The sequence below is a fragment of the Pseudovibrio sp. Ad13 genome, from assembly GCF_001623225.1.
Taxonomy (GTDB): domain Bacteria; phylum Pseudomonadota; class Alphaproteobacteria; order Rhizobiales; family Stappiaceae; genus Pseudovibrio.
Map to the genome: position 1 here is coordinate 230,687 of NZ_LMCC01000034.1, position 56,905 is coordinate 287,591.

Here is a 56,905-nt window from a genome sequence, read left to right on the forward strand (position 1 = left end):
TGAACACAGATAAGAACGTGAGATGCAGGCCAATGCCTAACAGCCAGAGCACCTGCCCGATGGCGAAATTGTATTGCGCGATTGCGTAGGATACGATCATCAGCGCCATTGCGGTTGTCGGGAGCACACTGCCAACAACTGGATGCCTCAGGTCTTCAAAAACTGCGGTGTGCGCAAAAAAGATTTTTCCAAGCAGTAGCACGAGCAAAACGCTCGAAATCAATGCGCCCGTGAGTTGCAGTGCCCCTCCAAAATTGCCTACATTTTCCATCGACCAGCCGAGACTTGCTATCCCTAGCGCGAGACCACCGAGAGGGGCCGGAACGTGAGCCAGTTTGTTTCGAAGAGTATTCATCGGAAATGCCAATAACCTGAGGGTGAGAAGATAAAGTATGCAACTCCAGTTCCTAGCTGATTTGATATGTCCTGAAAATCTGAATATATTGAATAGGTGGTTCAGTAAAATTGAACCTCATACAATACTGTCCCACAGATTGGCCCTGAAAAGAAATGAATGTAACGTTTCGTCAGCTTAAAGTGTTTGTTTCGATTACGCAGGAAGGCTCGATCACAGCTGCGGCAGAAAAACTGTTTCTCACCAAATCAGCCGTTTCGATGGCTCTTGCTGAGTTGGAACGCCAGCTGGGATGGAAGATGTTTGATCGTGCCAACAAGCAACTCATCTTAAACGAGCAAGGCCGCCGTTTACTCCCTCTGGCGGATGAACTGCTGGATAGATCTGAAGCGATCACGCAGCTTTTTGAAGGCGATGATGCAACCAACGGTAACTTGCGGATTGGGTCCAGCTACACAATTGGCAATCATTTGCTGCCTACCTTGCTTGGGGATTTTCGCGAAAACACGGGGTATCTACACCAGTCCATGAGTCTCTCTAACTCCACAAAAACCTGCAGAATGCTGCTGGATTTTGAGTTGGATCTAGGTTTCATTGAGGCAAAGGTCAGTGACAAACGTCTCAAGGTTGAGCCGTGGATGACGGACGAAATGGTCGTGGTCTGCGCGCCATCTCAGTGTCCCGCTTCCGATAAGCCGCTTGAGTTAGATGCGCTCGAGGGCAAGAGCTGGGTTTTGCGGGAACCGGGATCTGGCACACGAGAATATTTTCTGACGGAAGTTGCCGCGGACCTGGAGGAGTGGACAGAAGCGTTCGAGCTCAACAGCACCACGGCTATCGTCAACTCAGTCATCGCAGGGCTCGGTCTGACTGTGCTTTCTCGCCGCTCTGTCAATGCTGCTGTTCAAGAGGGTCGCCTATCGATCGTTCCCTTGAAGCACAAGATGATCAGGCAATTCTCGCTGGTCTATAACACGGAGAAATACCAGAGCCCCGTCTTCAAATCCTTTCGGGAGTTCGCCCACAACTGGACTTTGGGTCGGGAGTAACGGGCAACTTGCGCAATATTAGTTTTATGAAAATGCAAATAATCAGCGTTTGAATGTATTTCAAATATTGTACTCACTCCTGTGGTTTAATGGCCGTTCTTTCTAATAAAAACATTATATTACAACGGTGTATCCAAGACACACCTAGTTGATCTTGTAGCTGAAACTGACTTAGTCTGAGCATGAAATAGGCGATTTATAGGAAAATGCATATATCCGGCTTGATTGCTGTTTAGATTCTTTCTAGCATTCCCCTTGGTTAGGGGAGGCGCCAGTGTGTATTCAGATACCTTCAACTCAATCCTGCCGATATGAGCTGGATGAATGGAACACACGGCTGACCGAAATCTGCGGTCACTTCGTCACAAACACAGAAGCTGGAAGTGTTATGGGAAATGCCTCCATACTCCAGCTTGGCGATGTTGATTGCGCCCGCGTCACTCACAATGCAAGAGAGATCACCCGTGGACCTGCTGATATCAGCAAGGATGGCGAGGCCTATTATTTTCTGATTCTGCAGCTTCAGGGAGAAGCGGAGCTGGAACAGAATGGACAAACCGCGCTGCTTTCCAAGCCCGGAGACATGACGTTGATCGATTCCGTCAAATCCTCCATTTTCCGGGCTAACCGCACTTTGGGGTCTGACCAGATATCCATTCATATCCCGCGCCATCTGCTGCATCGGCATTTCAATTCTGCTTATGCCTGTGGTCGCAAGGTCTCCGCGTTTTCCGGGGCTGGCCAGCTGATCAACGCCCACCTAAATCTGCTGCTTGAAGCGCAGCCGGGAAGCCAGAAACAACATTTGCTCTCAGGCGCCTTCAATGATGTGGTGAGCGCGACCTTTCTTGAAGAAGACACCAGTGCTTTGCAGAAAGGATATGACAAGCTGCAGTTCCTGTTATCTCTTATTCACGACAATGCGTTGGAAGAGAGCTTCAATATCGATGAGCTTTCAAAGCTTTCCAGCATGTCGCGCAGTAGCATTTATCGTCTTTTCAGAGAGCACGGATTGAGCTGTAACGAGCAGATCGCCAAGGTGCGTGTCGGGCGGTTCAAACGCGAATTATCACGCCGTCTGCAATCCCGGCAGGCCTTCAGAATCTCTCAGCTGGCGTTTGAATTTGGCTTTCGTGATCTGTCGACCTTTAATCGGGCATTTCGGGCACAGGTGGGCATGTCTCCGCGAACCTTTGCGGAGCAGATCCGGCAGAGCGAGTCGGCTGTGAACCGATATGCCTAGTAAATTGCACAGGATGCGCAGACACAGCGATCCGGGCTCGCCTAAGCTTTGATTGGACGGATTTAGGGGGAGAAGACACAGGTGGGTTCATCTCCCCTTCCGATGGGAGGGAACCAATGACTTTAAAGATGCTGGGGGGGCTTGTGGCCGCCTCAATGCTCACGTCTGCCGCGTATGCTGCAGACCCTCATCCACTCGATGGCCTGACGGGAGACGAACTTAATGCGGTTCGTGCAACCCTGATTGAAGCCAATGCTGCCAGTGATAAAACCCTTTATCCGCTGATTGAGCTGTTGGAACCGCACAAGAAAGCGGTCATGAGCAATGCGACAGATGGGAGCCTTGATCGCAGAGCGACGGTTCATTTTCAGGAAGATGGCAAATTTCACCAAGCGGTGGTGAACATCACCAAAGGTACTGTCGAAAGCAGGTCAGACCTTGAAGGTCAGCCCATGATCATGCTGGCGGACTTTTTGTCGGCTATGGAGATCGCGCTGGGAGATGAGCGTATGGTTGCCGGGCTCGCCAAGCGCGGCCTGACGCCAGATGACGTTTATTGCCTTCCGCTGACTGCCGGTAACTTCTTTACTGACGCAGAAAAAGGCAAACGCCTGATGAAGGTGCCTTGCTATGTGAACCCGACAAGCTCCAACTTCTATGCCAAACCGGTTGAGGGGCTGGTGGCTGTGGTGGAGCTTTCAGAGCGTAAAGTTCTGGAAGTTATCGATGAAGGCGCTGTCCCTCTTCCAGAAGATGACTGGGGCTACAACGAGGATGAAGTCGCCAAACGTACGGCATTGAGAGCCAAAACCAATCCGGCACGCCTGCGTCAGGAGGGTGGTCCAAACTTTACCATTGATGGCAGTGAGATAACCTGGGACATCTGGAAGATGCGGTATCGCGTCGACAAGCGTCCTGGTCTTGTTCTGTCGCAGGTCAAAGCCAATGATGGTGCGAACTGGCGTTCAGTGCTCTATCAAGCCTCTCTGTCCGAAGTGTTCGTGCCGTATATGGACCCCTCCGCTGGCTGGTATTGGCGGACCTATATGGACAGTGGCGAATACGGGTTTGGCCTCTTCCTGACACCTCTGCGCAAGAATGTGGACTGTCCGGATTACGCAACTTTCCTTCCGGCATTAATCCATGATGATATGGGCCAGCCACTGGAGATTCCCGACGCGATTTGCATCTTCGAGCGAGATATCGGAAACCCTGCATGGCGCCACTTTGAAGTCTTCGCTCAGTCAGAAACGGAGTTTGTGCCTGCAGAAGGTCGACCAGAAACAGAACTGGTCATTCGGACCGCCTCTGAGGTTGGCAACTACGACTACCTGATCGACTATCGCTTCAAGCAGGATGGCACGATTTACCTGAAGGTTGGCGCATCTGGTCTGGATGCCGTGAAGGGCGTTGCGTCCAAGTCCTTACAGGATCCAACCGCTGCCGAAGACACGAAATATGGCTCGCTCATTGCACCGCATCTGGTTGCTCCATTCCACGATCACTACTTCAACTTCCGCCTGGACTTTGACGTAGATGGGCCGGACAACACCATGATGGTGCAGGAAATCGTTGGTGGTGAACCTCCGGTCAATGTGCCACGCCGCTCACTCTGGACGGTTAAGAACACACCGGTCAAAAGCGAGATGGAAGGTCGCTTTCGCCTCAGCTCCATGAAGCCGAAAGCCTTTATGGTGATGAACGGAAATGTGGACGGCTACCTTGGCCACAAACCAGCATACATGCTCCACCACGGTAGCGTGTCCTATGCCCCATTTGACTTTGAAAACGATGCTCCATTCGTGCGTAACCGCTACATCGAGTATAGCGTCTGGAATACTGCTTATGATCCAAATGAGCGTTATGCAGGTGGCGCGCTTGCCATGGGGTCTGATGGGTCTGATGGTCTGGCGGAATGGGTCAAGCAGGACCGCCAACTCATGAACAAAGATGTGGTCACGTGGTTCACCGCTGGCTTCCACCATGTACCACGTTTGGAAGATTGGCCAGTCATGTCAACAGAATGGAAGACCATCCATATTCAGCCGATGAACTTCTTCCCTCGCAACCCGGCTCTCACAATCCGGCTACCTGACGAGTCCAGCTAAAGCTAAGTCCTTGGTTAGAGCATCTGCTTTTGGGTGCTCTAACCGAACTTACTTCAGGTTCTTCAATGCATACCCTTCTCCCGGAACAGGTTTCACATGCCCACCCTTGGGGGGTATATCTATTGTCACTTCGAGCTTTTCCATGAAGGCTTGCATCCACGTCCAAAGGCCATGCCATTCCACGCCGTAGACGATGTTTCCGTCGACCACGACGCCTTCATACCCCAGCTTCTCATAGGTGTTGCCAGCCATCTGAACCTCTGTCTGGCACACAAAGTTTCCCGTCATGGTTTTGCCCTTCAATAGGCCCGTGGCAAGCAGGATCTGCACCCCTCGGCAAATGGAAGCGATCGGTTTGTTTTCCTTGATGAAATGAGATGTTACATCACGGACAATCGGATACGTGCGTAAGTATTCGCAAGAGCGACCTCCGGGAAGTACAAGGGCGATGTAATCGGCAGGGTTCAGATGCTCAAGAGATACGTTGATGTTGATCCGGTGTCCTTCCCATTCGGTGACTGTTTGATAGTCCTTATTGATATCGTGAATGGATGAGGCGACCGTTTCACCCTCCCGTTTTTTAGGACAGGCAACATGAACTTCATAACCGATGGCTTTCAGCAGCATGAACGGAACAATGACTTCATAATCCTCACCAAAGTCACCGGTAATCAGTAGAATCTTGAGCTTCATAAGGACATCCTTCCAAAATAATTGGTGTGAAAGATGCCATGGTGCGCTGAGCAAACTGTTGGGTGATCAACTCAGTTTTGATCCGTGATTAAGTCAGATTGTGCCGAGTTGCTCGTTGATTGGTGGATGGAAGACAAACCGAATACTGAGACCTTTACCAGAAGCTGGAGAGGATAAAACGAGTTCGGCATGGTGCAGATCGGCAATGGCTTTCACCAAAGCAAGCCCTAACCCTGCACCTGGTGTACTCCTGCTCTGCTCCATTCGATACATAGGCTCGACAACGCGTGGATAGTACGCCTCGGGTATACCCGGCCCATTGTCCCGCAGACCAATCGTGTTTCCTGAAACGAACAGTATAACTTCCGCCTCTTCGGATGTGTGGCGTAAGGCATTTTCAATGAGATTAGCAAGTGCCTGAACAAGAAGCACCTGATCGCCGGATATGCTTCCAGCTTCTTCAATTTCAACGGAAAAAGAACGGCCAGTTTCTTCAACCACAGCTTGATAGATTTCAGCAACATTATGGATCAGGTCAGCCAGTTGGATGTGTTGGAACTGTTTTTTTCTTTCGCCAGACTGAACACGCGAAATTCGCAGCAGGGCGTCAAATACCTCAAGCAGATCATCTGTTTTTTTAAGTGCTCCGGCAACGCCTTCTGCATCGCTGACACCTTTTTGATTTTGCTCCTGTGTCTGTTCCAGTTGAGCTCTGAGACGAGTGAGAGGAGTCTTCAAATCGTGTGCGATATTGACTGACAAGTCGCGAACTTGCTGAAGTGTGGTTGAAAGTCGCTGTGTGGTTTCATCCAGTTTAACGGAAAGAATATCCAGATCGTCTCTGCAGCTTGAAGGTGCAATGCGGGTCGTCAAATCGCCTGCTGCGATCTGATCCAAAGCACGCGTTATTTTGGAGAGCCTCCGCTGTGAGCGCCAGCCAAACCAGAGACCACCGCTCAGCGTAATGAACATCATGACACCACCACTGAACAGGAATGCATAGGGCAATGTATTCAGAAGCTGGTTACGGGCGCGAAGACTGGAACCGATAGCTAACCTGCCTCCCGGAATAGTGCCAATATATACACGCCAACTGGTCTCAGTTTCTGCGTGTTCTTCCGTTTCCTCCTCGTCCTCCTCGTGAAAGTAATAGGGAGCGAGGTTTATAAAGCCTGTCTTTCCATAAACGTCTGGGATTGGGTACCCATATATCTTACCAGAATCTGATTTGAAGCTGACAAACTCATCAACGCTGAAGTGCTCACTCTCAGATTGATAGGATCCTGCAATAGATTGGTAGGAAACACCTTTAGCGAGATCAGCTTTGATCTGATTGAACTTTGTAAGAAGGTCGTTGTCGATGGTTTGGTTGAGGTTGGCGCGAATAGAAACATCTGCCAGAAAGCCTGTTGCAACCAAGACTCCCAAAAATACCAGTGTGAGCGCAAATGCCTGACGCAGCGCGGACATCTGCCAGAGATGTTTCAAAGAGCTAGTCATCAAGAATATACCCTGCTCCGCGGATTGTTCGAATGAGCTCAATATCAAACGGCTTTTCGATTTTGGCGCGCAGCCGACTGATGTGAGTCTCCACAACACTGCTGGTCGGGTCGAAGTTCATGTCCCAGACCTTCTCCAGCAACATGTTCTTGGTCAGAACACGGCCTTTATTGCGAATGAAGGTTTCAAACAGACGAAATTCTTTGGCATTGAGCGGAACAGGTTGACCAGCCCGCGTACATTGTTGTTTGAGCAAGTTAAGCTGAAATTTTTCGACCTCCAGACAACTAATCGTTTCAGATGAGTTGGTGCTTGGCCGCCGACCGAGGGCAGACACGCGGGCCAACAACTCAGAAAAAGCAAAGGGCTTGGGCAGATAATCATCTCCGCCAGCATCCAGCCCTTCAACGCGATCTTCGACCGAACCTAGCGCTGTCAGAAACAGGACGGGAACTGCATTTTTGGTTGAGCGCAATGCTTTCAGAACCGAGAGGCCATCAAGGCCTGGTGTCATTCGATCCAGAACAATGACGTCGTAGTCCCGTGTTGTTGCATTCAGGAATGCATCGTGCCCGTCTTTGACCCAATCGATGACATGGCCGGCTTTGGAAAGACCATCCTCAACCCATGTTCCGATTTCAACGTCGTCTTCAAGCAAAAGAATGCGCATAAGATACTCTGGCTATAGCTCTGAGATGTGTTTGCACCAACGGTTTGGTTCGGTCAAGCAAGCGCACCAACGCTCAGGAACGTTGATGCGCCCTTCCTCAGGTAATGTTGGGGACTACCCGCGGGAAGTCTCAGCTGTGAGAGCGGCTGGAGCGTTCGTGTTCATGTTCGCGCTGCACTTTATCATCGTGATCGTCACAGTCATTGTGATCGCGATCATCGTCGTAGCCTTTGTCTCCGTCGTGTACATCATGTTCTTCACGATCGTCATGACGATCTTTGTCATGGTTGTTGTCGTGTTCTGAGCTCTCATCGTAATCTTTGCAGGCCTCTGCTTTTTCGGTTTGGTGTTCTTCCCGAACAGAGCCTGCATCGGCAACAATAAATGGTGTTTTGATCTGGAGGCCTTCTTCCAGATTGGAGGAACCAGCGGCAGCAACAAAACCGGTTGAAGCAACGGTCAAAAGAATTGAACTCATCAAAATACTAATTGTCTTCATAATGTATCTCCTTGGGGGCGTTATTGCCGGGACACCCAAGGAGTACTCATTCAGTTTTTCAGATGCCGGACATGAACTTTACAAGTTTGTAAACTTACGCGAATTCGTCAAACTCAAATCAATAGAAGCTTTGAGCTTAGTGAACGGGAGAAAAGCGTATCAACCTTGCTCAACATCGTGCGGCCTCAACTCCGTGATTGCATGCTAGCTTTTCCGCTGAGTTCCTGAAGGAAGCTGACTTTCAGCTCTAAAAGAGTTTGCAAACCAGCGTGTGGAGAGCGTTTATGGACGACCCTCAGAAACGGAGAGAGGATGCTGCTCCTGCTCTGCAGGATGATCGTTTGATCATTCTCAATGAGGCGTTGTGTTGTTTCGCACGCAACGGTTATTTCAACACCACATTCAAAGAGATTGCCAAGGAAACCGGGCTTTCACAGCAAACTATCGGATCCATTTTCGCCAGTAAGGATGAGATTCTGGCGGAATATCTGCAAATGTGTGACGATGAGATCGTTCAGCAAATTAAAGAAGAAACTGCATCAGATACGGATGTTCTGGAACGGATTCAGTCCATTTGTGTCACCACCCTCATCTATCTTGGGACACATTCTGAGCTGACTGCGATTTGGGTGGAGTTTTACAAACATCATGTGGCGCGTGTGGTTTTAAAGAAGTTCTTTGGTCTGCTTCGCACGCGTATTAGTGAGCAGATTATTGAAGGAATGGAAAATGGCGTTATCCGGCAGGCAAATGCAACGCATATCGTTGAAGCCATTGTCGAGTTGTTTGAAGGGACTCTGATCCTCAGCCGTTTGGAAGGCACCAACAACGAAGTGGAGCGACGCTTCCTTGCCTCCTGGGAGGTGATGGTGGAAGGGCTCGTACAGAAATAGCAGGGTTTGGTAAGAGCCCGTAAAAACCACGGGCTCTTTGTGTTTTATTGAGCTGCAACCACAGTAAACTCAACCAGAACATCTGGACGAGCCATGCGTGCTTCAACGCAGGCACGTGCTGGCTTTTCACCCTCTGCAACCCAGGCATCCCACACGGCGTTCATCGCAGCGAAGTCTTTCATATCGCGCACATAGATGGTGGTGGACAGGATCTTGTTGCGGTCGCTGCCAGCTTGTTCCAGCAGGGCGTCAACTTTGGCCAGACAGCGTTTTGTCTGTTCGGTGATGTCCCAGCTTGGATCATCAGCAGCCGTCTGTCCGCACAGATAAATTGTGCCGTTGTGCTTCACGATCTTACTCATGCGGTGGTTGGAATCCACGCGTTCAATTGTCATGGTTTACTTTCCTGTTGTCTTGGAAATCTTGGGAGCTAAAGAACCTTGCGTTCAAAGCGGTCGATGCGGAACGGGTTCAGGTCAAAACTGGTTTTTCCTGTGGTGATCAGCTGCGCGAGTACATCACCAACGACTGGTCCGAGCTGGAACCCATGGGCCGAAAAGCCGAAGGCATGGTAGGCATTGCGCGCATTCACCCCTGCCCCAATCACCGGCAGGTTGTCGGGCATGTAGGCTTCCAGTCCAGCCCACATCCGGTTGATGACGGCTGTCTTCATGATTGGGAAAAAGGTCTTGGTTGTCTCCGCAGCAAGGGCCAGCTTTTTGTAGTCCAGCGTTGTCCGATTATTATCACGATCCGCAAAACCTTTGGCGCCACCACCGATGAGCACAGTGCCATTTTCGAACTGCTTGAACGACAGCTGACGAGAGATGGCGCCTACGACCGGACCAGCAAAATGCGGCATTCGGGCGGTGATCATCAACATAGGCGCGCTGTAAGAGAGCGGGGTGTTGTCGCCCATCATCATGGCAGTTTTGTCCGCCCATGCTCCAGAGCAGTTGATCACAGTGCCTGTGTCATAGCTGGCTTTGTCGGTTCGCACCTGCCAAGCATCACCAATCTGGCGCAGGTTTACGAGTGCTTCACCTTCGTGAAATGTTGCACCAAATAGTTCAGCTGCTCGGCGAAAGGCACTGGTTGCTTTGTAGGGGATTGCATAGCCGTCTTGTTCAGACACCACGCCGCCCACGCAGTTATGCGCCACATGAGGCAATCGCTCGCGCAGTTCCTGCTGGTCGATCTGTATTTCGTGATCGTAACCCAATCCGGCGAGCTTAGTGATCCGGGTCTTGATCGTGCTCATGTCTGTGTCATCAATGGCAATGTTGATCAGGCTACGCCTGCGAAAACCAGTATCGCCCTCAAGTTCATCATCCAGTGTTTGCCAGCGGGACATGGCTTCTTTGGAGAGCGGCACCTCAGCAAAATCTCGGCCTAACAACCGCACACCACCTGCGTTGACACCGGAGGCATGACGGCCAACATATTCCTTTTCCAGCACCAGCGTCTTCATACCAGCCTTGGACAGATAGCAAGCCGTTGCGCTGCCGTGAATGCCACCGCCAATGATGATTGCATCAAAATTCATGCGGACACCTCAGCCGGTTTTTTTGCTGGTTTGATGTTTTGAAACTGACTTAACTCATCAACACTAAGCAACCTTTGTGGAGAGCGCAGGCGATAATAGCCGATGTCGGAAACAGGCTTGTTCTGCCAGACAGCAAGTAACTCACTGACGGTATGCCCGCATTGGCGGCCCTGACACGGGCCCATTCCACAGCGGGTCAATGCTTTAAGCGCATTCGGGTTTTTCGCACCTTGCTCAAATCCAGCACGCAGCTGACCCATTGTTTGCTCTTCACAGCGGCATACCAGCGTGTTGGACGCAGCAGGGATGCGATGCTCTGGTGTTGGTGCATAATACGCATCAAGAAAACTGCGGAAGGCTTTGAAGGACTTCATGGCTCTCAGATGATCAGAACTTTGTTGCTGCAGACTTGCCTCGCTGAGTTTGCCAAGTTTGCTCATGGCCTTAAGTGCTGCAAGGCGTCCGGCATGTCGCGCAGCTTCCGCCCCCTGAATACCAGCTGCATCACCGACCACTGCAATGTGTGGGATCGAGCTTTGGCCCCAGTCGTCCAGTGTCGGTGTCCAGCACAGTTGTTGCTCTGCCCAATGATGTTCCATACCAAGTGCGCGGGTCATGTTGAGGTTGGGTATGACGCCCTGATGCAGGAAGATATGATCTGCGTTGACGGAGTGGGTTCGTCCATCCTGTTCAAACTGAAGGCCAACGGCCTTGCTTTCTCCAAGCACGCTCAGGTTTGAGGCATGGCGGAAGACAGGAACACCTGCACGGCGAATTTCATTGAGGAGCATCAGACCTTTGATAAGGTAGGCTGGTTTGCGGAGCGCACCACCAATGTACTGCATCGCACGGCCAACACCGCCAGCTGGCGTTGTGTCCACTACAGCGTTGACGGTTACACCAAGCCGCAGATACTGAGCTATGATCAGGTAAAGCAAGGGTCCGGTGCCAGCAAAGATAGCACCGTCTTTGACGATGCCGTCAGACTTGAGCATCACCTGTGCGCTGCCTGCTGTCATCACACCTGGCAAATGCCAGCCTTCAATAGGGAACGGGCGTTCCATGGCGCCCGGACTGATGATGAGTTCATGTGCAACAAGACGGCGGGTCTGATGGTCTTGGGAGTACAGGACTTCGCCGTTTTCTCCGATATGCCAGACATCCGCATTTTGGTGGCGGTCAATGTCTGCCTCCATAAAGGCTTCAACCAGCTCCGCGCCCTCGGTGTATTCACTCCCGAGAACGGACGGGTCCAACAAGGGGCTCTGCGTCACGTCCCGATAGATCTGCCCACCGGGAGTTGCCTTGCGATCAAGCACCGCGACCGAGGCTCCCTGTTGTGCTGCCTCTAGTGCGGCGGACATGCCGGCCGGGCCTGCACCGATGATTGCGATATCGAAAATGTCACTCATGATCAGCACTCTCTTTTTGATGAAGTGCAGCAATGGATTGTTCGGTCAGGTCTTGGCTACAGACGTGCATGCCCTCTTCTACCGTCGTTAGGCAGGCCTGCTGGTTAGGCACGCCATTGACCTCAACGAGACACTCGAAGCACACGCCCATGGCGCAATAGGCGGAGCGTTGTTGGCCCGAGACTGAAGCAAGGCGGGTTTGTGTTTCACCGTGCAACGCCATGGCTGCCCAAAGGCTGGAGCCTTCAGCAACCTGAACCATCTGCCCGTTAATGTTGATGGAGACGCTTTGGGTCTCGGGTTTGCGCAGTGAGCGGAACATTGGACCTGACCTTTAGTGGCAAGCTTTAAAACAAGTGGGTTTCCCAATGAAACCGGGAGGATCAGGCAGTTCAGGTGAAACCGGGATTGGGATCCGGTTAGGGAACAAAGCTGCCTGATCCTTTGGAGACCTATCGGTCTGGACTGTTAGTTCTTGATTTTTTCAAGAATGGACTGACCCCAGTCAGCGCCAACATCGTTCAGGATCTGTGGCCATACGTCTGCGCGTACTTTCTTGGCCGCTGCTGCCAGCTCATCGTCAGAGAGATTGACGATGGTTGCGCCGTAGTCTGCCAGTTTCTGCTCAAACGCACCCTGATCGGACTCTGCTTTAGCCCAACGCTTGGCTTCAAACTCTTTTGCTGCTTCTACGAGAGCTTTGCGGGAGCTTTCATCAAGGCCTTCAAAACGTTCGGAGTTGATGATCAGGTACCAGACTTCGAAGTGCGTGTTGACTGGGATGTAGGTCTTCGCAACATCACGGAAAGAGGCGTAATAACCTTCAGCACCGGAGCCCACGACGCCGTCAACAACACCGGTCTGAACAGCGGTGAAGGCTTCGGAGAATGGGATTGGGGAGCTGATATAACCCAGAGCATCTGCTGTCAGCTGGAAGCTTTTGATACCAGGCACACGAACTTTGATGCCTTTGTCAGCGTTCGGATCGCCAGGAGCCACCGCATCACGGTTCAGCGCGATACCGCCGAAGTACACTGGATAGGCCGCCAGCATGGTGATGTCCTGTTTGGCGTAAAGCTCTTTCATTGCGTCGTGGATCGCGCCACCCGGACCGTAGATTTTTTGCGCCTGCTCCCAGTTTTCAGCCACATATGGGAAGGCACTGATTTGCATTTTACGCTCAACAGCGGTTGCTGCTGGCTGTACGGCCATGTCGATCGCACCAACAGAAATTCGCTCCTGTACGGTGGTGTAGTCACCCAGTGCGCTTGCCGCGAAGATCTTCATCTTCAGATCGCCATTGGTTGCTTTCTTCAGTTCTTCAGCAAGGTCTTTCACTTCCAGATCAACAGTTGCGCCTTGCGGGCGGATATGGCTGATCTTCAGCGTTTTGGCGTGTGCGACGGATGCTGCACTTACACCACCAATGATGGTTGCCAGCGCAAGGGTCGTTTTCAATGCCTTCAAAATCATAGTTCACCTCTGTGTTTTGTTTTCAATCGCAACTGAGGTTGCTGTTATCGGAGCTGCTCCCACAGCTCGCTTTGGGCTCTTGTCTGGTGATGGGGTCAGTAACCAAAGAGCCGGGGAATGAAGAGAGACAGGTCTGCCCAGAAGGAGGTCAGGAACACCACTGGCAGATAGCCAAAGAGGATCAGGATCATGGCCGGGCGGATCACTTGCGTGACTGGCACTTTGCCGATGCGTGCGCCCAGATAAAGGATCGAAGCGTATGGAGGGGTCACACCGCCCATAGCTGTGTTGACGCCCATGATCGCTGCGAACTGGATCGGGCTGATGCCAATGGCTTCCATGAGCGGCAGCAGCAGCGGCGCAATCAGGATGATCGCGGTCACGTCATTCACCACCATGCCCACAAGGAACAGCAGGATGTTGATGAGGATCAGCAGCAGTACCTTGTTCTCCGTAATGGAGAAGATTGCTTCCACCAGTTCCTGCGGTACACTTTCCAGCACGAACATCTGAGAGAGGATCATGGAGAACAGGATCATCAGCATGATCGCGCCAACGGAGGTTGCTGCCTCTTTACCTGCCCCGAGGAATGTTTTGGCATCCAGTCCGCGGTAGATAAGGAAACCGACAGGGATCGCGTAAATCACTGCAACAGCAGCAGCTTCTGTCGGGGTCATGATGCCGCCGTAGATGCCGCCGAGGATGATAACTGGCATGAGAAGTGCTGGAGTTGCCTTGAACCCGCGGTGGCTGGCTTCCTGCACAAATGCTTTGCCGCGTGGGCGGTCTTCCAACTTCAGGTCAAACTTGCGGGCCAGGCGCAGGTTTACAACGGAGAAGCTGGACATGATCAGCAGGCCCGGGCCAAGCGTTGCGAGGAAGCAGGCGAGGATAGACGTGTCAGTTACCCAGCCGTAGACGATCATGGTCACGCTTGGTGGGATCAGCAGGCCAAGCAAGGAAGCGTTGGCGATGAGCGCAGTTGCATAGGCACGCGGGTAGCCCTGCTTTTCCATCTCAGGAATGAGGAGTGGACCAATAGCGGCCACGCCAGTCAGGCCAGAGCCGGAAATCGCACCGATCAACGCACAGCTGACGGTTGCCACAACGCCCAGACCGCCACGTAAATGGCCGATGAAGATGTTGACGAAGTTGAGCAAACTGGCAGCAATACCGCTGACGCTCATAATCGTGCCCGCCAGAACAAACAGCGGAATAGCAAGCAGAACAGGGTTGCCGAGCTGTTGGAAGCCCCAAAGCATGTTGCCCTTCATGATGACGTCACCAGCGAAGTACATGGTCATTAGGCCCGCGCCAAAGCAGTAAGGCAGCGGTACGCCAAGAGTGAGCAGAATTACGAGAACTGCAACGGAAAGAAGTGCGATCTCAACCATATCAGGCCAGCTCCTCTTTTGGGGATTCTGTGGTGGTTGGGAGCGGCTCAGGGAACGTCCCTGTCAAAACCTGATGGATGTGTCGGCCCAGCTGAATTGCGGTGAACACCATCATCAGGACAAGGCCGGTGATCAGCGATATGTCCACGTAAAAAGTCGGGATGTAGAGGGTCGGGCTTTCGCGCCACACACGCATAGAATATTTGGTGAAATCCCATGCCCAGTAGGTGAGCCAACAACCAATCGCGAGGCTTAATGCTTCCCCAATGAGGGCGAGCACGGCCACTTGCTTTGGTGTTTTAAGGAAGATTTCCAGAACATTGGCACGGATATGACTGTTCTCGCGGGAGGCATTAACTGCGCCCACCATGTAGAGCCACATTGTTGGATAGAGCAGACTTTCTTCCAGCCCCAAAACTGGAATCTCAAGCAGGTATCGCGTGATCACCTGTACAAATTGGCCCAGTGCAACAAGGCATATCAGCCCCGTCAGCAGCAGGCTCATTAAGCGATCCATCAGCAATCCTCCCTAAGTAGATGTCCGCAGCGCTGTTCGGGGAAGATTTCGATTTTGACCTATAAAATCAAAGTGATTTAATCTATTAAGGTATAGGAAAAAGTTATGAGGTTGGTAATTGCCTCACAATAACAGGTGGTTACATGAACCTAAGTTTTCGACAGTTGCAGGCATTTCGTGAAGTAATGCGAACAGGCTCTATCTCCGAAGCAGCACGTACCTTGGGCCGAACGCAACCTGCGGTAAGTTCTCTCATTGCGAACCTTGAGCAGGAGCTCGGGATCGAACTGTTTGAACGTCAGCGCGGTAAACTGATCCGCAAACCGGAAGCGCAGTTCTTCTTGGGGGAAGCGGAAGCTATTCTGGACCGTCTGGCCCGTTCCACCCGCACCATGCGCGAGATCGGCTCTTTGCAACAAGGACGGCTCAATGTGGCGTTCATGCCTGCGTCTTCTCAGGTGCTCATTCCGCAACTGATCTCAGAGTTTGTGCATGACAAGCCGGAGGTGAAGGTTTCGCTGATGATGCGCGGGTCTAACGTGATTGAAGAGTGGGTCGCCTCTCAGCAATATGATGTGGGACTGGCAGAAACTCCCGCTCCCAACAGTGCGCTGATCACGCATGATTTCCTGCTCAATTGCATTTGTGCTTTGCGCAGCGATGATCCATTGGCACGCAAGGAGATTATTGAAGCGAAAGACCTTTCGGGCAAGCCATTGGCGACACTGCCAGAGATGCATCCAAATTGCGTTTCCACGCGGATGGCATTTGATGAGCAGAAAGCGGTGTTCAATCAACGCTTCGAGTTACGCAACTTCCTCCCTGCACTGAAGCTGGTGGAAGATGGCTTGTGCTATTGCATTTGTGATCCGATGACGGCGGACGGTTATCTGAACACGGCACGCGAACACAGCTCGCTCGTTTTCCGCCCGTTTGCACCCAAGGTGGTGCTGGCGATCTCCATTTTGCTGCCGTCCCAACGTCCGGCGTCTGCATTGGCAGATGCGTTCAGCGAGAAGCTGCTGAGCGCAGTTACGGAGATTGAAAGGAAGCAATGGGGAGATTTTTATGGGGGTCCACAATAGTAGCGAGAGGTAGTGCGTATTCCCGAGATTAGGGCCAGATAAGTTTCGGGAATACGCAGTAACGGGAGAGTTTGCTCACCCGCTATTCGATATAATCAGTTCGCTCGTACGGCGCTTTGCAGCTTCTGGATCTGCTCTTGCAGTTCAGCGATCTTCTGTTCTTTTTCTTCCAGAGCGGATTTGACCCAATCGGCGTCGATGCGCACTGGAATGTGCTGCGGGCAGTTGGCATCCCATGCATTAACACTGAAGATAATTGCTTGCTCTGGCGCTGCACGATAGGGTTGATCGTAGTCCATCAGCTGTTCAATCAAGCCCGGGTCATCCTCAATGACCTTAGCTGTGCCCCAGATCTTGATCCGCGTCTTCTGCACGTAATCGATCAGAAAAATGAAGGCCTTGGAATTATCCTCCAGATTTCCCTGGCTGATGTACTGACGGTTGCCGCGAAAATCCGCAAATCCTAGGTGGCGATTGTCCAGCACCTTAAGGAACCCGGTTGGTCCTCCGCGATGCTGAATATAGGGTTGGCCATCAGCATTGGACGTTGCCAGAAAGAAGCTGCGCTGATCGGCAATGTACCGCGCCAACTCTTCTGTCACTTCGTTTTTCCAACCACCGCCCTCTTCCATGCTGGCATAGCCACGACGGGAGCCTTTGCGGCTCTGGATGGCTTTCACTGTGGGAGTGAAGGCAATATCACTGGAATACATGGGGTTTCCTCCAGTTACAGACCTAGATCACTCAGGCTTGCATGATCATCAGGGCGGCGACCCAGCGGCCAATGGAACTTGCGGTCCTCTGGTGTGATTGGATGCTCGTTGATGCTTGCAATCCGGCGCTTCATGAGGCCGTCCTCTGCAAACTCCCAGTTTTCATTGCCGTAGGCTCTGAACCACTGTCCGGAGTCGTCATGATACTCGTAGGCAAAGCGAACCGCGATCCGGGCTCCCTCAAAGGCCCATAGCTCTTTAATAAGGCGGTAATCGAGCTCTCGGGTCCATTTGCGAGTGAGCAACTGCTCAATCTCAGGGCGTCCAGTTACAAATTCTGCTCTGTTCCGCCATTGGCAGCCTGGCGTGTAGGCCAGAGCTACCTTTTGCGGATCTCTAGAGTTCCAGCCATCTTCCGCCGCACGGATTTTGATGTTGGCTGTTTCCCGTGTGAATGGAGGGAGTGGTGGTCTGGTCATGACGATCTCCGGAAGGGTGGCAGGTGGATTGGGCTCCACCCGCCCGTGGTGTTAGGCAAGTTCTTTAACAGCAGGGAAGTCAACTTCGGTTCCCAAAACTTCGTTCATGTAGTTGGTCAGCGTGTTCAGAGCGACATGGCCAACAATTTCAACGAGTTCCGCATCAGAATAACCAGCGTCGCGTACAGCCCGCACCTGCGCATCAGAAACCTTTCCGCGGTTTTTGACGATTGCGACGGCAAACTCGACGGCAACGGCTGCTTTCGCATCTTCAGAACTGCCGCGGCGGTTCTTGGCAATTTCATCTGCAGAGAGTTTGGCAAGGTTGGATGCAAGGTAAGTATGCGCGGAGAGGCAGTAGTTACAGCCATTCTGCTCGCCAACGGCCAATGCGAGACGCTCACGAGTAGCGGCTGGCAGTGTTCCTTTGCCGAGCGCACCGTTCAAACCGAGGTAACCTTCCAGCGCCTGCGGGCTGTTGGCAACAATTCGGAACAGATTTGGCACCGAGCCGAGCTGAGAGTTGACGGCCTGAAGGGAAGTCTGGGAGCCCTGAGGAGCTGCCTCAATGGAAGATGGGGTAGGAATGCGTGACATTATTTTATCTCCATATTTTTGAAATCGGATGATGGTCTTCATGTAACCAATGTTTGAAAGGAAATAATTGGGCTTCTGTGCAATTCACTATTACACTCAGCGCAATAAATGAGCGTGATTGTGGGATTGAAATGGATAAGCTCGAAACAATGCAGGTGTTTGTAGAAGTGGCTGAACGGGAAAGCTTCGTGGAAGCCAGCAAAAAGCTTGGCCTTTCAGCTCCTGCGGTAACGCGCTCTATTGCCCGGCTGGAGCAATCTCTCGGAACAAGATTATTCAACCGAACCACGCGCCACGTCCGACTGACGGATGCAGGCAGGCACTATCTTTGCGATGTAAAAGGCATTCTGGAGAGTGTCGAACAGGCAGAAGCGTTTGTAAGTGGTAGTTATGCCAAGCCAATCGGCGAGCTTTCCATCACAGCGCCCATACTGTTTGGGCAGAAGTACATCATCCCTCTGATCACAGAGTACCTCGACCTCTACCCCGAAGTGACTGCCAATGCCGAGTTCTACGATCGGATCGTCAATATGGTGGAAGATAATCTGGACGTGGCGTTCCGTATCGGACATCTGCAGGATTCCGGGCTTTATGCGACCCGCGTGGGTAGCATCCGCCGCGTGATTTGTGCTTCACCAACGTATTTTAGTGAGCACGGCACCCCGCAAACACCTTCAGACCTTGCCGAGCACAAGATCATCCAGCCGACATCGGTTGAAACGAGCAACCATTGGAAGTTTGCTGGAGAGAAGGCCGAGGTGGTGAAGATCAATCCGCATTTGCGCTGTAACCACAATTGCGCTGCTATTCAGGCAGCGACAGGTGGGGCTGGTATTACCCGATTGCTATCCTATCAGGTGGCGAAAGACGTTTCGAACGGTGTGCTTCAGCTGGCGCTGGAGGATTATGAGCCTGAGCCGCTTCCAGTCCACATCGTTTATATGGAAGGCCGCCGTGCCAGCGCTAAAGTGCGTTCCTTTGTGGACTTCGCTGCTGAGCGCTTGCGAGGCAATCCGTTTATCGGTGACTGATACCTAAAAAGTGAAACGCCCGGAATGTTCACATGGTATCCGGGCGCCTCTCATTTATTTAAGCATCTTCCAGCTCTGCTTGCTGATTGAAGTTTGGCGGCCTCTTTTCAAGGAAGGCGGCCATACCCTCTTTCTGGGCAGGAGAGCCAAACAAGGCATGGTACACCTGTCGTTCAAAGCGGATACCATTTTCCAACGAGTTTTCATCCGCCGCATTCACGCAGGCCCGTGCCATCATGGTGATGTCTCGCGCATATCCCGCTATGGTTTTTGCGGTCTCATTCGCAACGGTCATCAGCTCGTCAGCAGGGATCTTTCGGCTGATGAGACCCATGTCATATGCCTCTTGCGCATCAATCATGCGGCCCGTGAGGATGAGATCCATAGCGCGTGCTTTACCAACCAACTTAGTCAGACGCTGAGACCCACCAATGCCTGGAATACAGCCGATCTTCACTTCTGGCTGGCCAAACTTAGCCGTGTCTGACGCCAAAATGATATCGCACATCATGGCGACCTCACAGCCGCCGCCTAAGGCATAGCCGGAGACCGCTGCAATCTTCGGGATGCGAAGCGCTGCAAAACGATCCCATCCGGTGAAGAAGTTGCTGGCGTACATGCTGGCATAATCCTGCACGTTAAGCTCTGCGATATCAGCACCAGCTGCAAAGGCTCGCTCATTACCAGTCAGAATTAGGCAGCCGATGGCAGGATCTGCATCATACTTAGTGGCAGCGTCCAGCACCTCTTCCAAAACCTGAGAGTTAAGCGCATTCAGAGCCTTTGGGCGATTGAAGCGAATGGTCGCAACGCGCCCTTCGACGGATGTTTCAATAGTTTCATACATGATCAGCTATCCCAAATTGCGCCATACGCAGGAATGCCGAGGCTTTCCATATCATGAACGAGTTTACGGGTCAGTTTCTGGTTGGAAATGACGATGACAGCCTCAGCTCCACTCTCCTCAACCGCTTTCAGAGTTAATGCGGTCAGATCAGGCTTTCCTTGAGAATCCGTATCCCAGATCACCGGGTTCTCAGTGCTTGCCTCAATCTCGTCAACGAAAGCATCGCCATAGGTTTTACGAGGGTTGCGTGTGGACCAAATCACCTTGTTGGGTACGTCACCTGCGAGCAGATGCGGCACGATTGGGCCAATACCAGAACCTGTACCAACGTAAACGACCTTCTTGAACAATACTTCGATACGCGCAACACCAGAGGTGGTGATGCCCTTCACCCAGACATGGCTTGGCGGGTTTTCAATGAAGTCTCCGGTCCAATCCCCTGCCCGACTGATAGCGAGACGATACCCTGTCTCTTTCGGAGACGGGATATTGGCAAACGCGTGATATTCGCCAAATGGGGTGTGACTGATTGCGTTTGAGCTGCCCGGGAACGGCGTGTCGCCATAATCGAACTTTGCCAAAACAGCATGGTTAGAAGGCTTTACCACATCCACTTTGACACGCTTAAGTGACAGCCATGGTGAGACGATGGAAAGTGTGATGAGGCAGAGCATCCAGAATGCTGGGGTTTCCATTAAAATGCCACCAGTATCCTGCGTGATAGAAACAGTCTGTGCCCAAAACAGGCCAAGCACTGTCCAACCAACAAAACGGTGCACCTTCTCAAAGGTGTTATGATGGCGCGCGCGGAAACCTCCTTGTGCCGTGACGATCAGCAGGACCATCAACGAGACCATCGCCCCGCTGAGAGCAAGCGTTTGATCTGATGGAAGCGCAGCCCCTTCAATGCGGTTTGCCACCATGGCGAAAAGCAGAAAGCCAAACCAGATTGTGCCGGACACCGTGCTGCTGGAATGAAGGCCGCCAAAATGAAACACTTTGCCAGCGCCCCAACGAAGCCAGAGCGGCCAGCTGGTTGGAATGCGGGTTGCCAGCCAGAACAAGGCGTTAACCACCCGTTGCTGCCGGATCAGGATGCCAAGAGACAGGTTGATCAGCGCCATATCTGCAATAGCACCAAGAGCAAAGCCGGTTTCTGCAAACCAGCGTCCCTCCTGTAAACCAGCGATGAAAACTGCGATGTTGACTACGGCGACCAGCATCACCAGTCGGTTGTATTCCATCAAGGATGGATGGCGCGTAATACGTCGCCAGTTGTAACTGCGTGTTTCGGCCGTTGTTGCTTCAATAGTCATTAATTTAACTCCACACCCTGAGCGTCAATATGGTCTTGTGCCAGCTTCAAAAGCAGGCGCTTGTCCAACTTCCCGCGTGGTGTGCGAGGCAACTCATCCATGGAAAGGATCAGTGTTGGACTACAATAATAAGGAAGTTTGTCTTTCACGGACTGCGCCGCGGTGTTGGTGCACACATTTGCCGGGCTGATGAAGGCCACCAGATTACGGCTGTCGAACTTGAGCGTGACCGCCTGATCACAGCCTTCCGTGGCTTCCAATGTGTTGGAAACGCCATCCAGCTCCACACGGAACCCGCGAATTTTCACCAGATCATCAACCCGCCCAAAGTGCTCCAGCTCACCTGTGTTGGTCCAGCGACCAAGGTCTTTGGTACGGAACATCATGTGACCGGGACGGAATGGGTCAGGTCGATAACGGTCAAGCGTAAGCTCGGGATTGGCAAGGTATCCAGCAGTTACACAATCACCACCAGCCCACATTTCGCCCTTCTCGCCGATGGCAACGGGGCGCAGGTTTTCATCCAGAACATAAACCGTGTTGTTAGGCGTCGGACGTCCAATGGATAGGATTTCCTTTCCCGGATAATGCGGTTCGGCTGTATTGATGATGGTGGTTTCTGTTGGTCCGCAAGAATTGTAGAATCGGCAGAAGCTACTCCAAGTGTCTGCAAGAGGTCTTGGGCATGGTTCTCCCGCAACAGCAGCAGTTTGCACCTGCTGGCAACGGCTGTGATCAAGCGAGTTCAGGATTGACGGTGTTGCAATCAGCACGTCCACCTTTTCGGCTGTTTCTTGAATGCTTTTGCCGCGAATAACCAGCGTAGCGCCGTTTGAAACAGCACCAAGAGTTTCCCAAGCCGCCATATCAAATGCGATCGAAAGAATTTGACCCACCCGCAACCCCGGACGCATGCCAAGATCACCGGGGCTGGTTTGCAAAATGTTGCATAGGTTCTTGTGGGTGACCTGAACGCCATTCGGGACGCCTGTAGTGCCAGAGGTGAACAGGATCATGCACAGATCGTCCGGCTGTGCTTTATGTTGTTCGCCCTCTAGTGGCGTGGCCGGCAGAGTTTCATCCTCGGTCACATCTTCAATCGCGATGAGAGTTTGGCCCTCTGCCACGGGCACCTGATCTTTAAGGCTGCGCAGTGTTAGAATGACTTGGGCACCGGTCACTGCTGCGATGTGGTTCAATGCCTTTTCAGGAGCGACACCTACATGCTGCGGAATATAGGCAGCACCTACGCGAAGAGCCGCGACGATGCCGACCAGCATTGGAATAGAACGGTGCAGGTACAGACAAACGGCGTCCCCTCTCTTTACGCCGTGCTGTGCCAAGGTGTGAGCGAGCCGGTTTGCGGCGTCATTCAGCTCACCGTAGCTGATCTCCTGATCTTGATACTCAGCTGCGACGGCATTTGGCTGCGCAGCCATAAAGTGGTTCATTGCAGAAATGATAGTTGGAAAGCGTGGAGCGGTTTCTGGTCCCCACCCAAAATCCAGAAAACGTTCCTGATCAAAATCGCACAATGCCGACAGAAGTGGATTGCGTGGTGCAACTCCTGTCAGTTTTGGCATGGCCGGAAACACTGGCCGAATGTCATTTAGATAATCTGCAGCAATATCCCGCATGGCGAGTCCCTCTTATGGTGATAATCACTCATTCTAAGTAATGGGAAAATTTCCCATTTGAGTATAACAAGTGTTCAACAAGCAGTAACGAATTCGTAGGATGAAAAATTCTGGTGTAATGATTAGAGAATTGGACAGCACAGGAAACGGAAATGAGTCCCGAGCAAACAGACCCTTTTGAGACCGCCCTCACAGCGCTTCTTGCCCCATTGGCAAAAGCGATGGTGGCGCGTGGCGTCACAATCGGGCCAGCGACCGAGGCACTGAAACGGGCCCTGCTCCAGGCCGCTATTGAGGAAAATCCCGGTAAGACAACTGATAGCCGCGTCAGCCTTAAGACCGGCATTCACCGTAAGGATGTCAAACGGTTACGATCTGATGAAAACGGCAGTTCTCTCAAGAAATCCGTCAATGCGACGGCCCTTGCGATCAGTTATTGGGCAACGGCTCCAGAGTTTCAAAGCGCAGAAGGAACGCCCCGGAATTTGCCGCGGCAAGGCAGCGAAAAGGAGCCTGGCTTTGACGAGCTGGTTCGCCTCACACGTGCTGATATGGCGCCGGGAACTGTTCTTGAGGCTCTCATTGAGCAGGGTGTCGTTACGGAATTAGATGACGGATTTTATCGTTTATTGACTCACGCCCTTTTGCCCGCACCTGGAAGTGCCGAACAAGTTGCCGCCTATCAGGCGACACTTTCGACGCACCTTTCGGCCGCTACCCACAACTTAATTGCCCCTCAGGGAGAAGCTCTCAATTTTGATCGAATCCTGCGTTATTCGCATTTGTCAGAGGAGTCAGTGGAGACTCTGAACAGGTTGACGCAAGAGAAGGCCCAGATGCTTTTGGAAGAAGTCAACGCTCTGGCACGGGAGATGCAAATGAATGATGCGGAACAGACCGCCAATGGCCGTTTTGCCTTTGGGGCCTACGTCCTTCCAAAAAAAAAGCCAAAATCAGATGAGGCTGCTGCGTAATGGTTTGGAGGCACACACTTTCCGCTTTGATAGCATCCACTTTTCTGATCGCTCCAGCAGCAGGCCACGCAGAAGAAGAGCGTGAAGGCGGTATTTTGGGGACAGGCATTGTCGGCACGATTACGCGTCTCGGCAGTATTATCGTAAATGATCAACGCATCACCTTCCCTCCGGATCTGCCAGTCAAGAATGAGCTTGGCCCTCTGACGGCCTCGCAATTGGTACCGGGAGACACGGTTGCTGTTGTAGCAGCCTTGGCTGGCTCAAACTGGGAAGCGCAGAGTATCCGCAGAATTGTGCCGATTATCGGTCCTGTTTCTGAAGTGAATTCGAATGAGACAGGCAGAACCTTTGAGATTATGGGAACGTTCGTTCACGTACCAGTGGCCATCGCGACCACGGTGAAACAAGGGGACTGGGTAGCGATCAGCGGTCTGTGGCAAGATGAAGATGTGGTTGCAACACGCGTTGAGGTGGTTCCACCCCGCCAGTCCGCAGTCATCATCGGCAGCAATCTTTCTGTTGGCGCAAGCAATGTTCCACAGATCGGTAACACGTTGATTGCAGGCATTATTCCGCAACACGTTCAGTCCGGTGATGTTATCCGTGTCATAGGGATACCTGAAGCTGGCAGCATCCGCGCGACGTCATTAGAGGCTGGGATCTTTGATGGAAAAGTCGGGTTGGTTCAGGCCGAAGGCTACTTGTCTCCGCCAAACTCGACCGGTCTTTACACCTTGCTCGGCTCCGGCATGGTGGCCTTCACAGACCAACCAGACATGATCGACGAAACAGCCAAGGTTGTTGTGTGTGGGTATGATGGCGAGCTTGGAAGTGACCCGACCAAGGCAGCAGATCCTGAATTACTGGAGAAGCTTGGCTGTCAGTAGCTGTCTCGGGAACGAGCGGTAAGTGACCATGCGTTCCTGACAAATATCATATACTTGCGTATATCTACCACATATAGTTGTAATTGAATAAATATACAGTCACAAGCTCTTTGCTTCTTTCGTTCATTTTGCCTAGATGATTTGAAAGTTGGAGCAGTGACAACTGAATTTGGTGGGAATTGAGATGATTAAGTATTTAGCTGGAGCGGCATTTTTAATTGCTGGTCTAAGTGCTGCGGCAGCCGAAACGCATTCAGGCGACGTTCGTGCAAACCGCTCAACGATTTTAAACAGACACGTCTATTACAATGCTCAGTTGTGCAGCTCTGGTCCAATTGCTCAGGTGAAACTGAAGAAAGAACCAAAGCATGGGACTGTAAAAATTGTCAGAAGTGTTTGGACACCTAAAAAGGGCAAATGCAAAGGTAAGAAGTTTAAAGGCGTAGACGTAATCTATACGCCGAAAAGAGGATATCGCGGACCAGATGAGTTCTCGACCAAGTACTCCATGCCAAGATACACAAACCGTAGTACGCTGAATTACCTTCATGATACGTATAAGGTCAAAGTTAAGTAATCTCGGCGGCATAAAGCCAAATTTAAACCCCGGAACGTTCCTCACGTTCCGGGGTTTATCGTTTTTATCAAGAAACCAAACTAGCTGATTTTACCCAGTAGGTTGTCCATGGAGCTCTTCGCATCGCCGTAATACATGCGGGAGTTCTCTTTGTAGAACAGTGGGTTCTCGATGCCGGAGTAACCGGTGCCCTGACCACGTTTGGAGATGAACACGTGCTTGGCTTTCCAAACTTCCAGAACTGGCATGCCAGCGATTGGTGAGTTTGGATCTTCCTGAGCAGCCGGGTTCACGATGTCGTTGGCGCCAATGATGATGACAACATCCGTATCAGGGAAGTCATCGTTGATCTCATCCATTTCCAGAACGATATCGTAAGGCACTTTCGCTTCAGCGAGCAGCACGTTCATGTGGCCTGGCAGACGGCCTGCAACTGGATGGATTGCGAAGCGGACGTTTTTGCCTTTGGCACGCAGACGCTTGGTCAGCTCAGAAACAGATTGCTGTGCCTGAGCAACGGCCATGCCGTAACCTGGTACAATCACAACGCTATCTGCATCATTGAGTGTTTCAGCCACGAAGTCCGTATCAGTTGCAACCATCTCGCCTTCGATTTCCTGCGCTGGACCAGTAGTGGTGCCAAAACCGCCAAGAATAACAGAGACAAAGTGACGGTTCATCGCCTTACACATGATGTAAGAGAGGATCGCACCGGAAGAACCAACCAGAGCACCAGTCACGATCAGCAGGTCGTTGCCAAGCAAGAAGCCTGTCGCCGCTGCTGCCCAACCGGAGTAGGAGTTCAGCATGGAAACAACAACGGGCATGTCCGCGCCGCCGATGGCCATAACCATGTGCCAACCGATGAAGAAGGCGATCAGGGTCATTAGGTAGAGCGTCCAGGAACCTGCGTGGTTCATGTACATGAACATCAGGATCACTGCGAGAATGAGCAAGCCTGCGTTGAGAGCATGACGACCCGGCAGCAGAAGTGCCTTACCGCCGATCTTTCCTGCAAGTTTGCCATAAGCGACAATGGAGCCGGTGAAGGTGATAGCACCGATGAAGACGCCGATGAAGATTTCAGCTTCATGGATAACCAGCTCCGCGCCTGCCAAACCTGCTGGTGGAGCGATATCAGAGTTGATGCCGATGAACACAGCAGCCAGACCCACGAAGGAGTGCAGAGCAGCCACAAGCTGCGGCATGCCAGTCATTTCAACGCGTTGAGCCACAATCACGCCGGCAGTGGAGCCAACAGTTACAGTCACAAGTAACATGATCAAAACGGCTGGGCTTGTAAGATCAACACCAGGGCCAAATACTGTTGCAAGAACAGCCAGTGCCATACCGACGATGCCAAACCAAACAGCGCGTTTTGCGCTTTCCTGATTGGACAGACCGCCCAGAGACAGGATGAAGAGTACGGTTGCCGCAATATAAGCGGCGGTTTGAAGTCCAATAGACATAATGCTTCCCTCCCCCGCTTAAGACTTGTTGAACATCTGGAGCATACGGCGCGTGACCATAAACCCGCCGACGATGTTGACCGATGCAATCAGCACCGAGATGCCTGCGAGGAACCAGACGATCCAGCTGCCGGAGCCAAGCTGCAACACGGCGCCCAAAATGATGATGCCGGAGATTGCGTTGGTCACAGCCATAAGCGGTGTATGCAGGGAGTGAGCCACACCCCAGATGACCTGGAAGCCAACAAACACTGCGAGGACAAACACGATGAAGTGTTGCATAAAGCTTTCAGGCGCATAGGCACCTATCAACGCCATAACAGCACCACCACCAATCAGAAGACCGAGCTGTTTGCGACCGGCAGCTTTGGCCGCCGCAGCCTCTTCAACCGCGAGTTCCTCAGGGGTTTTCTCAGGTGCCTTTGGCTTTTGGGCAGCGATTGCAGCAATCTTCGGCTTAGGCGGCGGGAAGGTGATTTCCCCGTCTTTAGTTGCCGTTGCACCGCGGATAACATCGTCTTCCATGTTGATATTGGCCTGACCGTCCTTCTCAGGGGTCAGATCAAACATCATATGGCGAATGTTGGTTGCGTACAGCGTGGAGGACTGCGTTGCCATGCGGGATGGGAAGTCAGTGTAGCCGATCACGGTGACGCCGTTGTCGGTTACGATCTTCTCGTCCATCTTGGTCAGTTTACAGTTGCCGCCTTTTTCAGCAGCAAGGTCAACAATCACAGAACCCGGCTTCATGGACTGGACCATGTCTTCGGTCCAGAGCTCAGGCGCATCGCGGCCCGGGATCAGCGCTGTGGTGATGACGATGTCAACATCTGGTGCCAATTCGCGGAATTTTGCCAGCTGCGCTTCGCGGAATTCTGGAGAAGAAACAGAGGCATAGCCACCAGTGGAGGCGCCGTCCTGCTGCTCTTCCTCAAAGTCCAGATAAACGAATTCAGCGCCCATGGATTCGACCTGCTCAGCCACTTCCGGGCGAACGTCGAACGCAAGGGTGATCGCGCCAAGAGAGGTTGAGGCGCCAATTGCGGCAAGACCAGCAACGCCAGCGCCGATGACGAGCACTTTGGCTGGTGGCACTTTACCGGCAGCGGTGATCTGGCCGGTGAAGAAGCGTGGGAAGTTGTTGCCAGCTTCCATAACAGCGCGGTAACCAGCGATGTTGGCCATGGATGACAGAGCATCCATCTTCTGTGCGCGCGAGATACGCGGCACCATATCCATCGCCAGCACGTTGACCTTTTTATCGGCAAACTGCTGAAGCAGCTCACCATTTTGCGCTGGCCAGAAGAAGCTGATGAGGGTTTGTCCCTCGTGTGTCAGTTCCAGTTCAGATGCTTCGGGCGGACGGACTTTGATAACAATATCTGCGGTTTCCCAGAGCGTTTTTGCATCTGCGATAACCTTTACGCCAGCATCTTTATAATCTGTGTCAGAGAAGTTTGCAGCTTCACCGGCGCCGGATTCAATAGCGCACTCATATCCCAGCTTTTGCAGCTGTTGGGCGCTGTCCGGCGTCAACGCGACCCGACGTTCCCCGTCAAGGACTTCCTTGGCAGCCCCTATGATCATGTTCTAACCTCTTGCCTGTTAAATAGGTTTCCAGCAGAAATCGCTCGTTACCAACTGTTCCAATCGTTTTTTATTCTCTTTCCCAGCGTAGGCGCTGGTATCGTTTTTGTGCAATGCACCAAAGGCCCTAAACTTTACCAAACCGACCAAAGGAATCTCTTTGACCAATCTTACTCGAAAGGCAGGTTAAGCTCCTTTGCGTAAACTGCAAGTCTCTCCTAAAAACTTCGAAAATCCCTTCATCTTTAAAATGGACCTCGTTCAAATCCCAGTAGGGTAAAGCCCTATCTGAACGACAGTTGATCACCTTTACCCAAGTGTTTGAGTTCAAACTAAAGAACGAGGTGGATAAGTGAAATTGAATGAATCTCAATATAGTTCACATATATAAGAGCGAAGGTGAGTATAAACTGCATTTCACGCAGATTATCGGGGTTTATACTTGCATTTGCTCTTGGCCCGCGCAGAGGAAAACTGTGCTCAAAGTGGGATTTTAACTGAAATATATTTATATCTCAGTCTGAAGTTACAGGTAGATATACCAGCTCATCACTTCGGTGCATGCGACAACCTGACATAGAAACAGCCCCTTCAACCGTTCACGAAAACCACTTTCCACCCTTGCGTTATTCTGTGCGTTTCTTTGCGCGATTTTGCGTTTTTATGCGTTGCTATGGGAAAAGCGGCTGAAAATGGACCTTCAGGAAGGTGGCGTACCACTCCACCACGGTAGGCTCTCACCACCGTACCCTGATAGGCCGCGTTTTGCTGATGATTGCTCTTTGCATATATGCTAAGGGCGCCCTTCACCAAATTAAAACACCAACGCTACGGCGCTTCACCGCGCGGGCATAAGTTGGCTTGCTCAGGGGCATAAGACAAATCAGATGATGGATGCTTTACGGTACATCGGAATAATCGTGATTTTCGCTGGAACTATCTACTCGTTTCACAAGATCCGTCAGAGGCCAGAATACGAAGAGCTGAGAAAGCGCAATCTCGCGCGTAATCTGAATTTCGCCTTCCTGCTGCCCGCATTCTGGTACAAGAAAGAGCCTGCGCTGAAGCCCGCCTATGTTAAGCTGGCCAGGATTGGTCTTGCTCATGCGTTTGGCGCTTTTTTCGGGATATTGGGCTATTCTTATCTTCTGGATTTCGTTTACTTCTATATGACTGGCCGATTACCTTTATAATCTCTGATCTGTGACAGAACTTATCCCCCTCCTCCAAGCATGTGGCATTCTGTTTGAACGGAATGTACTCGAAGAATAGACACTCAGAGATAACTGGTTGCAGGGAGAAAACCAAGAAATGGACGTCGCGCTTTATATTGGCATCTTCCTGATCTGCATCGGCAGCCTCTTCACCTTTTACAAGATTACTCAGAAGCCCGAGTATGACCTGCTGCGAAAACACTCTTTCGGCAGAGGACCATAAGCTCGCTGCCCTCACTCTTGTTTTCTGGTGCAGGCATGATTTCACCTATAGGCGCGCTTATGTGAAACTTATCACAATTAGCATTTTATATACGGTTGGCATCCCATTTTTGATTTGGTTCTATGCAACATTGCTTGCGCTTTTAGAGCTTTATGTTAATGGCCATTAATAGACGTGGTGGATAAGAACGTTCTCTTATCGTGAATGCCATCAGCAGCCCAGCCCCAGTCCTCACGACAAAACATTCTTGATGTTATCAAACAGCCATGAGGCGGCGGGGCCCATGCGGGTGTGTTTGGGTTTGATGCATTCGACCGGGGGGCTCCAGAGCTTGTGTTCAAAGCGCAGGTTCAGTCGGGCCAGTTGGCCGGAGGCGATGGATGTGCTGACCAGATGCTCAGGCAGATAGGCCCAACCAACACCCTGGAGAACGAGCTCACGAATTGTATGAAAGCTTGTTGCGTACCAGAGCTGTGTTGAGAGCGCAGGAAACTGGTCCAGCACACTTCCTTGAGGGCTGCGTAAGAGAAGCTGTCTGTGAGAGAGCAACTCGTTTGCGCCGATTGTAGCGAGCTGGGTAAGCGGATAGCTGGGATGGCTGACTGAGACAAACGGCAGATTGCCGATGAACATCTGCTCTACCCCTTTTTGAACGGTCCCGCCGGAAAACATAAGGCCAATGTCGGCTGTACCTTGAACGATCATTCCCGGAATTTCAGGACTGACACTGGACAGTAAATCAATCCGTGTGGCTGGAAATTTCTTGCCAAACTCAATCAGGATTTTGCTTAAGGAAGGCAGCATAAGAGCATCGTCAAGCATAAGCCTCACGCTGGCCTCTTCTCCTTCAAAAATGCTGTGCGCGGCACAGGTCATGTTGTCGAGCTGCATCAGCACGGCACGGGCGTAGGTCAGCATACGCTCACCATCCCCAGTGAGTTGAGGCTTGCGGGTGGAGCGGTCGAAAAGCTCAAAACCCAGATCAAGCTCAAGATTCACAATGGCGGTGCTGACGGCTGACTGCCCTTTGCCTATCGTCCGGCCAGCAGCAGAAAAGCTACCGGTCTCTGCAGCTGCAATGAACATCTTCAATTGCTCAAGGCTCGGCACAGTCTATCCAATCTATTGATAAATTCGTTAGTTAATCATTTTGTACCATTCATCAAGTCGATTATGCAACTTGGGCTCCTCCGGCATCCAACAGGAGGGCAACCAACTTTATTTCTAAGAGAATTAGCTCATGAAAACTCTGTTGCAGATCAACGCAAGCATGCAAGAACAGGACGCTCAGTCCTCACAGCTCTCCAACACAATGGCCGATGCACTACTCTCCAGATTTGTGGGAATGCGGCACATAAAACGAGACTTTAGCAAAGACCCGATCCCCCATCTGGGTCACAGTGTTTTCCAAAGCTTCTATGATCCCAAGGCAGCTCAGACGCCAGCACAACAAGCTGGACTGGCTCAGTCTGACACCTTGATTTTGGAGCTAAAGGAAGCTGATTTCATCGTGCTTGGCGTTCCGATGTACAATCTGATGATCCCATCTACTTTGAAAGCCTGGATTGATTATGTAACGCGCGCAGGACAGACCTTTCAGTTTACTGAGAGTGGCCCGATCGGTCTTCTGGAAGGAAAGAAATGCTATATCGCGGTTACACAGGGTGGCAACTTTCTTGGCACCCCAAATGATCTGATCACCCCTTATCTGAAAGCGGTCTTGGGCCTGATAGGGATCACGGAGATCGAGTTCATTTACGCAAACGGATTGGCGATGGGACCACAAGCTGCAGAAGCAGGCCTGAGTGAAGCCCATAAGCAAATTGCCAAGATCACACAGGTCTCCGAAGCGGCCTGAACTAAAAGTGGCTGGCTTTGAGCAAAAGGAGAGGAGATCTTATTCCCCTCTCCGTTATCTATGTCACTCTGATCAGGCAGCGACTGTGGCTGTGATGAGGATTTCTACTTTGAGGCTGTCGAGGGCGAGTTTGCATTCGCCGCAGGCGCGGGCCGGTGGGTTTTCCGGGTCAACCCATGCGTCCCAAACGGAGTTCATCTCAGCAAAATCGGCAACATCATTCAGCCAGATGGTGGCTTGCAGGATGCGGGACTTGTTGGAGCCAGCGTCTTCCAGCAGTTTTTCGATGTTGGCGAGAATGGCGCGGGTCTGGTCAGCTGCGGTTTTGCCGTTGGTGTCGACCTGACCGGAAAGATGCACGATGCCGTTGTAAACGACGATCTGGCTCATGCGCGGGCCTTTGCCCAGGCGAGTAATATCAGACATGGGGAACTTCCTATGCTTTATGTAAATCGGTTTGGTGAAAGCGCTGCCACAATCTCCTCCGGGAGTTCCGAAGGACGGTTGAGGCAGAGATCTGCGGTGAGACGGGAGAGCGCCGGACTGGTTTGAATGCCGTAACCACCTTGAGCGGCGAGCCAGAAAAAGCCTTCTGCATCAGGAGCAAACCCAACAACGGGGCTGCGATCCTCAACGAAGCTGCGAAGGCCTGCCCAGCTGTGTTCCACACGGGTGACGGAGAAGTTCACAGCATTTTCAAAACGGTACAGGCCTTCGGCGAGCACCATGTCATCCACGAAGGCATCATGAGGTTCAACAGGGTCTGCATCCACGGGAGAGACGAGCAGTTTTCCCGCTTCTGGTTTGGCGTAAAAGGGTTCTGCGGCGCCCTCAAACAAAGGCCAGTTGCTGCTGTCGACACCGTCCGGCAAGGGCAAAATTGCAGCGGTCCGGCGTTTTGGGGTTAGGCCAATTGTTTTGATGCCTGCAAGTTCTGCAATCTTATCAGCCCATGCGCCTGCGGCGTTGATCAGAACAGGCGCACAAAATGAACCTTTTGGCGTGGTCACCTGCCAAAGTCCGTCTTGCCGCTCTATTTGATTGGCAGGTGCTGAAAGGACGATCTCTCCACCACGGGATTTGAAGAGGCGGGCATAGCCTTGAAACAGGCGGTCCACGTCAATGTCTAATGCGTTGGGCTCATAAAGCGCGGAGGAGACTTTATCCGGATCGAGAATTGGGACCATGGCGAGGGCTTCTTCAGCGCTGCGCGTCTCCAACCCTTCTGCGTCTTCCTCGTAGGTTTCCAGTTGATCTTCCTTGCCCTTTTCCGCCAGCATCAATAGCCCGCGCCGCGTGAGCACGGACCCCTCGCAGATGCCTTGCGGGTTCATGAGGGTCGGTTCGGAAGCGGCGTTTAAGGCGCGGATGACAGCATTGCCGTAGTTGCGAATGAAGATCGCGGCAGAGCGGCCTGTTGAGTGATGGCCGATCACATCTTCCATTTCGAGCACAATGGTTTTTGCGTTCTCTGCCAGATGAGAGGCTGCACTGATGCCAGCGATACCGCCGCCGATAATCAGGAAATTGCAATGCTGTGCCATGTCAAACCTCACAAAGATAAAAAGCAAGGCTGATATATCTAGTAAAGCGCGCGGTGATGCGAGGAAAAACCGATCTTACGCACTTTTATATTGTTCCTATAACAATATTTGGACCGCAGGTTTTCATTTGGTTGGGATGGTTTGAGATATTGGTCAGCCAATTATGAAAAGGCAAAGAACTGCCAAAAAATACGAATCTCTCTTGGTGCAGACTGGGAGCTTCTCTGAGGTTGTATGTATTTGGTCGACCTATTTGGGGTGATTTCGATCGAGAGGTGGGACATTATTTCAGATCGGCTGCCAATCAGTATAATTGAATGTAAGTTTCTGGCGAATTTAGCATAAAGTCCGGTGTTGAAATAAAGAGGTCGGTTACTGCGAGCTGTGTTCGATGTAAGTTGATGCTAATATTATTATTACTCAGAAAGCATTAGTAAATCGCACTTTTCATGAAGATTATGTGACTTACATCATCTATGTTTTGTTTTTCTGGGGCACGTTCTGTGAGGCTTGGCCAATTGTCAGTGCCAACACCTAGATTTGATATTTTGGTTGACCTTTTTGTGAAATTGGTCAGAAGTACTGGTAAGGGATGTCGCCGAAGGGAAGATCGGTCTCATTTCGATAAATCGGGAATTCCGTAGCAGGCGTCGTTTGTCTGTGTACTTCAAGGGAGAATTTAGAAGAATGTTCCGCAAGTCTCATTTTATTGGTGCTGTGCTTACATCTGCTCTTATGGTGGGCGCGACCGTTGCAGAAGCGAAGACCCTGAAGGTCAGCCATAACCTGCCGACTGACAACCCGGCACATATCTCTCTGGAGTTCATGGCAAAGCGCGTTAAAGAGCTTTCCGGTGGTGATGTTAAAATGCGCATCTTCGCAAACGCGCAGCTTGGCACACAGCGTGAATCCGTTGAACTGATGCAGAACGGCCTTTTGGACATGGCCCGTTCCAATGCAGCAGAAATGGAAGCTTTTGAAGAGTCTTATTCCGCGTTGACCCTCCCATACATCTTTGAGAGCGAAGACCACTATTACAAAGTGTTGACCTCTGATGTTGCTGAAGACGTCTTCATGGCTTCCAAGGACAAAGGCTTTGTTGGTCTGGCGTTTATGGTGGACGGTTCCCGCTCGTTCTATGCAAACAAAGCAATCAACAGCCCAGCTGATCTGAAGGGTATGAAGATCCGCGTGCAGCCTTCCCCATCCGCAATCCAGATGGTTGAACTGCTTGGCGGCGCGCCTACCCCAATCTCCTTCGGCGAGCTGTATTCCGCTCTGCAGCAGGGCGTGGTTGATGGTGCTGAAAACAACCCGCAGGCACTGGTTGATGTGCGCCACGGTGAAGTTGCAAAAGTCTACTCCCGTGATGAACACACCATGATCCCTGGCGTTCTGATGGTCTCCACCAAAGTGTGGGACGGCATGGAAGCGGACAGCCAGAAAGCGCTGAAAACAGCTGCACGTGAAATGATGGACTTCCACCGCGATCTTTACAACAAGCAGACCCTTGAAGCGATTGAAGCTGCAAAAACCAAGCTTCAGGTGAAGTTTGTGGAAGTTGAAAAAGCTCCATTCATCAGCGCAGTTCTGCCTATGCATGACGCACTTGCAGAGAAGTCACCTCAACTGGCTGATCTGGTTGCACGCATCAAAGGCCTTGCAAAATAAGCAAAACACTCTCCGGGCAATGAACTTAAACCCCGTCTCATTTGAGGCGGGGTTTTTGTATGGAAAACTGTGTTGGCTTTAGTCCGGATCAACCTTGATGCCGAGGCCGTGCAACAGAAGGTGTTGCTGGCTGGCAGAAACAATCATGCCCCGATATCCGCGCAGGCTTGTTAAGAAGAGCGCACCCAGATCAGCACCTCGCAAGTCCGCGTAGGTCAGATCAAGATCTTCCGTCTCCGCATCAGAAAGCGTGTTGCGCTTCAGGTCTGCATTGGTCAGGTTCGTGTTGGACAGATTGCTGCTGGTCAGGTCGCAATCGGTGAGAATGCATTCCTCCAGATCCAGATCAGACAGAGTTGCGTAGTTCAGCTGGCAGTCGGTGAATGTTGCCCGTGTCTTCAACGCGCGTTTGCCCGCAACCTTGCCAAAGTCACAGCCCGCAAGTGAGGCGCCCGTCAAACGGGAGTTTTGGAAGGTGATGCAGAACATTTGCGAATACGGAAAGATGGTGAGGCGCAGATCGCAGTTGTGAAACTCCACATTACTAAGGTCTGCATGGCGAAAGCACCCGCCTGCCCGTGTGTCGGCATAATAAAAGCTGCAGTTTTCAAACTTTGCCTCACGCAGATCGCAGCTTTTGAAGGTGCAGGCCGGGAACTGGGTGTTTTTCCAGCTGCTTTCACGAAAATCTACGGAATTGAAGTCACCTTCGGGCTCAAAACTGCAATTGAGAAACTGCGCATCCCGCAGGTCTTTGCCCTCAAGCCAGGACGCTTCCAGCTCAGCATCTTCAATTGGTCTGCCAGATTCCAAAAGAGCCGAGAATTTTTCATAGGTGAGAGCGGTGGAAGTATCTGAGGAAGTCATGTGAGCACCGTGATGAACGAGGAGATAACCACTGTGCCATGTGCAGTGGGTGCGTTCAATCCGACAGGTTCAATTAAGCAAGAAAAGACCGGCGTCGCCTTTTGAAATATGGAAGGCTAAGCCGGCTAGGCAATAATTTGCAACAATACAGGCGGCTCATTTCCCAAGCAAACAAACCACCAAGCAGCAAACTTAAGGACCGAATTGCGGTTGAAGGTATGCCTTCTGTGCCAAGACTGCCTCCGAAAACCTGTGCTCCCGACGCCTCTTGTTTGCTGAGTTAAATTTACTCAGAATTTTTCGAGGTGACTTGATGCAATTGCACTAATTTTCTGCAGAAAAACATAAAATTCTAAAATAGGGTGGTAACGCGCTGATATATCTAGTGAAAATATCAGATTATTTTCCTCGCCAATATGTCAGATGCATGAAATTGAGGGGGTGGGTTTAGGCCACTGAGGGAAAACCCTGAAGGGATTATATCAGGCCTGCCACGGATAGCGTGAAAGCGTGGTCATCACCAGCCGCACGATCTCCGTTTGCGAGCCAACATCCAGCCGCCGGGACACGTTGGCGATGTGGTTTCGTGCGGTATTGTAAGAAATGCCGAGTTGCTCAGCAGCGTCTCGTGTTGACGCACCATTGGTCAGCGCCTTCACAACCTCGGTTTCCTTCGGGGTGAGATTCAGCAGATGGCTGATCATCTTGTCTGGCACTTCGGCAAAATCGGTCGGATCAAAGATCATCATCAGGCAGTATTTTGGTCTGGCCAAAAATTGCGAGAGATACGCAGGAGCGTCCTTTTGGGTCTCGATAGGCTGGATAAAGACCAGTGTGTTCGGACCAAATTCGTTACGGATGATGACCGGAGACGGCAGAGTGTGGGTGTAGATGGACTGTCTGACCGCGCTTTCCAGTGCGCTGGCCTCATCCACGGCCTTGGCAGAGAGCCGCATATAACGCCCAAGCTGCAAGTTGGTGTGCTTGCTCAGCAGTTTTTCGGCGCGCCCGTTCATCACCTGCACGCCGCTGTTTTCATCCACCACCAGAGCACTGAATGGCATCTGCTCCAACCAGAATTTGCCCAATGCCTTGGTGGGAGCAACCGCCTCGCGCATGCGGCGCTGCAAAGCCAGCTGAAAAGCATTGCGGAAATACGGCTGCAGGAACTTCACTTCCTCATAGAGTTGGTCCTCATCTCTTTCTGACACAGCATAAGGAAGGGAGATGTTGATGTAGGAACACAAACCGTTCTGACGATCGATCATCAGAGTAATGGCGCGATCGATATTGTTGTTGGGCTCAATGAAGTTGCCGACATAATCAGCGTGGATGTCTTCCTTGCGGAAATGGCGATGTGGCCGGCAGGGCTCTTCAATATCAACCCGCTTTAAAACGGAGGGCAGCGGATTGAGCTGGGCGACGGGCGCAAAGCTGTCGTGGAAGGCCTGCCCCACATTCAAAACCTTGCGATAGTCATAGTGACGGTCCGCCAGGCTTTGCACATTGATGGCAAAAGGAAACTCTGAGTACTTTGTCTGCAGTTGCTTCAACGCATTTTCCAGCGGCTCTTCATTCATGAAGGTCCGGAAGATATCGCTGATACTCTGATCAAGGAGCGGTGTCATAATCTATGGTCTGCAATATGGCTCGAAAGGAGTGGTACAGAGCGGTAATCAAAGATCTCTAATAAAGAAACCGCTTAAGTATTGAGCCGTCAGACGGGTTAAATCAAGTAAGTTGACCGTTTGGTCTAAAAAGAAACTGACGCTGCGATATATCAGCAACAGTGCATAGGTATATATGAGAATATTCTGAATAAAGAGGTGTGCTTGAATACAGGAAAGGCCCGGAAAACCGGGCCTTTGTGGTTTTAGAAGATTGTATTTGGCCGGGTGACAATGCCCCAGTATCTAACGGTAAAGAGGCCAAATGCACCAACCCAGCACAGGGCTGAAAGACCCAGAACCATGAAATAACCCTGCGGATATAGGAGTATACCAAACACCCGCACCGCTGCACTCATGACAATGAGATAGTAGATCGCGATCTCAACCCATGTTGGTTGAAGTGGTCTGCCGGAGTGACCCAGCGCACTGCGTGTCATCATGGCCAGCATCATACCCGCGATGGAACCAACGGTGATCGCGTGGATCGCCAGCACCTGATCCCATGGCGCATCCAGCAAAGCCCCTGCCCGCAGCAGCAACGCAATTGGCAGCCAGGCGTAGGAAACTGGCAGGATCCAGAGGATCGGTTTGCCCCATGTAATCTGAGGGCGCCACAGACCCATCTTTACAATATGCAGTCCGGCAAGCACCAGCAGGCCAATCGCGCGTAGGGTTGCAGCCTCATAGCTCATGCCAAAATAGATGTCGCTGACCAGCAGCAGCACCATGCCAAGACCAATTGCATCTTCAAGACGCTGGTTGCGCACCGCGCGTTTTACGCCGAGAGCATTGTTGGTGAAGAGCGGGATAATACGCCCACCAATGACGGTTACGAAGATCGCGAAGACATCAACAGCCCAGAGGAACACATCGGCAGAGTCATAACTGATCAGATCCAACGCAATGGCGTGGAACAGACCGTTTGCCACAGCCAGCACCAGCAGCAAAGCCACCGCGAAGTAGTTGCGTTTGTTTTTCGCCTGATACAACGGAATTGCGATGCCAAGAGCGGCAAGAGGCAGGAAGAGAAGATCGAGAATTTGCCCGAGAGACCCAAGTGGTCCACTGCCCACAAACAAAAGTACACGCGCCGCCAGCCATAAGGCAAGCAGTCCGCCCAGAACCAAGCCATTCGGCGTACGCCGGCCCGTCCAGTTTTGAACGGCGGTGTAGAGGAAGCCGATGAGAATGGCGACCGCAAAGCCAAAGATCAGCTCATGAGAATGCCAGAGCACACCTTCAAGCGGGCCATTGACCTCGACAAACCCGATAATAGAGGCAACCCAAAGCGGAACGCTGATGGCCGCATACGCTGCACCAACAATATAGAACGGACGAAAGCCGAGGGATAAAAATGCTTCCCAGGAGAAAGCTGCGCTCGCTCTGGGATGCTTCGGCATAGTTTGTGTTTGCTGCATTTATCAGATCTCGGTCGGCGAAGGATCTGCCTTCGCTCATTTTCTTATCAAGGCACAGGAAACGCATTCGACCAGAAGGGATGGAGCGATGGTCGAACTTCTCCACTTATCATTCCTTATAAACATGAAGCTAATACTCATATTTGTGCAATGTCAAATAATTCTAAAATAGCCGCTCCCGCCGCTCGCATATGACGTTTAAGGCACTGATTTCAGTAGGATGGTGGGCCAGTTCAATCAGTTGCGGGTAAGTTGAAATGTGAGAGGCTCCGCCGGATTTTTGCCTTGTTCTGCCTTGAGTCTGACCATATCGAGCGGCGGGACACAGGATTGATTCATTGCACGCATTGCAAGCAGACAGAAACAGCTATGTCATTGCGGGGTCCAACAAGACCTATACGCTGGTGTTTGCGTCCTCTTTAATGGTGCATCTGTTCGCCTACTGGGTGCTGGCCGTGTCGCACCTGCCTCGTAGTTTCCGTGGGAGCCCGGTCAAAAGCATTGGCGTCGAGCTCATTGGCACTGCTCAGTTTGAGCAACTCATCGCGCCGCCAATCCCACAAGAACCTCCAACTGCATCGCTCTCCTCTGCTCCACTGGACGAAGCAGACCCGCAACCTTTGCCGCCGCCAGTCGTGAGAGAAGAAGTCATCCAAACCCCGCAACCGGTTGTTGCGCAGCACTTTCAGTTGGGCCGTTTGCTGGACGCACCTGAAAACAAAGAATTGAAAGATTCGCTTGTTCTGTTTGACCCGTCCGACCAGCGCGAGCAGCTCTGCAATCTGGAAGTGATGGAGCAAATCCAGTTATGGAACGAGAGCTTCAACCCGGAACGCGTGGTCGCCTTTGCTTATAAAGACCCGGTGGTCTTCGGCAATTCCGTCAGCGCAGACGGCGCAGCCTTCCGCAGCAAAGGCGACTGGTACCACCTCACCTACAAATGCACCTACAACCCCACCACCAACCTCGTCACCGCACTGGAATTCCTGGCAGGCGACGTCATCGCACGGTCAGAGTGGGAGGACCATTTTCTGTTTGCGGAGTGAAGGTTACTTGGTGTCGCGAACGGCTCGGACGGCCAGAGAGTAGCCCTGGCTGTGGAAGTCTAGGGCGTAGGTGACGAAGTCCAGATAGTAGTACATGCCTTTCAGCTTCTGGTCTCCAGTGGCGGACCAGAAGTCGGCGTAGTCGGTGAAGGCTGGTGTTGTAAGGTCTGGAAACAGGGCGTGCAGTTCGTCTTTATCAGCGCAGGTGGAATCCAGCAGGCCATAAAGCTCGCGGATTGTTGGCAGACGCCAGCCTTGGCTGTTCTCCGCGAAATGAGAGGCAGCGATGTCTTGCCCAACCTGCATTGGCTCACCGGAACAGCTCTGTGTATCACTCTCCCATGTCATCCCCTCAGCGCAGCGTTTCCATTCCAGCGCGGAACCGGTTTGCTTGAGCAGAGCTCCCTCAAGAGTGAAGCGCTCTTGCAAGGCAGGTTTGTTGCTGCAATCAAGTTGCGCAGCGGCGGGGAAGGCTGACAGGAAGAGGCTGAGAGCGGCACCTGTGGTGAGGGCGAAAGGCTTTTTTGTCATTATAAAACATCGCAAAGTGATTTTTGAAAGATCGCGGTGCGTGCATGTTTTATCAAGCAAACCGCAGCGCTATTTCACTTCACTGACGGGAAATAGTGGTGTGTTTATGGCAGCTTGGGTATTTCCATGATTAACCTGTGCGTCCTGCAAAGAAGAACGGATTGGGGCCGCTCTTAATCTCTTAAAAGATGAAGGACGCGTTATGCCGTTGGTTCCCAAAGCTCAACGGGATTGCCTTCCGGATCATGAATTCTGGCAAAGCGACCAATGCCATCCATGGTTTGCTCCTGAGAGATTTCGATACCAGCCTCGCGAAGCTGGTTGAGCATTTTGTCCAGATCCGCCACACGGAAGTTGAGCATGAAGCTGTGGTCTGGCGGAAAATAGTCGGTGTCCTGAGCAAAGGGCGAGAACACGGTGACGCCCTCAGTTGAGACCCAGGGTGGCATCTCCATATTTGTTGGCGCCAGATTAATACCCAGATGTTGCTCGTACCACTGAGCGACAGCTGCAGGATCTTTTGCTCTAAAGAAGATCCCTCCAATTCCTGTAACTTTTTCCATAGTAGTTCCCCCAAATGCTGGCCGCAGAACATACTCCTCAATTGCCTTGAGCTTCGCAAGGCAAAAGCTTCAAGAGCTGATCAGAGGATGATGGTGGTTTGGGTTGATCGGTTTAGATAAACCGGCTCACCAGAACCTGAAGCAAGGCTTGTCAGGTTCTGGTGAGTGAGCAATGGTTGGAATTAAGCCGCGTCCTCTCCCACATCCCACGTTTCTGCTGCACGCAAGGTTGCGGAAAGGTGAATGAGTTTTTCGGTCATGCTCAGGGGCTTTTCTGGCAGGCCGATGCGGCTGGCGGTGCCGAATTCGGTGGCTTGTTCGCGGAACAGGATGCCGAGGACGGTTGGCTCGCCGTCTTTCTCACCAAGCTCTGCCAGAGCGACGGCCAGTGCGTGGTTGGTTTCGTCATGGACCAGTAGGTCTGCTTCGGTCACGCCGTCTTCTTTCAATGAAACGATATCCAGCCCAAACCCGCCGGGTTTCACGCGAATGCCTTTGTCTTTGTTGACGCCAAACACCATGGGCTGACCATGTTCCACGACGATGGTGTGGTCCGGCCCCTGCTTCTTATCTTTCAGGTGATCAAACACACCGTCGTTGAAGATCACACAGTTCTGCAGCACTTCCACGAAGGCGGTGCCGTCAAAGTCGCGTGCCTCTTGCAAAATAGGGCCAAGCACTTTGGCCTGTGTGTCAATGCTGCGAGCGATGAACTTGGAGCCTGCCCCAATGGCAAAGCGAGCCGGGTTGAGTGGCATTTCCACTGTACCGCCCGGAGAACTCGGCGTGCGCATGCCCTTTTGCGAGGTTGGCGAGTACTGGCCTTTGGTCAGGCCGTAAATCTGGTTGTTAAACAGCACGATCTGCATATCAAGATTTCGGCGCAGCGCGTGGAGCAGATGGTTGCCGCCGATGGACAGGCCGTCCCCATCACCCGTGAACACCCACACATCCAGCTCAGGATTAGCAAGCTTTGCACCGGAAGCAATTGCAGGTGCACGTCCATGGATTGTGTGGAAGCCATAGGTTGCCATGTAGTATGGTAAGCGGGAGGAGCAGCCGATGCCGGAAACGCACAGGGTGTCTTCCAGCTTTGCGCCTGTGTCTGCCAGCATCTTGTGCAGGCTTTTCAAAACTGCGTAATCACCGCAGCCCGGGCACCAGCGAACATCGAGAGAACTGGCGAAATCTTTTGGTTTCAGGTCAGTCATGATGAAACTCCCAGCGCATCCTCAATGATTTTGGCGATTTCGCGGACGAGGAATGGACGTCCCTTCACGCAGGAAACGCTCTCAACCGGAACATCCATCTGGCTACGAAGAACCGTTGCCAGTTGGCCGTTATTCATTTCTGGAATGATCACCCGATCAAACCCTGAGAGCAGCTCCTCCAGATTGGGCGGCAAAGGCCAGAGGTGGCGCAGGTGAATGTGGGAGACGGACTTGCCTTCCAGTTCTGCACGGCGGGCTGCCACACGGATTGGACCCCAGCTGGAACCCCAGCCGAGTAAGGCCAACTTGCCGGTGGCCTCTCCAGATTCCACATGTTGCGGCGGAATGCTTTTCGCCATGGCCTCCAGCTTTTGGGCGCGGATCTGGGTCATAAGCTGGTGGTTCTCACCATCATACGAGATGTTGCCACTGCCCGCCTGCTTCTCCAGCCCGCCAATGCGGTGCATCAAGTCAGCAGTGCCCGGCACAGCCCACGGGCGGGCCATGGTGTCGGGATCGTGGTCATAGGGCAGGAAACCCTCTGGATCTGTGGCTTTCTTGACCGGGAATGGAGCATAGGCTGGATCACTGAAGTCCGGTAGTTTCCATGGGGCACTGGCATTGGCAATGTAGCCATCAGTAAGCACCATGAGTGGTGTCATGTGCTTTGTGGCCAGCTTGGCTGCTTCCACGCCCATGTCAAAGCATTCACCCGGATGGGCTGGTGCGATGACAGGCAGCGGTGCATCCCCGTTGCGGCCCCAGATGGCCTGAAACAGATCGGACTGCTCCGTCTTGGTTGGCAGGCCAGTGGAAGGGCCGCCGCGCTGGACGTTGACAATTACCAGCGGCAGCTCTGTCATGATGGCAAGGCCGATTGCTTCCGTCTTCAGTGCTATGCCGGGACCGGAAGAACCCGTCACGCCCAGATGTCCGGCATAAGAAGCGCCAATAGCTGCGCAGATGGCGGCAATCTCATCTTCCGCCTGAAACGAAATCGCACCCAGCTCCTTCAACTTTGCCACGGTGTGCAGCAATGGTGATGCTGGTGTGATTGGATAGGAGCCGTAAAACAGTTCAAGATCAGCAAGGGTGGCGCCAGCATAAAGGCCATAGGCCATGCCTTCATTGCCATTGATGGAGCGGTACTCGCCTTCCATCAATGGGGCTGGTTGAATGCGGTAGCGAGAAACGTCCGGCGGCAGATCGGTGACTTCTCCGTAGAGGTGCCCTGCCTGCAATGCCATGATGTTGGCTTTGGCCACATCAGGCTTTTTGTGGAACTTCTGCTCGATCCAATGCTCAACATCTGCGGTGGAGCGCTCGAACAGCCATAGAACCAGACCAAGGGTCCACATGTTCTTACTGCGCCGCGCATCCTTTGCGGAAAGGCCAGTTTCCTTCAGCGCTTTTTCTGTGTTGCTGGTGATTTCCAGCGGCAGCACGCGGAAGCTGGAGAGTGACCCATCTTCTAGCGGATTGGAGGAAAAACCTGCTTTGGTGATGGCGCGCTCGGTAAAGGCGTCCATATCGATGATCAGCAGACCGTTCTGCTTCACACCTTCCAGATACTTGCGTAGGGCTGCCGGGTTCAGCGCCACCAACGCATCAGTTTCATCACCAAACGTGTCCACCTCGGTGTGGCCGATATTGAGGGAATAGGCTGAGACACCGTAGATCGTACCGCTTGGGGCGCGGATATCCGCCGGAAAATCCGGGAAGGTTGCAATGTCATTGCCAAACCTGGCGGCACTTTCAGCCAGCCGCGTGCCCGTCATCTGAATGCCGTCGCCCGAGTCTCCGGCAAAGCGGACGCGCACATAGTCGACCTCCGGCTGTTGGGAGACAGGAAGTTCACGCGTTGTTGTGCTGTGTTCCAGTCCGTTCTGCATAATCGGCTCCAAAATACTGGCAGCGGCAGTGGCAGAAATCTCGTCTGTTCTTTTGTCCCTCAGGACATTGCCAATCAGCTGAGCCAGAATACCCACTTCTCTGTGGCTTTTTGTAGCCTGTAATAGCAGGAATGGAGTTGCGACCCGTTAACGCAGCCCGCTGGTAATTGGTCGAACAGCCCTCAGCAGTTGTACCGATCTTGGTGGTTTCGGCCTCATGTTTTGCCCTGTATCCCATCCATTCACGTTCTGCACCCTGACAGATTTAAGTTTGGCGTCATTTGCGAGTCATTTGGCGCGATATGGCTTTGAACCGATCCAACTGCATCCCTAGTTTGACAGAGACGAAGAATAACAAGCGAGTTCCAAAAAGACATCTCGCATAAGGTTTCAGGAGTTTCTCATGTCCAACACTATTCTCATCACAGGCGCGTCATCTGGCATTGGCAAGGTCACCGCACAGTCCTTTCACGACAAAGGCTGGAACGTGATTGCAACCATGCGCCAGCCCGAAAAGGAAGAGGAGCTGACGCAGCTTGATAATACTCTTGTAACCCGTCTGGATGTGACGGATGAAGCTTCCATTGAAACGGCTGTTGCTGAGGGCATTGCGCGCTTTGGCAAAATTGACGTGCTGCTCAACAACGCTGGGTATGGCGCTTATGGTCCGCTGGAAGCCTTTTCCATGGAGAAAGTACGCCGCCAGTTTGAAACCAACGTCATCGGCCTGATTGCCGTGACAAAAGGTGTCCTGCCCCACCTTCGCGCCAGCAAATCCGGTACGATTGTGAACATTTCGTCCATCGGCGGCCAGATGACCTTCCCGCTCGGCGCGCTGTATCACGGCACGAAGTTTGCGGTTGAAGGCATTTCAGAGGCGCTTCACTTTGAACTTGAGGCTGCTGGCATCAAGATGAAGATTGTTGAACCCGGAATGATCAGCACCGATTTCGCCGGTCGTTCTTTCGACTTCACCAATGACGAGAGCATGACGGAATACCAGGGTGTTGTGCAAGCGCTGTTCGGTGCCATGAACGGGGGCATGCAGCCTTCCGAACCAAGCGTTGTGGCAGACGTCATCTATACCGCTGTCACGGACGGCACCGATACCCTGCGCTATCGTGCTGGCGCGGATGCCGTCCAGTTTCTCGACAACCGCAAAGCACTGGATGATGCAACATTCATTGGCGGCTTGAAGGAACAGCTTGGCCTTTAGGGTCTGATTGCACCGTTCCCCCAACAGTACAATTTGAAAGCAGAGGATGCGGTGGTGTCCTCTGTTTTTTGTTTGAAGCTTCTGAGACCAGTTGAGGCAGCTGCAGGTCAGGCACAGGAAAAATTGTCGTGGCTCTTAACGGGCAATGCGTGTAGGTTTACCGCAGTCTTTTTCTTTAAGTCTTGCTTCCTCAGGTTTTCATGGAACTCATAATTATTGTTGCCGTCGCCCTTTTCCTTGGCGTGGCATTCGCATTTTACAACCGCCTCTCAGATATCGCGCTCAAACTCACGTTTTTGAATGCACAGATGAAAGAGCTGCATAAGAGCATGGCTGAGCTGCAGGGCCAGCCTCCGAACGCGGCGACTGCTCAAACAGCTCCGACTGCGGCTGAAAAGCCAGCGACGCATCGTGAAACCTATGTGCCGTCTGTGTCGAAGAAGCCATGGATGAGAGACGTGGATGCCAGGAGTAAAGTGGTAAAACCAACGCCACCTCCTGTGCCGAGTACGATCGCCGCGCAAGAGGCACCAAAAGAGGATGCCAAAGCACAGGCTGCAAAGCGGGCTGCTCTAGCTTCTGAACAGGCTTCGGTCTCTGAGAAAGGTGCCGGTGAGGAGCAACATAAACCTGAAAAAGGCGACACGCTTGCTCAGGAAAGTGCCGAGAAAGGCGCTCCAAAATCCGAACAGAAAGCAGGCTCGCATCAATCTGCGCCACCTCAGCCAAAGGCTGATCCGGTTGAAGCGTGGTTTACGGGGGTTGCCCGCAGTATCATCGACAACGTCCGCAAAAACTGGGTTGTTTGGTTGGGTGCCCTGTCGCTTGCTTTCGGCGGTATCTTCTTTGTTCAATACGGAATTGAGAACGGCGTCCTCTCACCAGCCATGCGCATCAGCTGTGCGTTGGCCTTTGGTGTCTTGCTGATTGCCGGCTCCGAGTTCTTCCGCTTCCGGCAGAAAGAGGCGCATGTTGATCCGTTCGGCCCGCTGGTTGCGGCGGCCAGTGGTGGTCTTGCGTCTCTGTTTGGCGCCACAGTGGGCGCTTATTCGCTTTATGGGTTGATTGGCCCAACGACCACCTTCATCGGATTGGCGCTTGTGTCATGGCTCGCGATTGGTGGTGGCCTTCTTTATGGCCCAGTGCTGGCGACCATTGGTATTCTTGGGGCCTATTACTCCCCGCTGCTGGTGGGCGGGTCAGAACCGTCCGCTCTGCTCTATCTCTATTTTGCGATGGTGCTGGCAACAAGCTTTGCGGTTGAACGCTTGCAGCGCTGGATCTGGCTCTCCACACTCAGCGTTCTTTCCGTTTTCGTCTGGGTATTCCTGATGCAGATCCAGATGCCGGAACAACAACTGACACCGCTCATGCTGGCCGCAATTCTCGCGCTGACGATTACGGTGCCTGCCTTTGGTTTTCCGCCGAAGTCAGCGATCTCCTGTTGGCCTTTAGACAACGCGTTTTGGGACTACAAGAAGACCTATCCAGCTTTGCTAAGCTACGCCGTGACAGGTCTCGTACTGCTGACCGGGTTGTTCTTTGCGGGTGAAGACATGGGTCTGGCACGACCAATGACGCTGATGTTCGCCGGTTTGCTGGTCGCCTATGTGTTCTTTTTGAGTAAAGCGGAAAGCCTTGACCTGATTGGACCAGCACTGCTTGCAGGCTTTGCGTTGATGATGTGGATGCCGAAGGCGCTGGCCTGGCAATCTGTGCCAGACGATAAGCTGTTCTATCTTGCCACTTTGGCTGTTACGATCACAGCGGTGACAGGAGGCAGCTTGTTACGTGGCCAAACCTCCACGCGTGCGTGGTTCTGGAACTGGTCTGCCGTCGCCTTGCCGGGGCTTGGCGCGGGGGTCTACTTTGTCTACACGGTCCTGCACGCGCCAGAGCTGCTGAGCGCTATCGGAGCCTTTGGCTACCTGTTTGCGCTTGCTCTGCAAGTTTGCGTGGCGGTCTACCTCCGCAAGTCAGCGCATAAGTTTGAGTTTGGGACTGAGGGCAGTGCCGCCCTTGCCTTCCTGCTATTCCTGCCATTTGCCTACTACTTCTTTGGCGAGATCACGCTTCCGATGGTTCTCATGATCGGAGCCGTTGCGGTTCTTGAAATCTCAGATCTGTTCGGGCTTAGCATAGCACGAAAGGCATTCTTTGCTTACCTGAGTGGCATGGTCTTTTTCACCACGCAGCGTTACATCGACGGATTTGGCGAAGCGGGTTACGGAGACATTTCGCTGCTGTTCCTGCCAGTGCTCGCGCTCAGCGCATTTGGCTGGTGGCGCGGCCAGCAACGCGGGGATGAGAGCGAAGCAGTTGTGTTTGAAACGACTGTCTGGGCAGCCCTATCCCTGTTCTTCTGCGCCTTGCTTCAGGTGTTCTACCGCGAACAGGGCGACATGCCCATGTATGTGATGCATGGGTCCTATGCCTTTGTTCTGGCAATTCAGGTTTCCGTTCAGCTGAAGCGGATGAGCTTCTCAAATTCCTTCGCCAAATTGAGAAGAGGACTATTCCATTGGTACTGGGCCATTGCAGTGTTGAACTGTCTGGTTGCGATTTTGGCCAACCCACTGGCTCGGGACCACGTCTTCGGCTACTTCCCGATTGATAGCCTCTCAATTGCCTATCTGTATCCTGCTCTGGCATTGCTGTTGGCAACTGAGCGCTTCTGGACCCGTGAGGCTTACCTGCAAAACGTGACACGCGGTCTGGCGGGCGTCTTGCTGGTTATGTTTGTCGGGTTGGAAATCCGCGCCTTCTGGCAGGGGCCTGTGTTGACAGCGCCTGGTGTGGTTCTGGAGGAACTCTACAGCTACACCGTCGCGATGCTGATCTTCTCAGTTGGGCTAATCGCCTTTGCCTCAGTGAAGCAACGTAAACGGGTTGGGCAGGCAGGACTGGCGTTCATCATCATCACCTGCCTGAAAGTGTTCTTCATCGACATGTCGGGTCTGTATGGTCTTGCCCGCGCAACATCGTTCATTGGTCTTGGACTAACACTGGTTGGTATTGCCTGGGCAAACAAACGGTTCTTGTCGTTTGACACGCCAGTTGAAGAGGACGAGCCGGAGCTCAAGCCTCAGCAAGATCAGGCTTAATTCATCAAAAGGCCGGAGAGAGCAAACACGTCTCTCCGGCCTTTTTGTTAGGCTGGAGCAAGTTCACCAGTTGCCTGTAAGTGGGTGTTCATCACACTCAGGAAGGTGGTCAGGTCAATGTTGCCACCCGTCAGGATCACACCTGCCCGTTTGCTCTGTAAATTGTGTTTGTTCGCCATCAGGCCGGCTAGTGGTGCAGCCCCTGCCCCTTCTGCCAGATTGTGGGTGTCTTTGTAGTAGGCCGCCATCGCTTCAGCAATCTGCGCCTCGCTCACGCTGACCACATCTTCCGCGCCCTTCAGGATGATCTCCAGCGGCTGTGCCTGCGGGTCGCGGCAGGCCATCCCATCTGCGAAGGTGTTGGCTGTATCTGTCTGGATTGCCTTGCCAGCTTTAAAGGACAGTGCAAAGGCAGCTGCGTTTTCAGCGGTCACGCCAATGATCTTGGTTTTCAGGCCGAGCAGATCGCGAACCGTGATGAGGCTGCAAATACCGGAGCCCATGCCAATTGGCACATAGACCACATCCAGATCAGAAACCGCACGGTACAGCTCCAGCGCATAGGTGGAGACACCTTTGACGATGTTCTCGTGGAATGGAGGCACCATGTGATAGCCGTGCTTTTCCTGCAATTGCTGTGCAACCACGCGGCTTTCATCAAAATCCTTGCCGGCAACGATCACATTGGCTCCAAACGCGCGCATGGCGGCGTTCTTTTCCAGTGAGTTGCCTTCGGGCACAACAATATAAGAGGGAACGCCATTTCGGCTCGCGCCAAGAGCAACGGACTGACCATGATTGCCACGCGTCGCCGTCACCAGCCCGGTGGGCTTTTGCGCAGACTTCATCAAGGCATCCACATAGGTGAACCCGCCACGAGCCTTGAACGAGCCTGTTGGTGTATGGTTTTCATGCTTCACGAAAACATCAACACCACTACGTTCTTTCAGCAATGGCCATGCATAACATGGGGTTTCGGGGACAAACTGCTTAACAGTGGTGTGGGCAGCTTCCAGATCCTCTAGCGAAAACAGCGGCATTCGATTTCCTTTTGGCAGTTAAAAACACTTTGCCATGAGCTTAAAACCTGACGCCGATGATGGCTTTCAAAATACTGACCTAAACGCCTTTGGCCAATGTCCCCTTGTTTGCCGTGGGTTAGTCGGCTTATAGATAATGCGTCGGAAATCAGATGAACCTATTGAAGCAACTGAGGCTATGAGTTCAGCGCGGGACATTATCAGCAAGTGGAAGCTGCAGTTGTTGCCAAGCAGTGCCTATGCTGTTGCCTACACGGCGGCGCGGGCCTCAATCGGGTTTGCGTTTGAAAGCCAGCGCGGGGCGCATTCTTTTGACAGCGATCGCCGGGTTGATTTCTGGACCCGGCCCAACAGCCTCGCCTTTGTGCCGAGAGGATGCGATGTCACCTCGGAGAGCGAGCGCGGTGGCGAGTATCTGACTTTTACGGTACCAGCTGAACTCCTGCCAGATCGCGGAGAACAGATGCGCTTCAACCATGCCATCTCGGCTGATGCGATTAAAGCTGCTTTTCATCTTCGCAAGGCACTTCTTTCAGCTGAGCCTCAGGACACCTTAGCGACAGAAGCTCAGCTCTATGCTCTGCTGGATGTGGTGGAGCAAGTTCAGGCAGGCGCCTATGAAGATCCTCCATCCGCAGCGTCTATGACAGATACGCGGCTGAAGCGGGTGGAAGAGTTTGTCGAAGATCACCTTGCCCGGCAGATGTCCATGTCTGATCTGGCAGCATGTGTGGATCTGTCAGCGGGCTTTTTCAACCGTGCGTTCAAAGGCGCCACTGGCAAAACACCCCATGATTATGTGGTCGAGCGACGCATGGCGCGGGCGCGCAAACTTCTTGGCGCACCACACAGCACTCTCAGCCAGATTGCTTATACCTGCGGGTTTTCTTCCCACGCACATATGAGTTCAACCTTCAAAAAACGCCTTGGTGTTACGCCCACCCAGCTTATGACGAGGCAGGTTTATCCAGCGCCAGCACGTTCAACTGTTTGACGTGATACTCAAGCACGTGCCAGCCCATTTTCTCATAGAACGGGGTGTTGTTGTCTGAGGCGCACAGATACACACGTGAGTACCCGTTTTCAAATGCCAGTTGGGCCATGCGTGCAACAAGGGCTGTGCCAATACCTTCGCGGCGATGAACTTCTTCGGTCCACACAGCGGCGACCCATGGTGTCAGTTGAGGACGGGCGGCAAAGTCGCTTTCAATCAGCAATGCGCTGCCAAGGTAGGTTCCGTCGCGGTGGGCAACAAAGGCGGTGGGGACAGCTTCAGGACAAAGAGCTGCGCGGACTTTGACTTCGATCTCGTCTTGCAAAACGCCTTTGTCTCGCCACCAGGTCTGCCAGATGCGATGGGCAATGGTGGGAATTAAATCGGGGGTTTCGCTCATTTCAGAAAGGGTAAAAGTGCGTTCTAAACTTTCCATAGGACTGGTGACCTGTAAAATCTAAATCGGTGTACCTCCTCCGGAAACGCTAATGATTTGTCCTGTTATTTTAGCAGAGCCCGGACCGGCGAGGAAGTTGATCGCTTCGGCTACTTCGTCGGGCTTGATGACGCCCAGATGAGCGTTCTGCTCGACTTTTGAGATGAGGCTTGCAGCAAAAGGATCTCTTTGAAGCTTATCATAAAGAGGGGTTCCACGTACAACACTTGGGCTGACACAATTGACCCGGATGCAATGCTGTTTGGCTTCTACCGCTAGGGCACGGCAGAACATGGAGATGCCTGCTGTTGCAGACCCTACGGCTGTGCTGCCAAAGGTCGGGATTATGGAAACATCCGAGGTTAAACAAATAATTGAACCGCAGCGTTGCTTGGTCATAACCGGATAAACCGCATGAATTGGGTGCAGGATACTGCTCATGAGTGAGGTGACCGTGGGCATGAGCTCTTGCAGTTTTATTTCATGCAATGGTTTGGGGATGAGTTCTCCACCAGCCGTGCTGACCAGTACATCGATTCGCCCCATAGCCAGTTCTGCATGGGTAATGGCGGTTTCTGTGCGCTCCGGGTCTGAGGCGTCGCATTGCACAAAATGCAAATATGCGCCGGGAAATTCTGCTGCAAGTTTGCTCAGAGCATTGCGGCCCTTGGTGACATCGCGCCCGCATATGGTGAGTTTTTGAAGACCGGATTGGAGGAGTGTTTTGGCAGAAGCAAATCCGATGCCGGATGTGCCTCCGACGATGACTGCTGAGGATTCATTTAGTTTCCGCGCCACAGTGACCTCCAGATGCGACTGAACTCTCGTCGTGATCTTGCTCGCGTAGATGCTCAAAGAGTTGTTTTAGTACAGATGCGGTATGTTTTTGCTCAACACGTGAGAGCCTGACAGGCCAAACAGCAATCAAAGTAACCGGAGCGCTAAGACCTTCCTGACATCTATATGTTTTGCCGCTCGTCACTCAGGCTCGTCGCCAAAGCCGGAAAGAAACGCACCATAATCGATGCTGGCCTCCAACGTTGTCACTCTTGCTTCTGCGTGGCGCGGATCGAGAAAGATCATGCGTCCGGGCTTGGCGTTGATCTCGAGTAGCTTGGGGCAACCTGTTTTGTCGACGCCTATATCCAGTCCCAGTTCCCCAATTGGAGAGGTGTGATAGTCGTCCATACGATGTGCAATGGAGAAACCACACTCCTCGACAGCCGCTTTCACCGCCTCGGCCTTCTTGCCAAACGCGTTGGTGAAATAATCATCCGGATCAATCACATCCGCGCCCTGGCTGAAGTGGGAGGAGATGCAGCCATGTGCGCAGACCCTTGGTCCGATCATCAAGCAGCGCCATGTGCCGCTGATGTCCTTTTGCATCTGAACGCGGCAATCGACAGACCGTCCATCGAACGAAGAAAAGTCGAGACTTTGCTGTACCAGATACTGGTCCAGTGACGTATGACTGAAGGCAAACTCAAACGCGTCTTCCAGCTGCATGAAATCCGCATGCGGGCAGGATAGATCGGTCAACCATTGCAAGCGGTAGCCTTTATCGCGCCTGGACAAGCGCATCAGCAGTTTGCCCCCTCGCCCGTCGACGGGTTTGAGATAAGCGGAGTGATGGCGGTCCAGAATCTTCTTTAAAAGCGGTGGTGTCGGTGCTCGGTGGGTTTCGGGCAGGTACTTGCGCAGCTTTTGCCCGTACATCAGGTGCTCATGCACCTCCCATTTATCAAAGAAGCCGGGATTGTATATATGAGAGCCCAGAGCACGCATCCGGTTCTTCACCGCTTCCACACGCAGTTTGTGCTCTTCGTCGCGGGTGTGAATGCGGTTGTAAATGGCGGTTGGCAGGGGCAGACCGGGTTGGCGGTGACCAGGCATGGTCTCCCCCGTGATTGTGTTTGTCGCCCAGTTGTAATCTTCAGGCGAAAACAGAAAGGCGATGTAGCCGCAGGTTTGCGCGTATGTCAGCATATCCTGCTGGTGGCGGCGCTCAGGATCAAACTTGCCCGCACCCATGATGCCAATAGTCGGGCCGATGTGGATGGTGTCCCCGTCCCGTTTTACGTGAAGGCCATCGATGAGCGCAAGGCCGAGTTCGTCAAACACATCTGCTGGCAGGCCAAGGGCTGACCTGCGCTCTGTGTTGATTGCCGTTTTGGCAGAAAAACGGTGACAAGCGCCTATTTTGAAGGACAGGTGTTCACCGGCCGTGGCGCCGATTTTTTGAAGGGCACCTTTGGAAAAGACCACTTCATTGTTTGAACTGGACACACGATAAAGATGAAGTTTGACAGCGGAAACCACAGGCCCCCCAAGATCAGCTGGAAATCAGGACAAAACAGGACGAAACCGGTTGGGCCGGACCATACAAGACAGATTCTCGCCAAAGCCTTGCGGAACTTGGGAAAGCTCTAATGGTTTAGGTTTTTGCGTGTACTTGGGGGCTTTACGACTCAGTGCGAATCTATGACTGATTCACGTGTACACTGCCGGTTGAGAGGAAGGTTCGAACTGTCAAATCGGTATTTCATCGATTTTTGCACATAAACCGTCATGTCCTGGTTTTTTTGTTGGCTTGGCGAATGTGACGTTTCTTAATAAGATTGTTCTGTCTTATTATGGAAATGTTGCTGTAAAATCGGTGGTTTACGCAATATCTGGTAATTCTCCGGTTCCGCAGTACAAGGACAGCGGAAAGAACCTTAACGATCTCTTAATATTGGTTAATACTCGTTAACTATAAAGATATTGACGCGGGTTTTGAAACGGAGAAGGATGCGCTGTGACGGATTATTTTCGCTCTGAACTTCAAAACCGTCATAGAGGTTAAGAGGCAATATGCTGCTCGCTGCTGAACATGATGAAACTTCTGCTGAGAAGATTGCACGCCATTCTGACTTGTTGTCACGGCAACTGCAATCCTTAAGGGAGAAGATGTATCCGCCTGAAGCTATGAAGAAGCTGAAGACGTTTTCTTCGCGCGAGGTTGCAGGCCTGCTCGGCGTTGCCGAATCCAGTTTGCGCCAGCTTTCACTCAACGGCGAAGCAGTTATCCCCGAAAGGCTGGATAACGGCAGACGCATTTATACCCTTCCTCAGATCAATGAATTACGTCGTTATCTGGCTGAAAAACGCCCTGCAGATGCCCTGCGTCTGGACCCGCGCCGCCGTCATGGCGAGAAGATGCAGGTTCTGGCCGTCGCCAACTTCAAAGGCGGCTCTGCAAAGACCACCACAACCGTCCATTTAGCGCACTATCTTGCGCTTCAGGGCCTGCGCGTGCTCGCCATCGACCTTGATCCGCAGGCCTCCTTGTCTGCCATGTTTGGCTATCAGCCAGAGTTCGATGTCGACGAGAACCAGACGCTTTATGCCGCGATCCGTTATGACGACGAGGAGCGCGTTCCACTCAGCCATGTTATCCGCAAAACTTACTTTGATGGACTCGATCTTGTCCCCGGTAACCTGGAACTGATGGAATATGAGCACGAAACCCCGCAGGCAATTGCTCAGGGGCTTTCGCGCGGCGATGGTATGTTCTTCCGCCGCATGGCGACCGTCCTGAAGGAGGTGGAAGATGATTATGATGTTGTGCTTATCGATGCGCCGCCACAGCTGGGGTACCTCACCCTTGGCGCGCTCTATGCAGCAACCGGAATTGTCATCACCGTGCATCCGGCCATGCTGGACGTGTCATCCATGAACCAGTTCCTCTCCATGACCTCAGAATTGCTGGCGGTGATTGAAGAGGCTGGCGGCACCCTGAGCCACGATTTTGTGCGTTACCTGCTCACACGCCATACACCCCATGATGTGCCGCAGGTGAACGTTGCAGCGCTTTTGAGAGGTCTTTTTGGTGAGGATGTGTTGGCAGCGTCCATTGTGGAGACCACAGCGATTGCCAATGCGGGACTGGAAAAGAAGAGCCTTTACGAGGTTGAGCGCGGAAACATGACCCGCGATACCCTCAATCGTGCTCTTGAATCGGTCGATGCAGCCAATACGGAAGTGTTCCAACTGATCAAACAGGTATGGGGTCGTCCATGAACAAGGCAACTGATCGTTCCAAGAAGATGCGTGCCATGTTTGGCGGTGTTGATCCGGCTGAGCTGGCGAAATCGCCCGGCCCTGCCCAGTCCATGACGGCGGCAACGAAGCAACGCGTCTCTCCGGGGGCGATCAAGTCTATGCGCAACACCTTCTCCAACGTGGAGAAGGAAAACGAAAAGCTGCGCCAGATGATCGAGGACGGCAGTGTCGCGCATGAGCTGAACACGGAAGACCTTGACCCATCCTTTGTGTCTGACCGTATGGTCGTGGCCAATGATGAGGATTTTGAGAAGCTCAAGGCCTCCATCTCTGCCAGCGGCCAGCAGGTGCCTATTCTGGTGCGCCCGCATCCGGACCTGCCGGATCGTTATCAGATCGCTTTTGGTCACCGTCGTTGGCGTGCCTGTAAAGACCTTGGCATCTCGGTTCGCGGCATCATAAAAGAGCTTTCCGATGAAGCCCTTCTGATAGCTCAGGGTCAGGAAAACCATGAGCGGAAGAACCTGTCTTTCATCGAAACAGCGTTGTTTGCCTCACGTTTGGCAAAGACATTCCCGCAGACAGTCATTTCCAAGGCGATTGGTAAGGACGCGACCACCGTATCCAAGCTGCTCAAGCTGATGAATGCGCTGCCAGAAGAATTTGTCCGCGAGATTGGCCCTGCGCCAAAGATCGGGCGTCCAAGATGGGAAGAGCTTGCTGGTCATTTCAATCACGGCCAGTTGCCTGATCCATTCAAGGCCCGTGTTGATGCCGTGATGATCAGTGCCGACTTTGAGCTTTCTGCAAGTGACGAGCGCTTCAGCGCGATCCTGTCTGCCTGCAAGTCTGCCGAGACAACGGCAGCAATCACAACTGGTTCTATCGCCACAGCCGCTAAGAGCTGGATTGGCGACAAGCAGATCCTGATGAAGGATGGTCCGAATGCGCTGAGCTTTCAGGTGGATGCGAAAAAGCAGCCTGAACTTGCCGCGTTTTTGAAGCGCCGCCTGCCGGATCTGATGGATGAGTTTGAAGAAGAAATTCTGAAGGAGGATGCATGACGGTCTAGTTACGTCTCTTCCAAAGAAAAACGGTCCTGCTGACGGCAATCAACAAGACCGAAATTCCTTGGGTACAAACAAACGATAGCGCTCGATGTAACCCTTTTTTGCATCTTCAAATTACTTCGAGACGCGGTACGAATCAACCCTTCACCAAGGTGTTGAAGCGTCTTTCTGCATGCTAATCGCCAGTTTGTCCCGTTTATCCTCAGTTTGGGGAGGATGTTTTGCGTCCTGACCCATGAGAACACCTACTAGACTTAGTAGGTGAACGGTGTAGCTATGCAATCTGTTGGTTCAGTGGCGTCGTTCAGAAAACTGACGCCGGCAATGGTTGCCAGTCAAAAACTGGCGATGGCCAATGACATTGTGAAGACGACAAAATCAGAGGTCGCAATGGCTTTGAAGAAGGCCGCGCCTGCTTTGGGAATTGATGGGACCACCTATCATATTCTCGATATTCTGATTGGCCTGACGGCTGCAGAGGACTGGTCGCAGGACCGCCGTCCGCTTGTCGCAATTTCCAATGAAAAACTCGCTGAGTATGTCAGCCGCTCCTCTCGTACTGTCGTGCGCTCGTTACGCAGGCTAGTGGAAGCTGGTGTTCTTGCTTACAAAGATAGCCCAACGGGACGTCGTTATATCTACCGCGCGGGTGAAGATCGTCAGATTGAGCGTGGCTATGGGTTGGATTTCTCTCCGGCACGTCAACGTCTGACTGAACTAAAGCAGATTGGTGCTGAGT

At 52.4% G+C, this 56,905-nt stretch carries 54 protein-coding genes (2 of these 54 cut by a window edge); 19 read left to right on the forward strand and 35 right to left on the reverse strand.

Annotated elements, in window-relative coordinates; translation table 11 throughout:
- Positions 1-355, reverse strand: partial view of a TDT family transporter gene (locus tag PsAD13_RS26355; RefSeq protein WP_063319985.1) — the start only. The gene continues 623 nt to the left of window position 1, outside the view; the window shows 355 of its 978 coding nt (coding positions 1-355); it begins with the start codon at positions 353-355; its stop codon lies off the left edge, out of view.
- Positions 356-510: 155 nt separating this feature from the next.
- On the opposite strand from PsAD13_RS26355, the gene PsAD13_RS26360 reads away from it, so the two are divergent.
- The 3 genes from PsAD13_RS26360 (at position 511) to PsAD13_RS26370 (ending at position 4,755) form a co-directional block, all read left to right on the forward strand.
- On the forward strand, positions 511-1,404 hold the full coding sequence (locus PsAD13_RS26360; RefSeq protein ID WP_063319986.1) for a LysR substrate-binding domain-containing protein: 894 nt from the start codon (positions 511-513) through the stop codon (positions 1,402-1,404).
- Between the two features lie 274 nt (positions 1,405-1,678).
- Entirely contained in the window at positions 1,679-2,647 is a 969-nt protein-coding gene (locus tag PsAD13_RS26365; protein ID WP_063319987.1) for a helix-turn-helix domain-containing protein, read from the forward strand.
- Between the two features lie 116 nt (positions 2,648-2,763).
- On the forward strand, positions 2,764-4,755 hold the full coding sequence (locus tag PsAD13_RS26370; protein WP_063319988.1) for a tyramine oxidase: 1,992 nt from the start codon (positions 2,764-2,766) through the stop codon (positions 4,753-4,755).
- Positions 4,756-4,803: 48 nt separating this feature from the next.
- On the opposite strand, the gene PsAD13_RS26375 is transcribed toward PsAD13_RS26370, so the two are convergent.
- From PsAD13_RS26375 to PsAD13_RS26390, 4 genes are all read right to left on the reverse strand, one after another.
- Positions 4,804-5,448, reverse strand: a complete 645-nt coding sequence (locus PsAD13_RS26375; protein WP_063319989.1) for a DJ-1/PfpI family protein — start codon at positions 5,446-5,448, stop codon at positions 4,804-4,806.
- A 93-nt stretch (positions 5,449-5,541) separates the two neighbouring features.
- Positions 5,542-6,948: a HAMP domain-containing sensor histidine kinase gene (locus tag PsAD13_RS26380; RefSeq protein WP_063319990.1), complete on the reverse strand. Its 1,407-nt coding sequence runs from the start codon at positions 6,946-6,948 to the stop codon at positions 5,542-5,544.
- Entirely contained in the window at positions 6,941-7,618 is a 678-nt protein-coding gene (locus tag PsAD13_RS26385) for a response regulator transcription factor (protein ID WP_063287608.1), read from the reverse strand. Before PsAD13_RS26385 ends, PsAD13_RS26380 begins: the two co-directional genes overlap by 8 nt.
- Before the next feature lie 130 nt (positions 7,619-7,748).
- Positions 7,749-8,117: a hypothetical protein gene (locus PsAD13_RS26390; protein WP_063319991.1), complete on the reverse strand. Its 369-nt coding sequence runs from the start codon at positions 8,115-8,117 to the stop codon at positions 7,749-7,751.
- A gap of 284 nt (positions 8,118-8,401) precedes the next feature.
- Here PsAD13_RS26390 and PsAD13_RS26395 point away from each other — a divergent pair, with 284 nt between their 5' ends.
- Entirely contained in the window at positions 8,402-9,010 is a 609-nt protein-coding gene (locus PsAD13_RS26395; protein WP_063293444.1) for a TetR/AcrR family transcriptional regulator, read from the forward strand.
- 44 nt (positions 9,011-9,054) lie between these two features.
- On the opposite strand, the gene PsAD13_RS26400 is transcribed toward PsAD13_RS26395, so the two are convergent.
- The 7 genes from PsAD13_RS26400 to PsAD13_RS26430 all read right to left on the reverse strand — a co-directional run bounded on the left by PsAD13_RS26400 (position 9,055) and on the right by PsAD13_RS26430 (position 15,352).
- A complete protein-coding gene (locus PsAD13_RS26400; protein ID WP_063293445.1) occupies positions 9,055-9,405 on the reverse strand; it encodes a RidA family protein in 351 nt (116 codons plus the stop codon).
- A gap of 35 nt (positions 9,406-9,440) precedes the next feature.
- Entirely contained in the window at positions 9,441-10,556 is a 1,116-nt protein-coding gene (locus PsAD13_RS26405) for an FAD-binding oxidoreductase (RefSeq protein ID WP_063293446.1), read from the reverse strand.
- Entirely contained in the window at positions 10,553-11,968 is a 1,416-nt protein-coding gene (locus tag PsAD13_RS28550) for an NAD(P)/FAD-dependent oxidoreductase (RefSeq protein ID WP_063319992.1), read from the reverse strand. The genes PsAD13_RS26405 and PsAD13_RS28550 overlap by 4 nt, the downstream gene beginning before the upstream one ends.
- A complete protein-coding gene (locus PsAD13_RS26415) occupies positions 11,961-12,290 on the reverse strand; it encodes a (2Fe-2S)-binding protein (RefSeq protein WP_063298897.1) in 330 nt (109 codons plus the stop codon). The genes PsAD13_RS28550 and PsAD13_RS26415 overlap by 8 nt, the downstream gene beginning before the upstream one ends.
- A 146-nt stretch (positions 12,291-12,436) precedes the next feature.
- On the reverse strand, positions 12,437-13,441 hold the full coding sequence (gene dctP, locus PsAD13_RS26420) for a TRAP transporter substrate-binding protein DctP (RefSeq protein WP_063287614.1): 1,005 nt from the start codon (positions 13,439-13,441) through the stop codon (positions 12,437-12,439).
- Between the two features lie 95 nt (positions 13,442-13,536).
- The gene (locus PsAD13_RS26425) at positions 13,537-14,835 is read right to left on the reverse strand and encodes a TRAP transporter large permease (RefSeq protein WP_057461316.1); all 1,299 of its coding nucleotides are present in this window, start codon (positions 14,833-14,835) and stop codon (positions 13,537-13,539) included.
- Between the two features lies 1 nt (position 14,836).
- A complete protein-coding gene (locus tag PsAD13_RS26430; protein WP_057461315.1) occupies positions 14,837-15,352 on the reverse strand; it encodes a TRAP transporter small permease subunit in 516 nt (171 codons plus the stop codon).
- Between the two features lie 143 nt (positions 15,353-15,495).
- Between PsAD13_RS26430 and PsAD13_RS26435 the strand changes: the two genes are divergently transcribed.
- Positions 15,496-16,437: a LysR substrate-binding domain-containing protein gene (locus tag PsAD13_RS26435; protein WP_063319993.1), complete on the forward strand. Its 942-nt coding sequence runs from the start codon at positions 15,496-15,498 to the stop codon at positions 16,435-16,437.
- A gap of 95 nt (positions 16,438-16,532) precedes the next feature.
- Here the strand turns inward: PsAD13_RS26435 and PsAD13_RS26440 are convergent, their stop codons facing one another.
- Genes PsAD13_RS26440 through PsAD13_RS26450 form a run of 3 tightly spaced genes read right to left on the reverse strand, consistent with a single transcriptional unit; the run spans position 16,533 to position 18,226 of the window.
- A complete protein-coding gene (locus tag PsAD13_RS26440) occupies positions 16,533-17,150 on the reverse strand; it encodes a pyridoxamine 5'-phosphate oxidase family protein (protein ID WP_063319994.1) in 618 nt (205 codons plus the stop codon).
- A 14-nt stretch (positions 17,151-17,164) separates the two neighbouring features.
- Complete coding sequence (locus PsAD13_RS26445) at positions 17,165-17,629, reverse strand: nuclear transport factor 2 family protein (protein WP_063319995.1); 465 nt, start codon at positions 17,627-17,629, stop codon at positions 17,165-17,167.
- A gap of 51 nt (positions 17,630-17,680) precedes the next feature.
- Positions 17,681-18,226, reverse strand: a complete 546-nt coding sequence (locus PsAD13_RS26450) for a carboxymuconolactone decarboxylase family protein (protein ID WP_063287619.1) — start codon at positions 18,224-18,226, stop codon at positions 17,681-17,683.
- Between the two features lie 131 nt (positions 18,227-18,357).
- On the opposite strand from PsAD13_RS26450, the gene PsAD13_RS26455 reads away from it, so the two are divergent.
- On the forward strand, positions 18,358-19,257 hold the full coding sequence (locus tag PsAD13_RS26455) for a LysR family transcriptional regulator (protein ID WP_063319996.1): 900 nt from the start codon (positions 18,358-18,360) through the stop codon (positions 19,255-19,257).
- A gap of 58 nt (positions 19,258-19,315) precedes the next feature.
- Here the strand turns inward: PsAD13_RS26455 and PsAD13_RS26460 are convergent, their stop codons facing one another.
- Genes PsAD13_RS26460 through PsAD13_RS26470 form a run of 3 tightly spaced genes read right to left on the reverse strand, consistent with a single transcriptional unit; the run spans position 19,316 to position 23,057 of the window.
- Positions 19,316-20,104 carry an enoyl-CoA hydratase-related protein gene (locus PsAD13_RS26460; protein ID WP_063302950.1) on the reverse strand — a complete coding sequence of 263 codons (789 nt, stop codon included), beginning with the start codon at positions 20,102-20,104 and terminating at the stop codon, positions 19,316-19,318.
- 2 nt (positions 20,105-20,106) lie between these two features.
- On the reverse strand, positions 20,107-21,420 hold the full coding sequence (locus PsAD13_RS26465; RefSeq protein ID WP_063298906.1) for a hypothetical protein: 1,314 nt from the start codon (positions 21,418-21,420) through the stop codon (positions 20,107-20,109).
- Entirely contained in the window at positions 21,420-23,057 is a 1,638-nt protein-coding gene (locus tag PsAD13_RS26470; protein WP_063319997.1) for an amino acid adenylation domain-containing protein, read from the reverse strand. Before PsAD13_RS26470 ends, PsAD13_RS26465 begins: the two co-directional genes overlap by 1 nt.
- 152 nt (positions 23,058-23,209) lie before the next feature.
- Here PsAD13_RS26470 and PsAD13_RS26475 point away from each other — a divergent pair, with 152 nt between their 5' ends.
- The 3 genes from PsAD13_RS26475 (at position 23,210) to PsAD13_RS26485 (ending at position 25,498) form a co-directional block, all read left to right on the forward strand.
- Positions 23,210-24,031, forward strand: a complete 822-nt coding sequence (locus tag PsAD13_RS26475) for a DUF6502 family protein (protein ID WP_063287624.1) — start codon at positions 23,210-23,212, stop codon at positions 24,029-24,031.
- Entirely contained in the window at positions 24,031-24,921 is an 891-nt protein-coding gene (locus tag PsAD13_RS26480; RefSeq protein WP_063302952.1) for a DUF5666 domain-containing protein, read from the forward strand. Before PsAD13_RS26475 ends, PsAD13_RS26480 begins: the two co-directional genes overlap by 1 nt.
- Before the next feature lie 184 nt (positions 24,922-25,105).
- Complete coding sequence (locus tag PsAD13_RS26485; protein WP_063302953.1) at positions 25,106-25,498, forward strand: hypothetical protein; 393 nt, start codon at positions 25,106-25,108, stop codon at positions 25,496-25,498.
- An 80-nt stretch (positions 25,499-25,578) separates the two neighbouring features.
- Here PsAD13_RS26485 and PsAD13_RS26490 read toward each other — a convergent pair whose 3' ends face one another.
- From PsAD13_RS26490 to PsAD13_RS27915, 3 genes are all read right to left on the reverse strand, one after another.
- Positions 25,579-26,967 (reverse strand): NAD(P)(+) transhydrogenase (Re/Si-specific) subunit beta, encoded by a 1,389-nt coding sequence (locus PsAD13_RS26490; RefSeq protein WP_063319998.1) that lies wholly within the window; start codon positions 26,965-26,967, stop codon positions 25,579-25,581.
- 18 nt (positions 26,968-26,985) lie between these two features.
- Positions 26,986-28,554 (reverse strand): Re/Si-specific NAD(P)(+) transhydrogenase subunit alpha, encoded by a 1,569-nt coding sequence (locus tag PsAD13_RS26495; protein ID WP_057461303.1) that lies wholly within the window; start codon positions 28,552-28,554, stop codon positions 26,986-26,988.
- Between the two features lie 899 nt (positions 28,555-29,453).
- Positions 29,454-29,660 (reverse strand): hypothetical protein, encoded by a 207-nt coding sequence (locus tag PsAD13_RS27915; protein WP_193777108.1) that lies wholly within the window; start codon positions 29,658-29,660, stop codon positions 29,454-29,456.
- A gap of 205 nt (positions 29,661-29,865) precedes the next feature.
- Here PsAD13_RS27915 and PsAD13_RS28555 point away from each other — a divergent pair, with 205 nt between their 5' ends.
- Positions 29,866-29,991: a hypothetical protein gene (locus tag PsAD13_RS28555; protein WP_275497181.1), complete on the forward strand. Its 126-nt coding sequence runs from the start codon at positions 29,866-29,868 to the stop codon at positions 29,989-29,991.
- Positions 29,992-30,222: 231 nt separating this feature from the next.
- On the opposite strand, the gene PsAD13_RS26505 is transcribed toward PsAD13_RS28555, so the two are convergent.
- On the reverse strand, positions 30,223-31,101 hold the full coding sequence (locus PsAD13_RS26505) for a LysR family transcriptional regulator (protein ID WP_275497183.1): 879 nt from the start codon (positions 31,099-31,101) through the stop codon (positions 30,223-30,225).
- 130 nt (positions 31,102-31,231) lie between these two features.
- Here PsAD13_RS26505 and PsAD13_RS26510 point away from each other — a divergent pair, with 130 nt between their 5' ends.
- Positions 31,232-31,849 carry an NAD(P)H-dependent oxidoreductase gene (locus PsAD13_RS26510; protein ID WP_063302956.1) on the forward strand — a complete coding sequence of 206 codons (618 nt, stop codon included), beginning with the start codon at positions 31,232-31,234 and terminating at the stop codon, positions 31,847-31,849.
- 72 nt (positions 31,850-31,921) lie between these two features.
- Here PsAD13_RS26510 and PsAD13_RS26515 read toward each other — a convergent pair whose 3' ends face one another.
- A complete protein-coding gene (locus PsAD13_RS26515) occupies positions 31,922-32,275 on the reverse strand; it encodes a RidA family protein (protein ID WP_063320001.1) in 354 nt (117 codons plus the stop codon).
- Between the two features lie 17 nt (positions 32,276-32,292).
- On the reverse strand, positions 32,293-33,393 hold the full coding sequence (locus PsAD13_RS26520) for an FAD-binding oxidoreductase (RefSeq protein WP_063320002.1): 1,101 nt from the start codon (positions 33,391-33,393) through the stop codon (positions 32,293-32,295).
- A gap of 687 nt (positions 33,394-34,080) precedes the next feature.
- On the opposite strand from PsAD13_RS26520, the gene PsAD13_RS26525 reads away from it, so the two are divergent.
- Positions 34,081-35,064, forward strand: coding sequence for a TRAP transporter substrate-binding protein (locus PsAD13_RS26525; protein WP_063302959.1), 984 nt, complete (start codon positions 34,081-34,083; stop codon positions 35,062-35,064).
- A gap of 78 nt (positions 35,065-35,142) precedes the next feature.
- Here the strand turns inward: PsAD13_RS26525 and PsAD13_RS26530 are convergent, their stop codons facing one another.
- The 3 genes from PsAD13_RS26530 to PsAD13_RS26540 form a co-directional block, all read right to left on the reverse strand.
- The gene (locus PsAD13_RS26530; RefSeq protein ID WP_063320003.1) at positions 35,143-35,931 is read right to left on the reverse strand and encodes a pentapeptide repeat-containing protein; all 789 of its coding nucleotides are present in this window, start codon (positions 35,929-35,931) and stop codon (positions 35,143-35,145) included.
- Positions 35,932-36,413: 482 nt separating this feature from the next.
- The gene (locus tag PsAD13_RS26535; protein WP_063320004.1) at positions 36,414-37,559 is read right to left on the reverse strand and encodes a helix-turn-helix transcriptional regulator; all 1,146 of its coding nucleotides are present in this window, start codon (positions 37,557-37,559) and stop codon (positions 36,414-36,416) included.
- A gap of 245 nt (positions 37,560-37,804) precedes the next feature.
- On the reverse strand, positions 37,805-39,019 hold the full coding sequence (locus tag PsAD13_RS26540) for an NnrS family protein (RefSeq protein WP_063320005.1): 1,215 nt from the start codon (positions 39,017-39,019) through the stop codon (positions 37,805-37,807).
- Between the two features lie 338 nt (positions 39,020-39,357).
- Here PsAD13_RS26540 and PsAD13_RS26545 point away from each other — a divergent pair, with 338 nt between their 5' ends.
- Positions 39,358-40,065 carry a DUF930 domain-containing protein gene (locus PsAD13_RS26545; protein ID WP_063320006.1) on the forward strand — a complete coding sequence of 236 codons (708 nt, stop codon included), beginning with the start codon at positions 39,358-39,360 and terminating at the stop codon, positions 40,063-40,065.
- A 3-nt stretch (positions 40,066-40,068) separates the two neighbouring features.
- Here PsAD13_RS26545 and PsAD13_RS26550 read toward each other — a convergent pair whose 3' ends face one another.
- The 4 genes from PsAD13_RS26550 to PsAD13_RS26565 form a co-directional block, all read right to left on the reverse strand.
- Positions 40,069-40,596, reverse strand: coding sequence for a DUF1566 domain-containing protein (locus tag PsAD13_RS26550; RefSeq protein WP_063320007.1), 528 nt, complete (start codon positions 40,594-40,596; stop codon positions 40,069-40,071).
- A 200-nt stretch (positions 40,597-40,796) separates the two neighbouring features.
- Positions 40,797-41,159: a VOC family protein gene (locus tag PsAD13_RS26555; RefSeq protein ID WP_063287636.1), complete on the reverse strand. Its 363-nt coding sequence runs from the start codon at positions 41,157-41,159 to the stop codon at positions 40,797-40,799.
- Positions 41,160-41,341: 182 nt separating this feature from the next.
- The gene (locus tag PsAD13_RS26560) at positions 41,342-42,370 is read right to left on the reverse strand and encodes a 2-oxoacid:ferredoxin oxidoreductase subunit beta (RefSeq protein WP_063320008.1); all 1,029 of its coding nucleotides are present in this window, start codon (positions 42,368-42,370) and stop codon (positions 41,342-41,344) included.
- Positions 42,367-44,358, reverse strand: a complete 1,992-nt coding sequence (locus tag PsAD13_RS26565; RefSeq protein ID WP_208986958.1) for a 2-oxoacid:acceptor oxidoreductase subunit alpha — start codon at positions 44,356-44,358, stop codon at positions 42,367-42,369. Before PsAD13_RS26565 ends, PsAD13_RS26560 begins: the two co-directional genes overlap by 4 nt.
- A 307-nt stretch (positions 44,359-44,665) precedes the next feature.
- Here PsAD13_RS26565 and PsAD13_RS26570 point away from each other — a divergent pair, with 307 nt between their 5' ends.
- Positions 44,666-45,478 (forward strand): SDR family oxidoreductase, encoded by an 813-nt coding sequence (locus PsAD13_RS26570; RefSeq protein WP_063320009.1) that lies wholly within the window; start codon positions 44,666-44,668, stop codon positions 45,476-45,478.
- A gap of 200 nt (positions 45,479-45,678) precedes the next feature.
- Entirely contained in the window at positions 45,679-48,582 is a 2,904-nt protein-coding gene (locus PsAD13_RS26575) for a DUF2339 domain-containing protein (protein ID WP_063320010.1), read from the forward strand.
- Between the two features lie 47 nt (positions 48,583-48,629).
- Here the strand turns inward: PsAD13_RS26575 and PsAD13_RS26580 are convergent, their stop codons facing one another.
- Positions 48,630-49,622: a threonine dehydratase gene (locus PsAD13_RS26580; protein ID WP_082826927.1), complete on the reverse strand. Its 993-nt coding sequence runs from the start codon at positions 49,620-49,622 to the stop codon at positions 48,630-48,632.
- A gap of 136 nt (positions 49,623-49,758) precedes the next feature.
- On the opposite strand from PsAD13_RS26580, the gene PsAD13_RS26585 reads away from it, so the two are divergent.
- Positions 49,759-50,616, forward strand: a complete 858-nt coding sequence (locus PsAD13_RS26585; RefSeq protein ID WP_208986959.1) for an AraC family transcriptional regulator — start codon at positions 49,759-49,761, stop codon at positions 50,614-50,616.
- Here PsAD13_RS26585 and PsAD13_RS26590 read toward each other — a convergent pair.
- The 3 genes from PsAD13_RS26590 to PsAD13_RS26600 all read right to left on the reverse strand — a co-directional run bounded on the left by PsAD13_RS26590 (position 50,570) and on the right by PsAD13_RS26600 (position 53,371).
- Complete coding sequence (locus PsAD13_RS26590; RefSeq protein ID WP_063302969.1) at positions 50,570-51,052, reverse strand: GNAT family N-acetyltransferase; 483 nt, start codon at positions 51,050-51,052, stop codon at positions 50,570-50,572. The two genes, PsAD13_RS26585 and PsAD13_RS26590, sit on opposite strands and share 47 nt — an antisense overlap.
- A 21-nt stretch (positions 51,053-51,073) precedes the next feature.
- On the reverse strand, positions 51,074-51,850 hold the full coding sequence (locus tag PsAD13_RS26595) for an SDR family oxidoreductase (protein WP_063302970.1): 777 nt from the start codon (positions 51,848-51,850) through the stop codon (positions 51,074-51,076).
- Between the two features lie 180 nt (positions 51,851-52,030).
- Positions 52,031-53,371: a YheC/YheD family protein gene (locus PsAD13_RS26600; RefSeq protein ID WP_063302971.1), complete on the reverse strand. Its 1,341-nt coding sequence runs from the start codon at positions 53,369-53,371 to the stop codon at positions 52,031-52,033.
- A 534-nt stretch (positions 53,372-53,905) separates the two neighbouring features.
- Between PsAD13_RS26600 and repA the strand changes: the two genes are divergently transcribed.
- The 3 genes from repA to repC all read left to right on the forward strand — a co-directional run.
- Entirely contained in the window at positions 53,906-55,114 is a 1,209-nt protein-coding gene (gene repA / locus PsAD13_RS26605; protein WP_057462928.1) for a plasmid partitioning protein RepA, read from the forward strand.
- Positions 55,111-56,160, forward strand: a complete 1,050-nt coding sequence (gene repB / locus PsAD13_RS26610; protein ID WP_063320012.1) for a plasmid partitioning protein RepB — start codon at positions 55,111-55,113, stop codon at positions 56,158-56,160. Before repA ends, repB begins: the two co-directional genes overlap by 4 nt.
- Positions 56,161-56,442: 282 nt before the next feature.
- Positions 56,443-56,905: the 5' end (the start) of a plasmid replication protein RepC gene (gene repC / locus PsAD13_RS26615; protein ID WP_063320013.1), read on the forward strand. It continues 905 nt past the right edge of the window; only the first 463 of its 1,368 coding nucleotides appear in the window; its start codon is at positions 56,443-56,445; the stop codon falls past the right edge of the window.

Coding starts and splice junctions, on each gene's coding strand:
- PsAD13_RS26395 (WP_063293444.1), top strand. CDS start 8,402: ATGGACGACCCTCAGAAACGGAGAGAGGATGCTGCTCCTGCTCTGCAG.
- PsAD13_RS26510 (WP_063302956.1), top strand. CDS start 31,232: ATGAAAACTCTGTTGCAGATCAACGCAAGCATGCAAGAACAGGACGCT.
- PsAD13_RS26575 (WP_063320010.1), top strand. CDS start 45,679: ATGGAACTCATAATTATTGTTGCCGTCGCCCTTTTCCTTGGCGTGGCA.
- PsAD13_RS26530 (WP_063320003.1), bottom strand. CDS start 35,931: ATGACTTCCTCAGATACTTCCACCGCTCTCACCTATGAAAAATTCTCG.
- PsAD13_RS26450 (WP_063287619.1), bottom strand. CDS start 18,226: ATGTCACGCATTCCTACCCCATCTTCCATTGAGGCAGCTCCTCAGGGC.
- PsAD13_RS26470 (WP_063319997.1), bottom strand. CDS start 23,057: ATGCGGGATATTGCTGCAGATTATCTAAATGACATTCGGCCAGTGTTT.
- PsAD13_RS26390 (WP_063319991.1), bottom strand. CDS start 8,117: ATGAAGACAATTAGTATTTTGATGAGTTCAATTCTTTTGACCGTTGCT.
- PsAD13_RS26570 (WP_063320009.1), top strand. CDS start 44,666: ATGTCCAACACTATTCTCATCACAGGCGCGTCATCTGGCATTGGCAAG.
- PsAD13_RS26460 (WP_063302950.1), bottom strand. CDS start 20,104: ATGTATGAAACTATTGAAACATCCGTCGAAGGGCGCGTTGCGACCATT.
- PsAD13_RS26535 (WP_063320004.1), bottom strand. CDS start 37,559: ATGACACCGCTCCTTGATCAGAGTATCAGCGATATCTTCCGGACCTTC.
- PsAD13_RS26585 (WP_208986959.1), top strand. CDS start 49,759: ATGCGTCGGAAATCAGATGAACCTATTGAAGCAACTGAGGCTATGAGT.
- PsAD13_RS26475 (WP_063287624.1), top strand. CDS start 23,210: ATGAGTCCCGAGCAAACAGACCCTTTTGAGACCGCCCTCACAGCGCTT.
- PsAD13_RS26375 (WP_063319989.1), bottom strand. CDS start 5,448: ATGAAGCTCAAGATTCTACTGATTACCGGTGACTTTGGTGAGGATTAT.
- PsAD13_RS26445 (WP_063319995.1), bottom strand. CDS start 17,629: ATGACCAGACCACCACTCCCTCCATTCACACGGGAAACAGCCAACATC.
- PsAD13_RS26430 (WP_057461315.1), bottom strand. CDS start 15,352: ATGGATCGCTTAATGAGCCTGCTGCTGACGGGGCTGATATGCCTTGTT.
- PsAD13_RS26385 (WP_063287608.1), bottom strand. CDS start 7,618: ATGCGCATTCTTTTGCTTGAAGACGACGTTGAAATCGGAACATGGGTT.
- PsAD13_RS26495 (WP_057461303.1), bottom strand. CDS start 28,554: ATGATCATAGGGGCTGCCAAGGAAGTCCTTGACGGGGAACGTCGGGTC.
- PsAD13_RS26400 (WP_063293445.1), bottom strand. CDS start 9,405: ATGACAATTGAACGCGTGGATTCCAACCACCGCATGAGTAAGATCGTG.
- PsAD13_RS26380 (WP_063319990.1), bottom strand. CDS start 6,948: ATGACTAGCTCTTTGAAACATCTCTGGCAGATGTCCGCGCTGCGTCAG.
- PsAD13_RS26520 (WP_063320002.1), bottom strand. CDS start 33,393: ATGGCACAGCATTGCAATTTCCTGATTATCGGCGGCGGTATCGCTGGC.
- PsAD13_RS26405 (WP_063293446.1), bottom strand. CDS start 10,556: ATGAATTTTGATGCAATCATCATTGGCGGTGGCATTCACGGCAGCGCA.
- PsAD13_RS26370 (WP_063319988.1), top strand. CDS start 2,764: ATGACTTTAAAGATGCTGGGGGGGCTTGTGGCCGCCTCAATGCTCACG.
- PsAD13_RS26425 (WP_057461316.1), bottom strand. CDS start 14,835: ATGGTTGAGATCGCACTTCTTTCCGTTGCAGTTCTCGTAATTCTGCTC.
- PsAD13_RS26490 (WP_063319998.1), bottom strand. CDS start 26,967: ATGTCTATTGGACTTCAAACCGCCGCTTATATTGCGGCAACCGTACTC.
- PsAD13_RS26480 (WP_063302952.1), top strand. CDS start 24,031: ATGGTTTGGAGGCACACACTTTCCGCTTTGATAGCATCCACTTTTCTG.
- repA (WP_057462928.1), top strand. CDS start 53,906: ATGCTGCTCGCTGCTGAACATGATGAAACTTCTGCTGAGAAGATTGCA.
- PsAD13_RS26435 (WP_063319993.1), top strand. CDS start 15,496: ATGAACCTAAGTTTTCGACAGTTGCAGGCATTTCGTGAAGTAATGCGA.
- PsAD13_RS26555 (WP_063287636.1), bottom strand. CDS start 41,159: ATGGAAAAAGTTACAGGAATTGGAGGGATCTTCTTTAGAGCAAAAGAT.
- PsAD13_RS26485 (WP_063302953.1), top strand. CDS start 25,106: ATGATTAAGTATTTAGCTGGAGCGGCATTTTTAATTGCTGGTCTAAGT.
- PsAD13_RS26465 (WP_063298906.1), bottom strand. CDS start 21,420: ATGACTATTGAAGCAACAACGGCCGAAACACGCAGTTACAACTGGCGA.
- dctP (WP_063287614.1), bottom strand. CDS start 13,441: ATGATTTTGAAGGCATTGAAAACGACCCTTGCGCTGGCAACCATCATT.
- PsAD13_RS28555 (WP_275497181.1), top strand. CDS start 29,866: ATGGACGTCGCGCTTTATATTGGCATCTTCCTGATCTGCATCGGCAGC.
- PsAD13_RS26360 (WP_063319986.1), top strand. CDS start 511: ATGAATGTAACGTTTCGTCAGCTTAAAGTGTTTGTTTCGATTACGCAG.
- PsAD13_RS26540 (WP_063320005.1), bottom strand. CDS start 39,019: ATGCAGCAAACACAAACTATGCCGAAGCATCCCAGAGCGAGCGCAGCT.
- PsAD13_RS26525 (WP_063302959.1), top strand. CDS start 34,081: ATGTTCCGCAAGTCTCATTTTATTGGTGCTGTGCTTACATCTGCTCTT.
- PsAD13_RS28550 (WP_063319992.1), bottom strand. CDS start 11,968: ATGAGTGACATTTTCGATATCGCAATCATCGGTGCAGGCCCGGCCGGC.
- PsAD13_RS27915 (WP_193777108.1), bottom strand. CDS start 29,660: ATGAGCAAGACCAATCCTGGCCAGCTTAACATAGGCGGGCTTCAGCGC.
- repB (WP_063320012.1), top strand. CDS start 55,111: ATGAACAAGGCAACTGATCGTTCCAAGAAGATGCGTGCCATGTTTGGC.
- PsAD13_RS26440 (WP_063319994.1), bottom strand. CDS start 17,150: ATGTATTCCAGTGATATTGCCTTCACTCCCACAGTGAAAGCCATCCAG.
- PsAD13_RS26515 (WP_063320001.1), bottom strand. CDS start 32,275: ATGTCTGATATTACTCGCCTGGGCAAAGGCCCGCGCATGAGCCAGATC.
- PsAD13_RS26560 (WP_063320008.1), bottom strand. CDS start 42,370: ATGACTGACCTGAAACCAAAAGATTTCGCCAGTTCTCTCGATGTTCGC.
- PsAD13_RS26455 (WP_063319996.1), top strand. CDS start 18,358: ATGGATAAGCTCGAAACAATGCAGGTGTTTGTAGAAGTGGCTGAACGG.
- PsAD13_RS26550 (WP_063320007.1), bottom strand. CDS start 40,596: ATGACAAAAAAGCCTTTCGCCCTCACCACAGGTGCCGCTCTCAGCCTC.
- PsAD13_RS26415 (WP_063298897.1), bottom strand. CDS start 12,290: ATGTTCCGCTCACTGCGCAAACCCGAGACCCAAAGCGTCTCCATCAAC.
- PsAD13_RS26590 (WP_063302969.1), bottom strand. CDS start 51,052: ATGGAAAGTTTAGAACGCACTTTTACCCTTTCTGAAATGAGCGAAACC.
- PsAD13_RS26580 (WP_082826927.1), bottom strand. CDS start 49,622: ATGCCGCTGTTTTCGCTAGAGGATCTGGAAGCTGCCCACACCACTGTT.